At 49.6% G+C, this 57671-nt stretch carries 55 protein-coding genes (1 of these 55 cut by a window edge); 38 read left to right on the top strand and 17 right to left on the bottom strand.

The window, feature by feature from the left end; all coding sequences use genetic code 11:
- The first annotated feature begins 127 nt into the window (after positions 1-127).
- Both NXS99_RS00985 and NXS99_RS00980 read left to right on the top strand, forming a co-directional pair.
- A complete protein-coding gene (locus tag NXS99_RS00985; protein WP_259286803.1) occupies positions 128-868 on the top strand; it encodes a nitroreductase family protein in 741 nt (246 codons plus the stop codon).
- Positions 869-1000: 132 nt separating this feature from the next.
- Complete coding sequence (locus NXS99_RS00980) at positions 1001-2143, top strand: HNH endonuclease signature motif containing protein (protein ID WP_259286802.1); 1143 nt, start codon at positions 1001-1003, stop codon at positions 2141-2143.
- A gap of 63 nt (positions 2144-2206) precedes the next feature.
- Here NXS99_RS00980 and NXS99_RS00975 read toward each other — a convergent pair whose 3' ends face one another.
- Positions 2207-3124, bottom strand: coding sequence for a DUF808 domain-containing protein (locus tag NXS99_RS00975; RefSeq protein WP_259286801.1), 918 nt, complete (start codon positions 3122-3124; stop codon positions 2207-2209).
- 88 nt (positions 3125-3212) lie between these two features.
- On the opposite strand from NXS99_RS00975, the gene NXS99_RS00970 reads away from it, so the two are divergent.
- Both NXS99_RS00970 and NXS99_RS00965 read left to right on the top strand, forming a co-directional pair.
- A complete protein-coding gene (locus tag NXS99_RS00970; RefSeq protein WP_259286800.1) occupies positions 3213-4094 on the top strand; it encodes a 2-dehydropantoate 2-reductase in 882 nt (293 codons plus the stop codon).
- A 139-nt stretch (positions 4095-4233) separates the two neighbouring features.
- Positions 4234-4821: an ECF transporter S component gene (locus NXS99_RS00965; RefSeq protein ID WP_259286799.1), complete on the top strand. Its 588-nt coding sequence runs from the start codon at positions 4234-4236 to the stop codon at positions 4819-4821.
- On the opposite strand, the gene NXS99_RS00960 is transcribed toward NXS99_RS00965, so the two are convergent.
- Entirely contained in the window at positions 4818-5906 is a 1089-nt protein-coding gene (locus tag NXS99_RS00960; protein WP_259286798.1) for a chloride channel protein, read from the bottom strand. The two genes, NXS99_RS00965 and NXS99_RS00960, sit on opposite strands and share 4 nt — an antisense overlap.
- A 30-nt stretch (positions 5907-5936) precedes the next feature.
- Between NXS99_RS00960 and NXS99_RS00955 the strand changes: the two genes are divergently transcribed.
- The 8 genes from NXS99_RS00955 (at position 5937) to NXS99_RS00920 (ending at position 15968) form a co-directional block, all read left to right on the top strand.
- Entirely contained in the window at positions 5937-7337 is a 1401-nt protein-coding gene (locus NXS99_RS00955) for an ABC transporter ATP-binding protein (RefSeq protein ID WP_259286797.1), read from the top strand.
- Positions 7338-8090, top strand: a complete 753-nt coding sequence (locus tag NXS99_RS00950; protein ID WP_259286796.1) for an energy-coupling factor transporter transmembrane protein EcfT — start codon at positions 7338-7340, stop codon at positions 8088-8090.
- Positions 8087-8575 (top strand): hypothetical protein, encoded by a 489-nt coding sequence (locus tag NXS99_RS00945; protein WP_259286795.1) that lies wholly within the window; start codon positions 8087-8089, stop codon positions 8573-8575. The genes NXS99_RS00950 and NXS99_RS00945 overlap by 4 nt, the downstream gene beginning before the upstream one ends.
- A 236-nt stretch (positions 8576-8811) precedes the next feature.
- On the top strand, positions 8812-10437 hold the full coding sequence (locus tag NXS99_RS00940) for an ABC transporter substrate-binding protein (protein ID WP_259286794.1): 1626 nt from the start codon (positions 8812-8814) through the stop codon (positions 10435-10437).
- A gap of 236 nt (positions 10438-10673) precedes the next feature.
- Positions 10674-12275, top strand: a complete 1602-nt coding sequence (locus tag NXS99_RS00935; protein WP_259286793.1) for an ABC transporter substrate-binding protein — start codon at positions 10674-10676, stop codon at positions 12273-12275.
- 115 nt (positions 12276-12390) lie between these two features.
- Complete coding sequence (locus tag NXS99_RS00930; RefSeq protein WP_259286792.1) at positions 12391-13317, top strand: ABC transporter permease; 927 nt, start codon at positions 12391-12393, stop codon at positions 13315-13317.
- A complete protein-coding gene (locus tag NXS99_RS00925; protein WP_259286791.1) occupies positions 13310-14269 on the top strand; it encodes an ABC transporter permease in 960 nt (319 codons plus the stop codon). Before NXS99_RS00930 ends, NXS99_RS00925 begins: the two co-directional genes overlap by 8 nt.
- Before the next feature lie 16 nt (positions 14270-14285).
- Entirely contained in the window at positions 14286-15968 is a 1683-nt protein-coding gene (locus NXS99_RS00920; RefSeq protein ID WP_259286790.1) for an ABC transporter ATP-binding protein, read from the top strand.
- Between the two features lie 180 nt (positions 15969-16148).
- On the opposite strand, the gene NXS99_RS00915 is transcribed toward NXS99_RS00920, so the two are convergent.
- From NXS99_RS00915 to NXS99_RS00900, 4 genes are all read right to left on the bottom strand, one after another.
- The gene (locus tag NXS99_RS00915) at positions 16149-16961 is read right to left on the bottom strand and encodes a S1 family peptidase (RefSeq protein WP_259286789.1); all 813 of its coding nucleotides are present in this window, start codon (positions 16959-16961) and stop codon (positions 16149-16151) included.
- Positions 16949-17311, bottom strand: coding sequence for an ArsC/Spx/MgsR family protein (locus tag NXS99_RS00910; protein WP_259286788.1), 363 nt, complete (start codon positions 17309-17311; stop codon positions 16949-16951). Before NXS99_RS00910 ends, NXS99_RS00915 begins: the two co-directional genes overlap by 13 nt.
- Before the next feature lie 74 nt (positions 17312-17385).
- A complete protein-coding gene (locus NXS99_RS00905) occupies positions 17386-17931 on the bottom strand; it encodes a DUF402 domain-containing protein (protein ID WP_259286787.1) in 546 nt (181 codons plus the stop codon).
- Positions 17932-18672 carry a hypothetical protein gene (locus NXS99_RS00900; protein WP_259286786.1) on the bottom strand — a complete coding sequence of 247 codons (741 nt, stop codon included), beginning with the start codon at positions 18670-18672 and terminating at the stop codon, positions 17932-17934. It abuts the gene before it with no gap.
- A gap of 349 nt (positions 18673-19021) precedes the next feature.
- On the opposite strand from NXS99_RS00900, the gene typA reads away from it, so the two are divergent.
- The 8 genes from typA to NXS99_RS00860 all read left to right on the top strand — a co-directional run bounded on the left by typA (position 19022) and on the right by NXS99_RS00860 (position 27192).
- Positions 19022-20935, top strand: a complete 1914-nt coding sequence (typA, locus tag NXS99_RS00895; RefSeq protein ID WP_259286785.1) for a translational GTPase TypA — start codon at positions 19022-19024, stop codon at positions 20933-20935.
- Positions 20936-21226: 291 nt separating this feature from the next.
- On the top strand, positions 21227-22972 hold the full coding sequence (locus NXS99_RS00890) for an ABC transporter family substrate-binding protein (protein WP_259286784.1): 1746 nt from the start codon (positions 21227-21229) through the stop codon (positions 22970-22972).
- Positions 22965-23846, top strand: a complete 882-nt coding sequence (gene mshB / locus NXS99_RS00885) for an N-acetyl-1-D-myo-inositol-2-amino-2-deoxy-alpha-D-glucopyranoside deacetylase (RefSeq protein ID WP_259286783.1) — start codon at positions 22965-22967, stop codon at positions 23844-23846. Before NXS99_RS00890 ends, mshB begins: the two co-directional genes overlap by 8 nt.
- A complete protein-coding gene (locus tag NXS99_RS00880) occupies positions 23843-24232 on the top strand; it encodes a hypothetical protein (protein ID WP_259286782.1) in 390 nt (129 codons plus the stop codon). Before mshB ends, NXS99_RS00880 begins: the two co-directional genes overlap by 4 nt.
- Before the next feature lie 56 nt (positions 24233-24288).
- Entirely contained in the window at positions 24289-24606 is a 318-nt protein-coding gene (gene fdxA / locus NXS99_RS00875; protein WP_259286781.1) for a ferredoxin, read from the top strand.
- Between the two features lie 105 nt (positions 24607-24711).
- A complete protein-coding gene (gene dapC / locus NXS99_RS00870; RefSeq protein ID WP_259286780.1) occupies positions 24712-25806 on the top strand; it encodes a succinyldiaminopimelate transaminase in 1095 nt (364 codons plus the stop codon).
- 1 nt (position 25807) lies between these two features.
- Complete coding sequence (locus tag NXS99_RS00865) at positions 25808-26623, top strand: pseudouridine synthase (RefSeq protein ID WP_259286779.1); 816 nt, start codon at positions 25808-25810, stop codon at positions 26621-26623.
- Positions 26624-26670: 47 nt separating this feature from the next.
- Complete coding sequence (locus NXS99_RS00860) at positions 26671-27192, top strand: GtrA family protein (RefSeq protein WP_259286778.1); 522 nt, start codon at positions 26671-26673, stop codon at positions 27190-27192.
- A 75-nt stretch (positions 27193-27267) separates the two neighbouring features.
- On the opposite strand, the gene dapD is transcribed toward NXS99_RS00860, so the two are convergent.
- The 3 genes from dapD to NXS99_RS00845 all read right to left on the bottom strand — a co-directional run bounded on the left by dapD (position 27268) and on the right by NXS99_RS00845 (position 30629).
- Complete coding sequence (dapD, locus tag NXS99_RS00855) at positions 27268-28245, bottom strand: 2,3,4,5-tetrahydropyridine-2,6-dicarboxylate N-succinyltransferase (RefSeq protein ID WP_259286777.1); 978 nt, start codon at positions 28243-28245, stop codon at positions 27268-27270.
- Positions 28246-28251: 6 nt separating this feature from the next.
- The gene (locus NXS99_RS00850; RefSeq protein WP_259286776.1) at positions 28252-29625 is read right to left on the bottom strand and encodes an amino acid permease; all 1374 of its coding nucleotides are present in this window, start codon (positions 29623-29625) and stop codon (positions 28252-28254) included.
- An 89-nt stretch (positions 29626-29714) separates the two neighbouring features.
- Entirely contained in the window at positions 29715-30629 is a 915-nt protein-coding gene (locus NXS99_RS00845) for a DapH/DapD/GlmU-related protein (protein ID WP_259286775.1), read from the bottom strand.
- Positions 30630-30695: 66 nt separating this feature from the next.
- On the opposite strand from NXS99_RS00845, the gene dapE reads away from it, so the two are divergent.
- The 5 genes from dapE (at position 30696) to NXS99_RS00820 (ending at position 33866) form a co-directional block, all read left to right on the top strand.
- Positions 30696-31781 carry a succinyl-diaminopimelate desuccinylase gene (dapE, locus tag NXS99_RS00840; RefSeq protein ID WP_259286774.1) on the top strand — a complete coding sequence of 362 codons (1086 nt, stop codon included), beginning with the start codon at positions 30696-30698 and terminating at the stop codon, positions 31779-31781.
- A gap of 14 nt (positions 31782-31795) precedes the next feature.
- The gene (locus NXS99_RS00835; protein WP_259286773.1) at positions 31796-32542 is read left to right on the top strand and encodes a TIGR00730 family Rossman fold protein; all 747 of its coding nucleotides are present in this window, start codon (positions 31796-31798) and stop codon (positions 32540-32542) included.
- Complete coding sequence (locus NXS99_RS00830; protein ID WP_259286772.1) at positions 32543-32713, top strand: hypothetical protein; 171 nt, start codon at positions 32543-32545, stop codon at positions 32711-32713.
- Positions 32714-32737: 24 nt separating this feature from the next.
- Positions 32738-32905: a DUF3117 domain-containing protein gene (locus tag NXS99_RS00825; protein WP_259286771.1), complete on the top strand. Its 168-nt coding sequence runs from the start codon at positions 32738-32740 to the stop codon at positions 32903-32905.
- 91 nt (positions 32906-32996) lie between these two features.
- Positions 32997-33866: a methyltransferase domain-containing protein gene (locus NXS99_RS00820; protein ID WP_259286770.1), complete on the top strand. Its 870-nt coding sequence runs from the start codon at positions 32997-32999 to the stop codon at positions 33864-33866.
- A gap of 91 nt (positions 33867-33957) precedes the next feature.
- Here the strand turns inward: NXS99_RS00820 and glgA are convergent, their stop codons facing one another.
- The gene (gene glgA / locus NXS99_RS00815) at positions 33958-35124 is read right to left on the bottom strand and encodes a glycogen synthase (RefSeq protein ID WP_259286769.1); all 1167 of its coding nucleotides are present in this window, start codon (positions 35122-35124) and stop codon (positions 33958-33960) included.
- A gap of 102 nt (positions 35125-35226) precedes the next feature.
- On the opposite strand from glgA, the gene glgC reads away from it, so the two are divergent.
- Positions 35227-36447 (top strand): glucose-1-phosphate adenylyltransferase, encoded by a 1221-nt coding sequence (gene glgC, locus NXS99_RS00810; RefSeq protein ID WP_396124786.1) that lies wholly within the window; start codon positions 35227-35229, stop codon positions 36445-36447.
- Positions 36448-36558: 111 nt separating this feature from the next.
- On the opposite strand, the gene NXS99_RS00805 is transcribed toward glgC, so the two are convergent.
- Complete coding sequence (locus NXS99_RS00805; protein ID WP_396124785.1) at positions 36559-37215, bottom strand: O-methyltransferase; 657 nt, start codon at positions 37213-37215, stop codon at positions 36559-36561.
- Positions 37216-37350: 135 nt separating this feature from the next.
- Here NXS99_RS00805 and sigE point away from each other — a divergent pair, with 135 nt between their 5' ends.
- The 3 genes from sigE (at position 37351) to NXS99_RS00790 (ending at position 39057) form a co-directional block, all read left to right on the top strand.
- Positions 37351-37953 carry an RNA polymerase sigma factor SigE gene (sigE, locus tag NXS99_RS00800; RefSeq protein WP_259286766.1) on the top strand — a complete coding sequence of 201 codons (603 nt, stop codon included), beginning with the start codon at positions 37351-37353 and terminating at the stop codon, positions 37951-37953.
- 226 nt (positions 37954-38179) lie between these two features.
- The gene (locus tag NXS99_RS00795) at positions 38180-38542 is read left to right on the top strand and encodes a zf-HC2 domain-containing protein (RefSeq protein WP_259286765.1); all 363 of its coding nucleotides are present in this window, start codon (positions 38180-38182) and stop codon (positions 38540-38542) included.
- A 14-nt stretch (positions 38543-38556) separates the two neighbouring features.
- The gene (locus NXS99_RS00790; protein WP_259286764.1) at positions 38557-39057 is read left to right on the top strand and encodes a twin-arginine translocase TatA/TatE family subunit; all 501 of its coding nucleotides are present in this window, start codon (positions 38557-38559) and stop codon (positions 39055-39057) included.
- Between the two features lie 134 nt (positions 39058-39191).
- Here the strand turns inward: NXS99_RS00790 and NXS99_RS00785 are convergent, their stop codons facing one another.
- Genes NXS99_RS00785 through NXS99_RS00775 form a run of 3 tightly spaced genes read right to left on the bottom strand, consistent with a single transcriptional unit; the run spans position 39192 to position 42226 of the window.
- On the bottom strand, positions 39192-40322 hold the full coding sequence (locus tag NXS99_RS00785; protein ID WP_259286763.1) for an Mrp/NBP35 family ATP-binding protein: 1131 nt from the start codon (positions 40320-40322) through the stop codon (positions 39192-39194).
- Positions 40323-40338: 16 nt separating this feature from the next.
- Positions 40339-40929, bottom strand: a complete 591-nt coding sequence (locus NXS99_RS00780) for a DUF1003 domain-containing protein (protein ID WP_259286762.1) — start codon at positions 40927-40929, stop codon at positions 40339-40341.
- Positions 40922-42226 carry a magnesium transporter MgtE N-terminal domain-containing protein gene (locus NXS99_RS00775; protein ID WP_259286761.1) on the bottom strand — a complete coding sequence of 435 codons (1305 nt, stop codon included), beginning with the start codon at positions 42224-42226 and terminating at the stop codon, positions 40922-40924. The genes NXS99_RS00780 and NXS99_RS00775 overlap by 8 nt, the downstream gene beginning before the upstream one ends.
- Before the next feature lie 83 nt (positions 42227-42309).
- On the opposite strand from NXS99_RS00775, the gene NXS99_RS00770 reads away from it, so the two are divergent.
- Positions 42310-42795: a general stress protein gene (locus NXS99_RS00770; RefSeq protein WP_259286760.1), complete on the top strand. Its 486-nt coding sequence runs from the start codon at positions 42310-42312 to the stop codon at positions 42793-42795.
- 59 nt (positions 42796-42854) lie between these two features.
- Positions 42855-43535, top strand: coding sequence for a hypothetical protein (locus NXS99_RS00765; RefSeq protein ID WP_259286759.1), 681 nt, complete (start codon positions 42855-42857; stop codon positions 43533-43535).
- 237 nt (positions 43536-43772) lie between these two features.
- Here NXS99_RS00765 and NXS99_RS00760 read toward each other — a convergent pair whose 3' ends face one another.
- Positions 43773-47459, bottom strand: a complete 3687-nt coding sequence (locus NXS99_RS00760; RefSeq protein WP_396124790.1) for a multifunctional oxoglutarate decarboxylase/oxoglutarate dehydrogenase thiamine pyrophosphate-binding subunit/dihydrolipoyllysine-residue succinyltransferase subunit — start codon at positions 47457-47459, stop codon at positions 43773-43775.
- Between the two features lie 568 nt (positions 47460-48027).
- Entirely contained in the window at positions 48028-48747 is a 720-nt protein-coding gene (locus NXS99_RS00755; RefSeq protein ID WP_259286757.1) for an EcsC family protein, read from the bottom strand.
- A 566-nt stretch (positions 48748-49313) separates the two neighbouring features.
- Here NXS99_RS00755 and NXS99_RS00750 point away from each other — a divergent pair.
- The 5 genes from NXS99_RS00750 (at position 49314) to NXS99_RS00730 (ending at position 53825) form a co-directional block, all read left to right on the top strand.
- On the top strand, positions 49314-50135 hold the full coding sequence (locus tag NXS99_RS00750) for a DNA primase (protein ID WP_259286756.1): 822 nt from the start codon (positions 49314-49316) through the stop codon (positions 50133-50135).
- Positions 50136-50239: 104 nt separating this feature from the next.
- A complete protein-coding gene (locus NXS99_RS00745; RefSeq protein ID WP_259286755.1) occupies positions 50240-51187 on the top strand; it encodes a nucleoside hydrolase in 948 nt (315 codons plus the stop codon).
- Between the two features lie 109 nt (positions 51188-51296).
- Positions 51297-52055, top strand: a complete 759-nt coding sequence (locus tag NXS99_RS00740; RefSeq protein WP_259286754.1) for an ECF transporter S component — start codon at positions 51297-51299, stop codon at positions 52053-52055.
- 7 nt (positions 52056-52062) lie between these two features.
- On the top strand, positions 52063-52749 hold the full coding sequence (locus NXS99_RS00735) for an energy-coupling factor transporter transmembrane protein EcfT (RefSeq protein WP_259286753.1): 687 nt from the start codon (positions 52063-52065) through the stop codon (positions 52747-52749).
- Positions 52746-53825 carry a hypothetical protein gene (locus NXS99_RS00730; protein ID WP_259286752.1) on the top strand — a complete coding sequence of 360 codons (1080 nt, stop codon included), beginning with the start codon at positions 52746-52748 and terminating at the stop codon, positions 53823-53825. Before NXS99_RS00735 ends, NXS99_RS00730 begins: the two co-directional genes overlap by 4 nt.
- Here NXS99_RS00730 and NXS99_RS00725 read toward each other — a convergent pair.
- The gene (locus tag NXS99_RS00725; protein ID WP_259286751.1) at positions 53799-54293 is read right to left on the bottom strand and encodes a hypothetical protein; all 495 of its coding nucleotides are present in this window, start codon (positions 54291-54293) and stop codon (positions 53799-53801) included. The two genes, NXS99_RS00730 and NXS99_RS00725, sit on opposite strands and share 27 nt — an antisense overlap.
- Positions 54294-54520: 227 nt before the next feature.
- On the opposite strand from NXS99_RS00725, the gene NXS99_RS00720 reads away from it, so the two are divergent.
- Positions 54521-55822, top strand: coding sequence for an MFS transporter (locus NXS99_RS00720; protein ID WP_259286750.1), 1302 nt, complete (start codon positions 54521-54523; stop codon positions 55820-55822).
- A gap of 472 nt (positions 55823-56294) precedes the next feature.
- Positions 56295-57671, top strand: partial view of a DEAD/DEAH box helicase gene (locus NXS99_RS00715; RefSeq protein WP_259286749.1) — the 5' portion only. The gene runs 783 nt beyond the window's last position; 1377 of the gene's 2160 nt are visible here — the first part of the coding sequence; its start codon is at positions 56295-56297; its stop codon lies beyond the right edge, outside the window.

Raw genomic sequence — 57671 nt, 5'->3', positions numbered from 1 at the left:
TTCACCCTCTAATTGGAGAAATCGTCACAAAGTGGCCAATACCCCAGTAGGTATTGGCCACTTTGCTTTTGCAAGGAGTACGCTGGTTGCTAGCACACTTCCAACAATCAAGAAACGAGTTTCTCCAATGAGTGAATTCCTCAATCTCCTTCGCAACCGCTCCAGCGTCCGCGCCTTCAATTCCAAAGAAATCCCTCAAGCTACCATCGACGAGATCCTCTCCCTGATGACCACCACCGCAACGAGCAATTACCGCCAGCAGGTCAGTGTGATTCGAGTGACTGATCCTGCCAAGAAAGCGCAAATTGCGGAAATCGGTAAGCAGGAATTTCAGGCTGTGGCGCCAGAGATGTTTATTTTTGTGGCGGACAATTTTCGCAACCTCTCCTTATTGGAGAAATTGGGCAAGGATGTTGCCGGCCGCAGCTCAGATGTTGATAGTTTCTTTCAAGCCTTTACTGACGCTGTCCTAATGGCACAGCAAACCTCCAATATAGTGGAGTCGATGGGGATGGGCTCGGTATTCCTCGGCAGCATTCTCAACGACGCCCAAGCTCTGATTGAAATATTGGAGCTTCCTGAACACACTATGCCAGTGGTTGGACTGCTGTTTGGCTTCTATGACGACAAACCTGAAACTAAGCCAAAGATGGGACCAGAGGTTCGAGTATTTGAAAATACGTATTCATGCGATGCTGAGGTCGTCGCAAAGCTGGATGCGTTTAACGACGTCACCGACGCTTACTACACCCAGCGCGGGATGGTCGATTTTAATTTCTTTAATCATTTGGCGCAGGCGTTTGATCAGCAGACACCGAAGCGTAATGAGCTGCTCAATGTCGCGCGCAAGAATGGGTACCGGTTGTAAAATTCTCCAATAAGGGGATGCTGCCGCCACTTATTAGACTTTTTTCGGCCCCTCCCGGTTCCCATTTTCGATGAGATTTTTCCCTCATCAAGTTCAGTTGTGCCCCGTCGCGCAAGTTGGTTTGATGAGGGTATGGAACTGCTTGAGCAACTCGGAATGCTGGCCCATCGTGGCGCGGCGATTCTGGCTGCCATCAAGTCCAGCAAGTTAACGAAAACCGAGCTGGCGAAGTTGCTGCACGTGCCGGTCGAGCGCAGTTCGCTGCTGTTGTCTGTGAGCAAGGCGATGACCCGCGAGCAGCTCGACTTCGCGGCCTCGTGCGAATATGGGGTGGACCACCTGCGTTTGATCGTGAAGGTGGAAAAGCAGGTGAAAAACCCCGACGTCAACCACGACGAATTGCGCATGGAATTGCTGCGCACCTGCGCGAACTTCAGCTACGAGGAACTCAAACACCACCTGCGTACCCTCGTTGCCAAGCTTAACGACGGCCACGTCGCCGCTCGCAAATCTTACCTGCGCTACTCCAAGCTTGCCGACGCCGACGGCATGAAATACCTCAACATCAAACTCCCCGCCGCTGACGTCGAACGACTCCACACCCTGCTCACCCCAATGGCACGCGATTATCTCTTCCACGGGCAGGCTGTCGACGAGGCGGAAGGGCACGCGTTTGCGCTGCGCCACCTCTGCCTATCCACCCCTATTGGAGAAAATTCCAATCCACTCGACTTACGCTACCGGCCATGCATCCTCATCCCGCTTGACGACGCACACCTGCTCGAATCCGGCGAGGTCGCAAATACCGACGGCGAAATTCTCAACCTTGCCGACCTCCTCGACGCCCGCCTCCAAGACCTCGGCTACGCGGTGGTGTGCATGAAAGACCGTGATGGCATCATGCGGCCGCAAAAAGCTGTCGAAATTCAGCGCACAGCCACTGATGAACAACGATTTCTTACCATTATCTCGCACCTGATATGCCAGCAGCCCGACTGTTTCACGCCGGCAGTGCGATGCGAGATCCACCATATCCAAGCATTCTCGCGCGGCGGACCCACCGTATTGGAGAATTTGTGTCCGTTGTGCAGGTACCACAACCTGGAAAACGACGACGATCCAACAAAGAAACTCCATGGCCGAGTCTTTAAGGATCCCGACACAAAAACCCTATGGTTTGACGACGCCTTCGGAGATATTCGAAGAAACCGACACCCAGTCCAACAGTTCAATGGGCTCGCGGTGGCAGCGCGCATGCGCGAAACACACAAGTAATAGAAAAACCGGCGGTCTTTGACGACGCGCCGGTCCTCCGCAACCTTATTGGAGAAAATTTCTCTAATGAGACGTTGTTTGCCTCCGCGGAATCACATGCAGCACTGCAACAATAATGCCTCCAATAATTAGGCCTGCGATCAAAGAGAAGAACGTCTCGGTACACCAGGTAACAAACCCTCCGAGATGCTCAACGCTGTGAGTGATTTCGTGTACCCAATGATATGGCGCATGCAGCCCTAATTCATTGGCACCAACGAGCACAATATGCCCACCAACCCACAGCATTGCGAACATGCCAATAAATGAAATGACATTGAGAATTTTCGGCATACCGACCACTAATGCTTTACCAATTCGTTGTGCGCTTTGCGACGATTTCTCCAATAGATTGAGGCCGAGATCATCCATCTTCACCAACAGCCCAACCGCCCCATACACTCCAATAGTGACAGCGAATGCAACTGCTAACAAAATAGCAGCCTGCATTGATAGTGTCTCGTTTGCAACCTCATTGAGACTGATGACCATGATTTCAGCAGACAAAATAAAATCTGTTGTGACAGCGCCTTTGATCAAGGATTTTTCGTCCTTGCCAACAGCATGCTCATCCTCCTGATGATTTCCTCCAATAAGCTCCCAGATTTTTTCGGCACCTTCATAGGAAAGATACAATCCTCCAATCATCAGAATCGGTGTCAGCAGCCAAGGCGCGAAAGCGTTGAGAGCCAAGATTGCTGGGAGGATCAAGATGATTTTGTTAAAGAGTGAACCTTGCGTGATTCGCCAGATGATTGGCAGTTCGCGTGCAGGGCTAACACCTTCGACGAATCGTGGCGTGACTGCAGCGTCATCAATGACGACACCGGCTGCTTTTGCTGAGGTTTTGGCTGCTGCTGCGGCGACATCATCGACGCTTGCAGCAGCTGTTTTCGCAATGAGCGCAATGTCGTCAAGCAGTGCGGCGAGACCACCGGCCATAGTTGGTTTCCTGTCTGTTGATGTAATTGGAGGAGTTTGGTGGTTATTGTAACCCGAAAGTCCGCGAGTGCTGCTATTGATTGTAGGTATGAAGATTGCAATTATTGGCGCAGGTGCGGTTGGCACGTGGTATGGCGGTTGGTTGGCAATGGAGGGCCACGATGTGGTCTTAGTCGCGCGCGGGCAAACATTGGAGTTTTTGCGAGAGCATCCGGTAACGCTGCGAAATTCCTCCAATAAGTGGCAGGTGCGCATGCCGGTGGTCGAGGATCTGCTCTCATTGGAGAATGTCGATGCCGTTTTCTTGGCGACGAAGAGCCTGCAAGGTTCGTATCTTCCGGACCAATTACCAGACGGCGCGGTGTTAGTGACGATGCAGAATTCGGTCGAGATGCCTCAGCTTGCGATCGAGAAGTTTGGCGCACATCGAGTCATCCCAGCGGTCGTCCGCGCTTTTTTAACCAAGACAGCTATTGGAGAAACGCTTCATGATGGCAACCTCCAATCCCTGACGTTCGGCAGCGTGGATCCCGCGACTCAGCATCAAGTTCTCCAATTAGAGCAGGCGTTTGCTCAAACCCCAATTTCTCCAATAGTAGTGGAGGATATCCTCGCCGACGTCTGGCGCAAAGCAATGTTCGTCACCAGCCTCGGCCTGCTTGGCGCGTTGGTCGGTCAGCCAGCCGGCGTGTTGCGGACGCGCTATCGCACCTCATTAGAGAATTTGATGCGCGAGGTGCAGGTCGTCGCGGCGGCGCATGGGGTGGAGTTGGGGGCGGATGCCGTGGAGCGGATGTTGGAGTTCGTCGATAAGCAAGACGGCTTGTCGACGACGTCTATGCAGCGCGACATCATGGCAAAATCCTCTAATGAATTGGATGCTCAGGCCGGGGCGATTGTGCGCATGGCCGAGCAAGTCGGCATTGAACCGGTCGGGTATCGATTGGCGGTGGAGGCTCTTTCCTTTTAGTGATAGTTTCCATTAGGCTGCTTTAGGAAGCGTAAGATGCGTTTCGAGTTCTCTGGGTGCCGCCTGCGTGTGTAGGTAGCTGAGATTAAACCGTTTGAACCTGATCTGTGCGTAATGCCAGCGATAGGGAGAAGAGAGTATGAAAAGCCAGTCTTGGCGTGTAATTGATATTGTTGTGGCCTCGGTTCTTGGTGTGGCTGTGGGTTTGTTGTTCTCGTTTTGGAATGGCGTGGGCTATTCCTGGTATGAGGCTTTGCAAGCTGTGACACCAGGGCTTGGTGGTTTGGCCGCGGGCATTTGGCTTATTGGAGGTCCGCTTGGTGGACTGATTATTCGTAAGCCAGGTGCAGCTGTGTATGTGGAGGTTCTGGCGGCTTCTGTGTCTGCAGCGATCGGCAACCAGTGGGGTATTGAGACGTTGTATTCTGGTCTTGCCCAGGGCTTGGGTGCCGAGCTGATTTTCTTGGTGTTTGCGTATAAGCGCTACGGCGCAATTGTGGCAGCATTGTCTGGAATCGGCTCGGGCGTTGGTGCCTTTATTCTGGAATTCTTCCTCTACGGCAACAATGAAAAAGGCCTTGCATTCAATCTGACCTACTTGACCTCGTTGGCGATCACTGGTGTGGTGCTGGCAGGCATTTTAGCGTTTGTGTTGATGCAGGCATTGGCGAAAACCGGGGCACTTGACCGGTTCGCGGCTGGGCGCGAGCGTAGCACGCGAGTTTAGGATTGTGGTGGGCGTCGTAAAGCATCGACGGTGGCCGCACCCGCTGCCGCAGCAACGACGACGCCCCACATCCACCAATCAGGGCGAGACAGCTCGAGGGTAAATATCGCAGCAAACAGCCAGTGGCGCTGCGTCATGGCAAGTGTCGACGCCGCCCCGACAAGAGCTAAGCTCGTGGCCGGAACCTGCGCAAGATCCGCCAGGCCAGCTCCCACCGCCGCGCCAATCGCAAGCGCCGGGGTCAAGACTCCACCAGCTGCACCAGCGAGCAGCAGGCCAATAGTCAACACCAATTTTTCTCCAATAAGGGAAATTGCATTAGGCCACGTCATCGATACCAACGCCTGCTCTACAAGCAGCTGCCCATTGCCAGTGACCTGCGGATGGTACGACGCGACCACCCACGTGGCCAGCGCCATGACAGGAATTGCGACAAGCACAGATTCCGCACGTGCCCGCGGCAATTTCTCCAATAAGGAGCGGAAGCACATGCCCAGGCCCGCCGCCACCAGCACCACAATTGGCAGCATTGCCAATATTCGCCAATCTCCCCTTATTGGAGAAATTGTGTAGACAGTGTGCGGCCCGTGCAGCAGTATCACCACGATCAGGGCGACTGTCGAGATGTAGGCGCACCAGAGGTAGTGCTTGACGGTCCGCAACGAGCGGGGGAGTAAAGCGATGCTGTAGAGCGTGCCGGCAATTGGGACTTGATAGACTGCGGCAAGTGCGCCTCCTGCAGCGCCGGCGATAAGCAGCGGCTCAGGACGCCGAATGAGTGCGGCGGCCATTTGCCGTGGCGCCTGTTCGCGTCCGAGGGATCCGCCGAGTCCAACAAAGAGCAGTTGTGTGAGCGCATCGACGAACGTAGGTAGCAGCGCAAGGCGTTGGTTGGTGGCTATTGCGCTTTGCACGCTAGGGGTTGGGCGAAGTCTGATCAGGTACCAGCTGAGCGCGCAAAACAGGCTTGCCGGCAAGAGCCAAGTTGTAGAGTGACCACTCATTGCGTGAATGAGGATCGTCGTAATTTCTCCAATAAGGCCGGCTATGATCCCCGCCACACTCGCACGCACCAAAATTTTCATAACTACCCAATAGTCTATTCTGTGAAAGTAATGAACACACATATTCATCTGCACAATTTCAGCTTTCGCCACGCCAGCCGCATCAACCCGACCTTGACTGATGTGAATCTGACGATTCGCAAAGGCGAGCGGGTGCTGGTTTTAGGCGCGTCTGGTTCGGGCAAATCGACGCTGTTGGCAGCCCTTGCGGGAGTCCTCGGCGCCGATGAGGGCGATAGCGTCGGCACATTGGAGATCAATGGTGTGGTCGGCATGGTGATGCAAGACCCAGATTCCCAGGTGATTGCCTCGAAGGTGGGCGATGATATTGCGTTTGGCTGCGAGAATCTCAATGTTCCAGCGGATGAGATTTGGCCGCGAGTCCACCGCGCATTAGAGCTGGTGGGTCTAAATTCTCCAATAGAGCATGCGACGGAAGAACTCTCCGGCGGTCAGAAACAACGCCTGGCCTTAGCTGCAATTTTGGCAATGGGCGCCGATATCATTGTGCTTGACGAGCCCACCGCGAATCTGGACCCGGCAAGCGTGCAAGAAGTCGTCCAGGCCGTGGAGTCGGTGGTGTCGCAAACCCAGGCGACGGTCATTGTGGTGGAGCATCGGGTCGCGACGTGGCAGTCGGTGGTGGATCGCGCGGTGGTGTTGGAACATGGCCGGATTGTCGCCGATGACGTATTGGAGAAAATTGTGGCCGAGCAAGGCCAGGCGCTGGCCCAAAAGGGGGTATGGATGCCGGGTTGGGATCCACAGTTTGCCCCCATGTACCCCACAACGAGCCCTCCAGAGCCTGCAATTTGCACCGAAGGCCTTATGACCGGCTGGAATCGTCCAATGCGTGAGCACACCCTCGAAATCCCACTTGGCTTTTCGACGGTCATTACCGGCCCCAATGGAGCAGGCAAAACCACGTTGATGCTCACGCTCGCGGGGCTATTGCCAGCCCACGGTGGCACAATCAAGATCCATGATCATATTGCCCAAGGCTTAAAAAATCCTCCAATACAGTGGAAGTCGGCAGACCTTGCGCGCCGGGTCGGCTACGTCTTCCAGGATCCCGAACATCAGTTTGTGGCCCGCACGGTGCGAGAAGAACTTCTGGTTGGCCCGAAGGTGCGCAAACTTGCCGATGCAAGTGATGAGGATATTGCTCGCGCGGATGAGATTTTGCAGCGTTTAGGCTTGGACCATTTGGCCTTGGCGAATCCCTTTTCGCTGTCTGGTGGACAAAAGCGTCGCTTGTCGGTGGCAACCACACTGATTCATACTCCGCGCTTGATTTTCTTAGATGAGCCAACCTTTGGCCAGGACCGAAATACCTTCATAGAGTTGGTGACGTTGCTACGAGAATTAACTGCCAAGGGCTCAACGGTGGTGTCAGTCAGCCATGATCCGTTGTTCGTTCGTGCGATGGCTGATTTCGAGGTGCAGTTGTAAATGAAAATTTCGCAGTTCAATCCGGTCGCCCGCATTTTGGCGCTGATGCTGTTTACAACTCCTTTAATGCTCAGCGTGGATATTGTTTCCGCGGGGGTGGCCTTGGCCTTTTGCCTGATTGTAACGCCTGTATTGGGGGTTTCCTATCGTCAGCTGCTGGCGCGTTCCTGGCCGGTGCTGCTGATTACCCCAATTTCGGGATTGTCGATGGCCTTATATGGCCGGCCGGAAGGTACGGAGTATTTTTCCTGGTTCGCAATTCATATCACGGATCATTCGTTGCAGCTTGCGGCGGCAATTATGGTGCGCGTGTTGGCGATTGCGCTGCCGGCGATCCTCTTATTGGGGAAATTGGACCCGACTGAAGTCGGCGACGCGTTGACGCAGAAGCTGCATTTCCCGCAGCGATTCGTCATTGGCGCGGTCGCAGGTGGCCGCCTGGTGAGCCTGTTTCGCCGCGATTGGGAGACGATGCGCAGGTCGCGTCGCATTCGCGGGATCGACGCCCAGGGCAAGCTACGCATGGTTGTCACAATGACCTTTGGCCTGCTCGTGCTTGCTTTACGACGCGGGGCAAAACTCGCAACGGCAATGGAAGCCCGTGGTTTTGGGCGTTTTCCGACCCGCACGCATGCCCGCGTATCGGTGTGGCATACCCGTGACACGGTGTTATTGCTGTGTTGCAGCCTGGCGTCGGCAAGCGCGATTATTGTGGCGATTTATTTGGGTTCCTATCGGTTCTTAGGCGCATGATTATCTTTATTGATGGTTCAAGCGGTGCTGGGAAAACCACCCTTGCCGCGCGGCTGCATGCCGAAACGGGTATTCCGGTGGTGCACCTGGACGATTTTTATCCGGGTTGGCATGGTTTGGCGGCCGCGAGTGAGATTCTCACGCACACGATTTTGCTGCCCACCGGACGTGGATTTCTCCAATGGGATTGGAGCGCGGATGTCCCTGGCAATTGGGTCGATGTTCCCGACGGTGATCTGATTATTGAAGGCTCTGGCTCGGTGACTCCAGCTACCATCAGCCAGGCATTAACGCTCGGCGAGGTAAAGATTTACGTTGTTGAGCTTGATGCCAAGGAGCGTAAAAAACGTGCTTTGGCCAGAGATCCGGATTATGCGCCATTTTGGGATATGTGGGCTGAGCAAGAGTGCGTGCATGCTCAGGTGCGTCGTCAAGCGTTGGCAGCCTATCCCTCCTTATTGGAGAAAATTCCGGTTGGTCGCTGAATAAATTTTTTTCCAGCCTAGCGCCGAAAAACGTGGATAAGGCTAAAATGCTCATTTTCTCCAATAAGGAATAGAACAAGCTGTTCAGTCGATATATATTCATGTTAAGCACACAATTTACCAAATTTCCGAGATTGAATTGAACCAAGCTGTCTATTAATGTCCTCGGGGAACGCACGCGAAGGAAGCCACTCTTGGCAACGTTCGCGAATTTTCTCCAATGAAATGAGGACGCAATGAAATACACAAAACTACTCAGCGCAGCATCACTACTTGCCGTTGGTGCAGGCTTGGTGAGCTGTTCGCAAGCAACGAGCGAACAGGAAGCAGCTGCGGATGCAGGTGTTGTGAGCTCTGAGGCTCCGAAAACTGCGACGGGCACGAATTATGTCACCGCTTTGGGTAACGAGCCGTTGGATCCATTGATTCCAGCTGATACCTATGAAACTGGCGGTACGCGCATTCTTAATCTGACGAACTCGAATTTGCTCTATGTAACAGCTGACGGCAAGTTGGAATATGATCTTGCGGAAAGTGTTGAGACTGAAGATAATCAGCACTTCACGGTGAAATTGCGCGAGGGTATTGTGTATTCCGATGGTTCGCCAATTTTGGCGCAGCACTTCGTAAATACGTGGAGCCATGCGGTGGAGAACTCCTATAAGGTCGCAGATTATTTTGAGCCAATTGTTGGCTATGAAGATGGCAAGCCACTGCAAGGGTTGAAAGTTATTGATGATCGCACCTTTACTATTGAGCTTTCGCAGCCGGAGTCCAGCTTCTTGACACGTTTGACGCACTGGGCGTATGTGCCGTGGCCAGATGAAGCGCTTGCGGATCCTCGTAAAGCAGGAGAGAAGCCAGTTGCATCTGGACCATATAAGCTTGCTGAATGGAATCATGATCAAGATGCGCTGGTGGTTCCAAATGAAAAGTACACTGGCCCTCGTAAGATCAGCAATGATGGTATTCGTTTCATCTTCTATCCAACGGTTGAATCTGCCTATGCGGATTTGCTTGCAGATAACGTTGATGTGCTTGATGGTATTCCAGATAACGCATTTGCAACCTTCGAACAAGAACTTGATGGTCGTTTTATTAAGCAGCCAGATGCGGTCTTTAATTCCTTTACCATTCCACAGCGACTGGCGCATTTCTCTGGAGAAGAAGGCCGCCTGCGTCGATACGCAATTTCGCACGCTTTAAACCGTAAAGAAATTACGGACACTATTTTCGCTGGTGTATACCAGCCGGTGGAAGACTTCGCGTCTCCTGCGATTCCGAATCGTCCGACGAATTTGGCTGGTACGGAGGTGCTGAATTTCGATGTAGCAAAGGCCAAGGAATACTGGGCAAAGGCGAATGAGATTTCGCCATGGGAAGGTACGTTTAAGCTGTCCTACAACGCTGATGGTGGTCATCAGGCTTGGGTCGAGGCAGTGCTGAATCAGATTAGCAATAATCTTGGTATTGAAACCGAAGCTGTGGCATATCCAGATTTCAAGTCGTTATTGGAGGATATGAACTCCAAGAAGCTCAACACTGCGGTACGTACCAGTTGGGGAGTGGGTTTGCCATTGGTTTCGGATTTCTTAGCGCCACTGTATAAGACCGATGCGCCGGCGAACTATGCGGAATACTCAAATCCGAAATTTGATGAGCTGTTGGTCAAGGCAAATGGTGCGAAAACGCAAGAAGAGATCACTGCATATATTAAGGAAGCCGAAGAAATCTTGTTTGCTGATCTGCCAGTGATTCCACTGTGGAATCGTCAGCAGCTCGGTGGTTATTCTTCGCATGTCAGCAAAGTGGAGCTGGACTGGTCTGGAGGCATTGACTACGCGAAAATTGTGAAGAAATAGTATTTCATTGTTTGCAAAAAATGAAATAGTTTAACACTATAGTTCCTAAATGTGACGAAAATTTTATTAAATTGCAACAATTATGCATTTCTGCAGCTAGATAGATATTAATTTCTGTCCATATATATCAAGAATGTAGATTTGCTTACAGTTTGAAATTGAGATGAGTTGTATCACCATATAGGATGCATAGCACAAGAACTACTCACTGTTTTTGTAAATAGAAGGAAGATATTATGACAATCAAAAAGACAGTAGCCTTCGGTGCTGCAACTGTAATGGCACTGAGCTTGGCTGCATGCTCAAGCTCTGAAGACACTGCCGCAAGCGGTGAGGGTGCAACCGGCGGTGAATTGGTAACCGCGTATGGCTCAGAGCCACAAAATCCACTCGTGCCAGCAGATGTCACTGAAAACGGTGGTGGCCGTATTGTCCAGCTGACCAACTCCATGTTGGTGTATTACGATGCTGCGGGTGAAGTTCACAACGATCTTGCTGAGTCCATCGAACTTGAAGGTGAAAAGACCTACAAGGTCACCCTGCGTGAGGGCTTGAAGTTCTCTGACGGATCTGATCTCAAGGCAGAAAACTTTGTTGCTGCTTGGAACTTCGCCGTTGAAAACGCGCTGCAAGGTGCATTTTTCTTCGAGCCAATCTTGGGCTTTGAAGAGGGTAAGCCTTTGGAAGGCCTGAAAGTTGTCGACGATCGTACCTTTACCATCGAGCTGACCCAGGCTGAATCTGACTTCCCAACCCGTTTGGGTTATAACTCATTTGCTCCAATGCCATTGGATGCTCTCAAAGATTTAGAATCCGCAAAGGCATATGGTGAAAAGCCAGTTGCATCTGGTCCATATGTATTGTCAGAGTGGAACCACAACCAAGACGCTACCTTGGTGCCAAACGAGCACTACGATGGTCCTCGTAAGGCAAAGAACGATGGTCTGAAGTTCGTCTTCTACACCACCTTAGATGCTGCATATTCTGACCTCTTGGCAGGTAACCTCGACGTGCTCGACGGTATCCCAGATTCCGCATTCGGCACCTTTGAAACCGAGCTTTCTGGCCGTTTTGTGAACCAGCCAGCTGCTACGTTCTACTCCTTCACGCTGCCAGAACGTTTGGAGCACTTCAGTGGTGAAGAAGGCAAGCTGCGTCGTCAAGCAATCTCTATGGCGCTGAACCGTCAAGAGATTACTGACACCATTTTCCAAGGTTTCTACTCGCCAGCAACTGACTTCACCTCTCCTGTGATTCCTGGTCACTCCAAGACTCTCAAGGGCGCAGAAGTACTCCAGTACAACCCAGAAAAGGCTAAGGAACTCTGGGCAAAGGCTGACGCAATCTCCCCATTTACCGGTTCCTTCCAGATTGCATACAACGCTGATGGTGGACACCAGTCTTGGGTTGACGCAGTGACCAACCAGCTCAAGAACACCTTGAATATTGAGGCTTCCGGTAACCCTTACCCAGACTTTAAGTCTTTGCGTGACGACGTTACCAACGGCACCATCAAGACCGCTTCGCGTTCCGGCTGGCAGGCAGACTACCCATCGATGTCTAACTTCTTGAACCCACTGTATGCAACCGGTGGTTCTTCTAACGATGGTGATTACTCATCTGCTGAGTTCGATGCGTTGATGAAGCGTGCCAATGGTGCACCAACCGTTGAAGAAGGCCGCAAGCTTTATATCGAAGGTCAGGAATTGCTGCTGCAGGATCTGCCAGTGATCCCACTTTGGAATAAGAACATTCTTGGTGGCTACTCTGAGAAGGTTGACAATGTTGTCTTCGGTTGGGATAGCAGGCCGCTGTATCAGGACATCACCAAGAAGTAAACAAGATTTCTCATAATCTGAGATACTCGTTTCAAGCCCCGTGCTCTTTTTGGTGCGGGGCTTGTCCCTATCATACTTATTAAATTTTCATTCTTCGCCTCACAAAGGAATTTTCATGCTGCGCTATATAGGCCGACGCATGCTCCAAATGATCCCCGTATTTTTTGGTGCAACGCTGCTGCTCTATGCTCTCGTGTTCCTCATGCCAGGTGATCCCGTTGCCGCTTTAGGCGGCGACCGCGGACTCACTGAAGCAGCAGAGCAACGCATTCGCGAGCAATACAACCTCGACAAACCATTTATTGTTCAATACCTGTTGTACCTCAAGGGAGTTTTCACCCTCGACTTCGGTACCACCTTCTCTGGACGCCCAGTTGCTGAAGCCATGGCCAATGCCTTCCCAGTAACAATCAAACTGGCGATTATGGCATTGCTCTTCGAAGCTGTCTTCGGTGTGCTCTTTGGCGTGATTGCCGGTATGCGTCGTGGTGGCATTTTCGATTCCACCGTACTCGTAGCCTCCTTGCTAGTGATCGCGGTTCCATCCTTCGTGATCGGTTTCGTCTTCCAATTCTTCGTCGGCGTGAAACTTGGCATTTTGCCGCCAACAGTTGGCCCAAACGAAACCGTGAAGAATCTGCTTATGCCAGCAATTGTGCTTGGTGCATTATCATTTGCCTACGTCGTGCGCTTAACGCGGCAGTCTATTAGCGAAAACCTTTCAGCTGATTTCGTGCGCACTGCACGTGCAAAAGGTTTGTCCAGTGGCACTGTTACCCGACGCCATGTGCTGCGTAATTCATTAATTCCAGTGGCCACCTTCTTAGGTGCAGACCTTGGCGGTTTGATGGGTGGCGCGATTGTGACCGAGGGTATTTTCGGTATTCACGGTGTCGGCGGCACTATCTACCAAGCAATCTTGAAGGGTGAGCCAACGACCGTTGTCTCCTTCACAACTGTCCTAGTTATTGTCTATATCGTTGCCAACATGGTTGTCGATTTGCTCTACGCTGTACTTGATCCGAGGATCCGCTATGCATAATCAATCTCATGCTCGGGTGCTACCGGGCCAAGAACGCTATATTGCGCCAACTGACGAGCAAGGTCTTGGCGCCGTCGATGCGGTTTCTGATGAATCCGCACCAACCTCAGTGTGGGGCGAAGCTTTCCGCTATTTGCGTGCGCGTCCGCTGTTTTGGGTCTCGTTGATCATGATTGTGCTGGCATTGGCACTTGCCATTGCACCACAGCTGTTTACTGCAACTGATCCTCGGTTCTGTGAGCTTTCCAATTCTTTAGGCAAGCCAAGTGTGAATCATCCATTCGGCTTCGATCGTCAAGGCTGTGACATTTACGCCCGCATGATTTATGGTGCTCGCGCCTCTGTTGCAGTGGGTGTACTAACAACGCTGGTGGTCACGATCCTCGGTACCATCATTGGCGCGCTGGCTGGCTATTTCGGCGGAATCTTGGATGCGCTGCTATCCCGTGTCACAGATATTTTCTACGCTGTGCCATTCGTCTTGGCAGCAATTGTGGTCATGCAAATGTTCCGCGATTTCCGCACTATTTTGACTGTGGTCATTGTGCTGTCATTATTTGGTTGGACCAATATTGCCCGTATTACTCGTGGCGCAGTGTTGGCAACCAAGAATGAAGAGTTCGTGACTGCCGCGCGTGCAGTTGGCGCTTCTAAGTGGAAGATTCTGACGTCTCATATCCTGCCAAACGCAGCTGCACCGATTATCGTGTATGCAACTGTGGCACTTGGTACCTTCATTGTTGCCGAGGCAACGTTGTCCTTCTTAGGTATTGGTTTGCCGCCGACGATTGTGTCATGGGGCGGCGATATCGCCAAAGCACAGGCCTCTCTGCGTCAGCAACCAATGGTGCTGTTCTACCCAGCGATGGCGTTGGGCGCAACCGTATTGAGCTTCATCATGATGGGCGACGTGGTTCGCGATGCCCTTGATCCAAAAGCTCGTAAGAAGTAAGGAAAGGGGATAGAAAATGACTGAAACAACTCCCAAGCCTTTGCTTGAGCTGAAAGATCTGCATATTGCTTTTGAGTCTTCTACTGGCGTAGTGGAAGCAGTTCGTGGCGCGAACTTAACAATTTATCCAGGCCAATCGGTTGCGATTGTGGGTGAATCTGGCTCAGGTAAATCCACCACTGCTATGAGTATCATTGGCTTACTGCCAGGCACCGGTAAGGTCACGCAAGGACAAATCCTGTTCGAAGGCAAAGATATTACTGGCCTTTCTGATAAGGAAATGATCGAATACCGTGGATCCCAAATTGGTTTAGTGCCACAGGATCCGATGAGTAACCTCAACCCAGTGTGGCGAGTGGGCACGCAGCTGAAAGAATCACTGCGTGCGAATAAGGTTGTTGCTGGTTCGGAGATGGATCAGCGTGTTGCTGAGCTTCTCACCGAAGCCGGTTTGCCTGATGCACAACGTCGTGCAAAGCAGTACCCGCACGAATTTTCTGGCGGTATGCGGCAGCGTGCCTTAATTGGTATGGGCTTGGCAGCGCGTCCAAAATTGCTGATTGCTGATGAGCCAACCTCGGCACTGGATGTGACGGTGCAAAAGCAAATTCTGGATCACTTAGGTGATCTGACTCGAGAGCTTGGCACAGCCGTACTCTTTATTACTCACGATCTGGGCTTGGCAGCAGAACGCGCTGAGCATCTTGTGGTGATGCACCGTGGTCGCATTGTGGAGTCGGGTAATTCCCTGGAGATTCTGCGTAATCCACAGCATCCATATACCCAACGTCTGGTACAAGCAGCACCATCACTGGCATCGGCACGTATTCAAAGTGCGCAAAAAGCTGGCTTAGAGGCAAAAGAACTGCTGAATAAGGATCACAAGCGCGATTCTGAGGAAATCATTCGCGTCGAAAATCTCACGCGCGAGTTCAAAGTGCGTGGTCAGCGCGGTGAAAAGAGTGTGCTGCGTGCCGTTGATAACGTGTCGTTTACGGTGAAGAAGGGTACTACTTTAGCACTGGTGGGTGAGTCTGGTTCGGGTAAGTCCACCGTGGCAAATATGGTGCTGAACTTGCTGGATCCGACCAGCGGCAAGGTGTTTTATAAGGGCACTGACTTATCCACGCTGAATGATCGCGAGCTGTTCGAGATGCGTTCGAAGCTACAAGTTGTGTTCCAAAACCCTTATGGTTCCTTGGATCCGATGTATTCGATTTATCGTTGTATCGAAGAACCGCTGCTTGTGCATAAAGTAGGTAATCGTAAAGAGCGCGAAGCACGTGTTGCTGAATTGCTCGATATGGTTGCGATGCCACGCTCAGCTATGCGACGCTATCCGAATGAGCTTTCTGGTGGTCAGCGCCAGCGCATTGCCGTTGCTCGTGCGTTTGCGTTGCATCCAGAAGTCGTGGTGCTCGACGAAGCTGTTTCGGCACTCGACGTGTTGGTGCAAAACCAGATTCTGCAGTTACTTGCTGATCTCCAGCATGAAATGGATGCCACCTATTTGTTCATTACTCACGACCTTGCTGTGGTGCGTCAAACCGCAGATGATGTTGTGGTGATGCAAAAGGGCAAAGTGGTGGAACAAGGCACCACTGATGAAATCTTCTTGCATGCACAGCAAGAATACACGCGTGATTTGATTAATTCGGTACCAGGGTTGGGTATTGAGTTAGGCGAGAATCTTTTGTAGTGCTCACCTGTGAGTCTCAAGTGACATAGGAGAAGCTGTGCTGCTGAAGTGAGGCGCAGGAGCACAGCTTGTACAAGTGTTGATTGATTACATAACAAAAACCACCATATTCCTGGAATATGGTGGTTTTTGTGTATACATGTAGCAAATGTCTGTTGCGTGCCCAAGAAGAGTGAGCTCCTAGGAGGAAAGACCTCCAAGAATGGTGTCAAGCTCAAATACCTGCTGTGGGATCCATGCTTGCAAAAATTCCAATCCTGGGATAACCTGCGGCGCTGGTGGCGCTGGTGGCACATATACAGGGAAGCGTTGGGCATCGACAGCTCCTGCAGCCTGGTCTCGAGGCGGAACAGCAGGTAATTGTGCGTGTCGAGTAATCCAATCTTGATGTTCAGCCACAGGGGTGAAAAACGCGACAGTACCAGGAGTTGCAATAGCGGATTCTACAGCTGCAATCCGTCCACTGGCATCAAGCAGTGGTCCACCAGAATCACCGGCATAGATTTGTCCGCCGGTTGCTTGTCCTTCAATAATGGTCACAGTATGAAGTGGGGCAGGAGCATTGAAAATACGTCGTTGCACCACAATATTAGCCGCGGTTGGAATCGCATTTCGCGTAGCCCCATACCCGATCGCGACCCCTTTTTCTTGCGGATGCAAATGAGAATCACTTAATGCAACAGGTGCGACTGGGGTCGGGCGATCAATCTGAACCACGGCAATATCGTCAGTAGGGTGTACAATTGCGGCAACCGGACGATAGTTTTGACGATCAATCCGAATACCAGAGGGTCCTTCTTTGACGCAATGTTTCGCGGTGAGCACCCACGTTGGGGCAATCACAGTGCCAGTGCACTGAATATTGCCTAATATCAGCAACGCCACAGCCGGATGCGGATGTGGTCGGCCATGTAAGACAGCTTGAGCTGGGGTTGCCGTTGCAAGTACTGCACAGCTCGTGAGTGCCGCAATGATTTTTGTTAGTCGGCGCATGTTTCAAGCGCCTTTTGCAAAACTTCGAGTGGACGGGCAAGCACGACACCGTGCGGGCCGGCAACCAACGGACGTTCTAAGAGTTGTGGGTGTTGCGTGATCGCGTCGAGAAGCTCGTCTTCGCTCGAAGTATCGGATAGCCCTAATTCGGTATACAGCGATTCTTTGCGACGAATAACCTCTGATGGTCGTAATCCAGCTTGGTCAAGTAATGCGGCAAGTTGCTCGCGGTCAAGGACACCATCTAGATAGGAAACCACAGTCACATTATCGGTGCCGTATGTCGTGGTGAGGTAATCGAGCGCTGCCCGGGATTTCGAGCAGTGTTCGTTGTGGTAGATATGAAACATGTAGAGCTTCCAACTTTCAGACAAGAGGCCACAAAGCAAGCGGATCTCAGAGGTACAGTATGTGCACGAGGGCGTTATTGCGCAGGCGTGAGCTCGACTTCAGTTGCCCAATCGAGTTCGTAGCCTTGAGATTTGATCCATTCCAGCGGATTATCGCCATAGCGAGTAATGCCATCAACTGCCATTAAGGTTGTTTCAATGGCTTTTTCGGCATCATCAGCAGTGATCAGGCCTTCGGAAGTTGCAGCAGCAAGTTCGTCAATATCAACGACTTCAACTTGAGTGTCGATATTCCACAACAAATCCACATAGAGATCGCGGGTGGTCCAAACACCTGCTGTATCAACAGCAATGTCAACGACGTCGATATAAAAGTCGTAGAATTTTTCTGTCTGCTGTACGCCATCACGGTAGTGGAAGATATTGATGCGCAATCCCAATTTTGGCAGAAGCCACGATTCTACATACCCGAAAAATTGATGATCCGCACCGCGTGCCATATAGAGACCAAACTCAGTTTCGCGGAAAGTATCGACGCTGCGATGAAAACCCTTCGGATCAATATTGATCTTTGATCGGGTGTCAAAGGTTTCTTGTTTTACAGGGTGCGTGTCGACCATTTATTTGACCTCGAAGAAGACTGCAGTAGGAATAAACGAACAAGTAGTTGCTGCTTTCTCTTGTTCTATCGTTGCCATCTGTCCATCTATTACAGCCACAATTTTTCCCGTCCCAGTTGGCGCAACCGCATTGACCGTAGCTGGCCCTTGTGGATTAATGCCGGTGAAGGTCAAAGGTGTGACCCCACCTTGTAAGGTATCGATGTTGAACCAGTGCGCGCGCATATGCGAGTGCGCAACAGTGCCTGTGCCTAATGCGGTGAAAATAAAACCGGTTTCGTGAGCTGGAATCCCAGGTGTTGGAATTTCGGCAGGTCCTGGGACCGCAATTGCAGTACCTAAAGCATCGTGCGTGCCGCCAATGCAATTATTGGCAACTGATGGCCAATAAAATTGGGTAAATTGAGGTGCACTTTTGGGCAGTTCAATATCGGTAGTACCAGAGCCTTCGAAAAATACGACTGCCGATAAAATTGCATTGCGGAGGTTTTCTGGCAGTGGTGTGGTTTTGGCAAACCAACGCGCACGGTCAAGATACTCTTGTTTTGGGCGTCCCAAACGATCCAACGGGGTATTTCGAGGAGTGGAGGATTGCGCCTGATGAATGCCTTGCTGAAGTGCATGCGGGATTGGCGTATTGGCCAAGTATGGACCGAAATCAAAAGTCTGGGTAGCGTGAGCTCCAGGAAGTTGGCAGCTGAAACACAATGCCGTGGCAACGGCTAGGAGTCTCTTTTTCATTATGAACCGGGTGATTTCCTCAAAATCTCTGGGACCACGTCAAAGCCTTGGCAGAGCAAACCTAGACGACTCCCATGTGTAACATATGTTTATTTCAATCACTCTAGTCCCATTTGTAACATTGTCAAGAGGATGTGGTGCGTAAGAGGAGGATAGTTACGTGCGCAATTGCCACCACCACAGCCTGTGCGAAGCGCCGGTGGGCTATGTGAAAAGCGTCGTTAAGCGCGTAGTTGCGCATTGCTATGTAGTGTGATTTTCACCTATCGCAGTAGATTCAAGTCGCTATAGCTATAAATGTGGAGTAGAGTTATACCGTTAATTTTTTTCTATACCTTGGAGTAAGCTTTTGAGCCGTCCAGAATTCCGTAATGTTGCCATCGTCGCCCACGTTGACCATGGCAAGACAACTCTTGTGAATGCCATGCTGGAGCAATCCGGTGTATTTGGCGATCGTGGCGAAGTCACCGATCGTGTCATGGACTCCGGTGATCTCGAAAAGGAAAAGGGCATCACCATCCTCGCGAAAAACACCGCGATTCGCCGTAAAGGCTTAGGCAAGGACGGCAACGACCTTATCATCAACGTCATCGACACCCCTGGCCACGCCGATTTCGGTGGCGAGGTCGAGCGCGGCCTGTCCATGGTTGACGGAGTTGTGCTGCTTATCGACGCATCGGAAGGTCCACTTCCACAAACCCGTTTCGTGCTCGGTAAAGCCCTTGCTGCCAAGATGCCAGTGATTATTGTCGTGAACAAGACTGACCGTCCTGACGCACGTATTGATGAAGTCGTGGAAGAAGCTCAAGACTTGCTGCTTGAACTTGCATCTTCCTTGGATGATCCAGAAGCAGCCGAAGCTGCTGAGCAACTGCTTGATCTGCCAGTGCTGTATGCATCTGGCCGTGAAGGTAAGGCTTCAACAGTGAATCCTGGCAATGGCAATGTGCCAGAGGCTGAAGATTTGCAAGCACTGTTCGATGTTATTCACAATGTTTTGCCAGAGCCATCAGCAACCGTTGATGCTCCACTGCAAGCACATGTGACCAACCTTGACTCCTCTTCCTTCTTGGGCCGTATCGCATTGGTTCGTATCCATGCAGGTCAGTTGAAGAAGGGCCAGCAAGTTGCCTGGATTCACTATGATGATGAAGGCAACCAGCATGTCAAGACCGTTAAAATTGCAGAACTGTTGCGCACTGTTGGTGTGACTCGCGAGTCCACTGATGAAGCAATGATTGCAGGCGATATTGCTGCGATTTCCGGTATCGACAACATCATGATTGGCGATACCCTCGCTGATATTGAAAACCCAGTGGCATTGCCGCGTATCACCGTCGATGAGCCAGCGATCTCGATGACCATTGGTGTGAACACCTCTCCACTGGCAGGTCGCGGCGGCGGCGACAAGCTGACCGCTCGCGTGGTGAAGGCACGTTTGGATCAAGAATTGATCGGTAACGTTTCGATTCGCGTGCTGCCAACCGAGCGTCCTGACGCTTGGGAAGTCCAAGGCCGTGGCGAAATGGCCCTGTCCGTGCTGGTTGAAACCATGCGTCGCGAAGGCTTCGAGCTCACCGTTGGTAAGCCACAGGTTGTGACCCAAACTATCGATGGTGTCTTGCATGAGCCACATGATCACATGGTGATTGATACCCCAGCTGAATACCAAGGCAATGTGACACAGCTGATGGCTGTTCGCAAGGGGCAAATGACCGCGATGGCAAACCTTTCCGGTGACTGGGTGCGTATGGAATTTGATGTTCCTTCCCGTGGCCTGATTGGGTTCCGTACCACGTTCTTAACTGAAACCCGTGGCGCAGGTATTGCAAACTCCTATTCCATCGAACCACGTCCATGGACCGGTGAGATTAAAGACCGTGCCACCGGCTCCCTGGTTGCTGACCGATCTGGTCAGATCACTGCCTATGCACTGACCCAGTTGGCTGATCGCGGTAACTTCTTCGTTGAGCCAGGTATGGAAGCATACGAAGGCATGGTTGTTGGTGCTAATAATCGTGATGAAGATATTGACATCAATATCACCAAAGAAAAGAAGCTGACGAACATGCGTTCGGCAAACGCAGACGCAACTGTCACCTTGGCAAAAGCACATGTGCTCTCCCTTGATGAAGCCATGGAGTTCTGTGGTCAAGATGAATGCGTTGAAGTAACTCCGAACGTCTTGCGCGTTCGTAAGGTTATCTTGAATGCTACTGAGCGTTCTCGTGCACGTTCACGCGATAAGAAGCGCGATCAGTAATCCTTTCGGTAGTATAAATATCCACCAACAACCGCCACTTTGGTTTCGACCAGTGGCGGTTGTTGTGGTTACGGGGTCTTTGATACCTACTCTCAAAATCTTGGTCGGCGTTTCGATCTTCTGTGAGCAGCAACGAAACCACGACATGCGCCAGAAATCGCGACGCAGACCTCACATCTTCATGAAGGTTCCTCACGTGTTACAATCATCGCTGCACGTCCGCAGCGCACGTATGCACCATGATCGTGCATATACCATCACGGTGTATATAACTTTTGTATGCTAGAACCTATGAAGTCGCTTTGGAGTGGGGTAGCAGTAGCTGCAACAATGCTGCTGTGTGGTTGTGCAGCCGCGCCGGGGCCTGCCCCTATTGAAGATTCAGTTGCTCGACAAGTTCGTCCAGCTGCAAGTTCTACGCCAGAAACCCCTGTGACCAAGCAAGTTTCTGAAGTTGCGATCGGAATTGATCCGATTGAAGCTGGTTTCAATCCACATCTGCTTGGCGACGATTCCCGCTTTACGCGCGTGTTAAGCTCACTGGTGCTGCCAAGTGTCTTTGTGCATAATGAACTCAATACCGACTTCATTACCGCAGTGTCGGAAGAATCTTCTGATGATCCAAATATTGTTCAAGTTATTCGTTACGACATCGCAGAAGCGGCTCAGTGGTCAGATGGCACGCCAATTACAGTGGCTGATTTCGAATATCTGTGGCAGGAGATGCTCAAGCATCCTGCAACGGTGAATCCAGCAGGGTATCGTGCGATTGCTGACATCGATTCCATGAATGCTGGGAAAACCGTTATTGTGGAGTTTTCGCAACCATTTGCACAATGGCCAACGCTGTTTCAAGGATTATTGCCTTCGCATTTAGTACGTGGAGAGTCTTTTGATGAAGTACTTGCGCAGACGATTCCAGCATCTGGCGGAAAATTTAGTGTCCGCTCCATTGATCGACAGCGTGGTGTCATTACCTTAAATCGCAATGATCGGTGGTGGGGTGCAGATCCTGCGCAGGTAGAAACTGTAACATTCCGCGAAATCCGGAATACTGCACAAGGTATGGACCTCTTAGAGTCTGGCCAAGTAGGGTTTTTGGATATCAGCCCAACACAGACATCCGTTGAAGCGTATGGGTTACTCGAAAACACTCAAATTCGAAATGAGTACGCTGACTTTGTCTTAGAAGTGGTGGCCAGCAGCCGGCTGTCCACAGAAATTCGGCAAGCATTGCGCACGTTGATCGATCCGCATGTACTTGCGCGTATGGCGTATGGGCGTGATAACTATTTGGAATTTGGAGCCGAGCAGTTCCAAGACATACATCCACCACAGGCGACTCCTGGCTCGCCAGCTCCGTCAGTTACCGCGGCGTCGTCAGCTGCGGCAGCGTCGTCAGCTACCACGGTAGTCACACCGCCACCAGTACCAAGTACTCCCGCAGACAGCAGTACCGAAGCTGCAGTGCCAGCATCGTCTGTAACCTCCTCGACATCTGCTGCGACGCCAAGTCCAGAAATTATAACAGCAGCTGTTGCGCGTCTGCAGCAGTTTGGCCGCGAGGTACGCATTGGTGTTGATCCAGTCCGCGAAGCCAATGTCAATGCCGCTCGTGCCCTGGTACTTTCACTTCGCCAACACCAAGTACCTGCCAAACTGATCACCCTCGATACTCGCAGATTAGTTCAGAGCAGCATTCCATTTGGCTATGTTGATGCAGTTGTGGTTACAAGCGCCACTAGTATCCCGCAACGGTATGATTGCCCGTATGCTGGCCATTTTGGTTCTAATTTGTCAGGTTTTTGTGAGCCAACCTTCCAAGCTCAACTTGCGCAATACTATGCCGGCGAAGTTGAAGAATCTGTGATCCGCGCTACCATTGAGGCGATAGAACGCGAACAGGCTTACCATACCGTCATCGCACGTCAAATCCGTGTGGAAGTGCTTGGCGACGGTATCCAAGGACCAAATCCTGAATTACTCGAATGGCCACGCGGCTTAAGCTCACTAGAAAGTTGGAGTGTCGATGAATAATCACAAAATCCCGCAGGTGCTCTTCGTACATGCGCATCCAGATGATGAAGCGATTTGGACAGGCGGGCTCATCGCACACTTACGTTTATACGGAGTTGCTGTTCACGTTGTGACCTGTACCCTTGGTGAACAAGGCGAAGTTATCGGAGAAAAGTACCAATATCTTACTGCCGAACATACCGATCAACTTGGCGGCTATCGAGTCCACGAACTTGCGGCATCTCTTGCCCAGCTTGATGCACGCGGAAGTTTTTTGGGAGGCTTAGGGCAGTGGCGTGATTCTGGCATGGTCGGTGATCCAGCCCATGACCACCCACGCGCATTTGTGCATTCTGGTGCTACCGCCCAGGCTCAGCTTCAGCAGCTGATTACACAGCTTCAGCCAGATGTCATCATTACTTATGGCCCAGATGGCGGCTATGGACATCCTGACCATATTCGCGCACATGAACTCGTTCAGGCTAGTGCAGGGGAAATTCCAGTTGTCTGGTGTGTGACCGGCAAAGCGCGGTTAGCCCAAGGTCTCGCATGTCTCGATGCACCAGATTCATGGCGGATGCCTGCCGCTGGAGAACTCGCCTGCGTGGATGATGTCGATTGGGAACTACGCCTTGATGATCGCGAACTCGGCATGAAAATCGCCGCAATGAAAGCCCATGCAACCCAATTATGGATTGCTGATGGCAGCCTGCACCCATTAGCAGAAACCGCCGCCTATCCTGTGCGCGGTGATGCAGAGTATGCACCGCTGACATTTTGCCTCTCAAATATGATTGCCCAGCCAGTACTGCGTTATGAACAATATCAATGGTCACAGCAATATAGCGCTGAAGTGCAACAATCAGTGCTCGAGACTTTAAGGATCGCACAATGAGCGAACACGTGACTGAGAAGCACACCTATACGTCGTTTAGCAAAGCAGAAGCCGCCTTTGGGCTGCTATGGCTGAGCATCGGCGCCGCAATTTCTGTGCTCTTAGAAGTCGTGTATCTGGGGACCTGGATCGGTGGCATCGCGGTGCCGTATACCATCCCAATTGCATTTTTCTTTACCAAGGTGCTCACAAAAACGAGCCTTCTGTGGACGAAACACACAGCACTTGCGCTGATCCCACTATGGGTTTGGTTGGGGGGATTCTTTCTATTGATGGTCTCGCCGCCACTGACTGGAGACCAGCTTGTTGGTTCGAATTTCCGCAGTATTCTTCTCCTCTTAGCTGGTGCGTTGGGCGGTGGTTGGCCAGTTCTTGCCAAGAAGTGACATAATAGAACGAATCCAAAAAATTAGACGAATATGTGTTGAAGGCGGATCCCTAAATGACGTACACGATTGCGCAACCGTGCGTTGACGTGATGGATAAAGCATGCGTGGAAGAATGCCCCGTTGATTGCATTTATGAAGGCAAGCGTTCGCTCTATATTCACCCTGATGAGTGCGTGGATTGTGGTGCATGCGAACCAGCATGTCCAGTAGAGGCAATCTTCTACGAAGACGATGTACCAGATGAGTGGCTGGAATACAACGAAGCAAATGCTGCATTTTTCGACGAACTCGGCTCACCAGGTGGCGCCGCGAAAACTGGCCCACAGGATTTCGACCCACCATTTGTGGCAGCCCTTCCACCACAAGCATAAGTACAATCACTCTCTATGAGAATAAACTCTCACACAGAAGCTCTTTTCAGTGGTGAGAGTTTTCTCTTTTCTTCTTTTCAACTTTCCTGCAGGCAAGGATCAAACATGGCTCGACGTTCATTACGTGCAACGCTTCCAGATTTCCCATGGAACCTATTACAACCAGCAAAGCACGCAGCTTCACAACATCCAGATGGTTTGATTAATCTTTCCGTTGGATCCCCAGTCGATCCCGTTGCCCCAGGTATTCAATTGGCATTATCGGAGGCAGCCGAAGTCGCAGGCTACCCACAAACCATTGGTACCGCTGCACTTCGCACCGCCATCGGCGCTTCCTTGCAACGCCGCTATCACGTTGCAGCCGACGTTCCAGTCCTGCCTGTGATCGGTACCAAAGAAGCCATTGGCTTACTCCCGCTCTTACTGGGATGTACCGGTAGTGTGGTGATTCCTGAAATTGCATACCCAACCTACGAAGTTGCAGCCTTAATGGCACATACGCAGGTGATTCGTAGCGATCGGCCTTGGGAATTAGCCGATCCAGACTCCATTGATCTGGTATTTCTTAACTCGCCATCTAATCCAACTGGTGCCATCCTTGGCAAAGAGCACCTGCGCACCTTAATTGCATGGGCGCGTAAGCATGACGTACTCATTGCCTCTGATGAATGCTATTTGGGTCTGACTTGGGAAGGCGAAGCCTATTCCATCTTGCACCCTGAGATTTGCGAGAACGACTACACCAACCTTTTGGCAATTCATTCCTTGTCTAAAACCTCAAACCTCGCAAGCTACCGCGCCGGGTTCTTTGCAGGTGATGCCGCGATTATTGCTGAGCTCACAGAAATTCGCAAGCACTTAGGGCTTATGATGCCAGGTCCGATCCAAGCAGCCATGACAGCAGCGCTTGACGACGATGATCAAGAAGCCTTGCAAAAGCTGCGCTATGCTTCTCGACGCGTCTTGCTCATCCAAGCCTTCCAGGAAGCAGGATTCCGCATTGAAGAATCTCAAGCCGGATTGTATCTCTGGATGACTCGCGATGAGAATTGTTGGGAGACTGTTGCTTGGCTTGCAAAGCGTGGCATCTTGGTTGCTCCTGGTGAATTCTATGGTGAGCAGGCCGTAAATTATGTCCGAGTGGCATTAACCGGCAGTGATGCAGATATTGCACAAGTCCCAAACCGTTTAGCATCCTAATATGGCCCTGCGGCCAGCAGCACGTCAGGGGATTAGCTGGAAAAAAGTTCGCCTGACTGGTGTTGTCCCTGATTCTGGGCAGTATCTTGCTGCCCAGGCAGGTGATAGCCCCTATCCGCCATTAAGTGTGCTGCCAGCAGGCACTCCTTTGGATCGACCCGTATATGCCTGGGTATGGCCAGGAGTTCCAGATGAACCAGTGCTACCTGTGCAGCATAGCGTGCTCTATGAAAATGAAGATTTCTTAATAGCGTGGAAACCGCATTTTCTTCCCACCACCACAAACGGCAAAATTGTGGTCAATACCTTACAAACAAGGTTGAGGGTAATCCTGAATAACCCTGATATTGTGCCATTGCATCGCCTGGATGTCATGACAGCCGGATTGGTCTTATGTTCGGTAAATCCTGCAACGCGGAGTCAATACCAGCAATTATTTGCCACGTCTCAGATTCAAAAAACGTATCGAGCAACCGTGTCCCGACCATGGACTGGCCCAAGTGGCACAGTGCAGCTGGGAATGGTCAAAGACAAAGGACAACCGCAAGTACGCGTTGATCCTCAGGGGCGAATGACAACCACCAAGGTCACAGTACTGAGTCCAACATTGGTTGAGCTGCAACCAATAACCGGGCATACGCATCAGCTCCGCGTGCTGTGCGCACATTTCGGCTCACCGATTCTTGGTGATGATGTGTATCCGGTGGTGCAAAATCGCAATTTTTATGATCTTTCCACGCCCTTAGCCTTAGAGGCGTGTACCTTAGAATTTGATGACCCACAAACTAATTGTCATTTTCGCTTCACAACCCTGTAAAGTATGAGCGGTTTGAATAATCGTTTGCTCCTGGAAGGCTGAAAGGTATGAGTCGCATCGGTTCCAATATCCGACAATTTCTAGCATTTGGGATTGTTGGTGGTTCTGGCGTGATCGTGAACCTAGCAGTGGTCTATATTGTGCGCAAGCTAGCACGCGCCTTCTGGCAGATCAGCGAGCATGACGCCGTCGCCAATTTATTCGGGAGTCCATTTCATATTCGTTGGTATCACGTCGTGATGACGATTGCCTTTTTCGTCGCTAACACGTGGAACTACCAGCTCAATCGTCTCTGGACCTTCAAATCAGATGTAATGGTGTCGTGGATCCGCGGCTTCTTCCCATTCCTCGCCACTGGCATTATGGCCTTCATTGTCAGCCAGATCGTCGCGACATTACTGATGAATCCGGAAAGTCCGCTAGCATTATCGAGCCAAATTTTCGATGATTCCACAGGCTTCCGCACGAAGTTTTATTGGGCATCGATTGCTGCGATTGTGGTATCGATGCCGGTGAATTTCATTTTGAATAAGGTCTGGACCTTCCGACGAACGTCGCTAGGCAAATAATGCAAAAGCCGCCGAGAGCAGGAAGTTTGAACTTCAAGCTTCTCGACGGCGAAAGGATTGCCACCTTAATTGGTGCTATGCATTCTGGTGTAGTGCAGCATTGAGCTCGACTTTCGCCGATTTCCACGCCACAGCTTCAATTGCACCGCTTAAAGAATTGCGGCGGAACAAAATGTTGTTGCCACCGGATAGGGCAGCGGCCTTAATAGCATCGCCATCGGCAACACCTGCAGCAGTGGCAACACCGCCGCGTGCAATTACCTTTGAACCAGCAGTAACATACAAGCCTGCTTCAACCACGCAGTCATCGCCAAGCGAAATACCAAGGCCGGCGTTTGCACCTAAGAGGCAGCGCTTGCCAATGGAAATAACATGCTTGCCGCCACCAGAAAGGGTGCCCATGATCGATGCGCCGCCACCAATATCGGAGCCGTCGGCAACGACAACGCCAGCGGAGATACGTCCTTCCACCATGGAATTGCCTAAGGTACCAGCGTTGAAGTTTACGAAGCCTTCGTGCATAACTGTGGTGCCTTCAGCTAAGTGTGCGCCAAGACGAACACGATCGGCATCGCCAATGCGCACACCGGTTGGAACGACATAATCGACCATGCGTGGGAATTTATCGACCGAGTAGATAATGACTTGGCCGCGAGCAGCAAGGCGTGCACGGGTCAGCTCAAAGCCGGCTGGCAGGCATGGGCCGAAGTTCGTCCATACAACATTTGCCAGCAATCCGAACACACCATCAAGGTTGAGCCCATGTGGCTGCACCAAACGGTGAGAGAGCAGATGCAAACGCAGATATGCGTCATATGCATCGACAGGTGCAGCATCAAGATCAGCAATCACAGTGGTAATTGCAACGCGAGTGGTCTGACGAGCCTCGTCAGTACCCACCAGCGCGGCAAATTCTACAGGAACTTCGGTCAACTGGGTTGTACCTGCGGTCATTTCACCTTGACCTAAGGTTGGTTCTGGGAACCAAGCATCGAGAATTGTGCCGTTTGAATGAAGAGTTGCTACACCTGTAGCGCGTGCATAAGTTGTCATGAGATGTTAGTTTACATGCTTTTTGGATCGGCCGTTAGGGGTGAAGAAGCTGGCGCCAATGGTGATTGCGGCAAGCACGATCACAGCAGAAATCTGGCCGCGTGAACCTGGATCATTCAAGATCAATGCAATCAAAACTGCCAGCAAGCTCAGCGCGAGAACACCACTGTATGGGTGCCATGCCATCTTGACTTGTGTCAGTTCATTGTTGCGAACTAATTCTGGGTGCAGTTTCATCCAGGTCAATGCAATCATCGCCCATAGGAATAATAAGCAACCGCCAACGGCGTTGAAGAGGAAGCCGAGCAAGTTTGCTGGGTTCCAGTACTGCAATGCTACTGAGCCAAAGGCAAAGAGCATGGACAAGATTACCGAATTTGTTGGCACACCTTGAGCAGAAATCTTTGCGAAAATGCTTGGTGCATCGCGACGCTGTGCCAATGAGAAGATCAGACGCGAGGTACCGTAAATCTGTGCGTTAAAGGCAGACAGCAGCGCTAATACAATGATCAGTTCCATAAAACCTGTGACATATGGTAGATGTGCCATGCTTAAGATCATGGTGAATGGAGATTCTGCAGCGTTGGAAGCTCCGCCAATGCTTTCATATGGCAACAGTGCGGAAATCACGATCACAGAGCCGAGGTAGAAGAACAAAATACGCCAGATTACAGAGCGTACAGCAGTAGAAATGGATGCTGCTGGGTTTTCAGATTCAGCTGCGGCAATGGTGATGATCTCAATACCACCAAAGGCGAACGCAACTGCTAACAAACCAGTTGCCACACCGGTAATGCCATTTGGCATAAAGCCGTTGCCAAGCAAATTACGAGTACCAACGTATTCCGTACCTGGTAGCAGGCCAAAGATCAACAGCACACCAATGATTAAGAAGGCAATAATCACAGCAATCTTAATCAGCGCAAACCAGAATTCGAATTCACCGAATCCGCTGACATGAGCCAGATTGATAATTGCGAAAATTGTGACGCAGATCAGTGCTGGAATCCATGGATCGACTCCGAACCAGGCGCTCATAATGCCTGCAGCGCCAGTCATTTCAGCACCCATCACCATTGTGAGCATGAACCAGTACAGCCAACCTACGGTAAAGCCGGCCCAGTGACCGAATGCTTGTTCTGCATAAACAGAAAAGGATCCTGAACTTGGTCGCGCAGCGGCCAGTTCGCCGAGCATTTGCATGAAAAAGACCACCATGATGCCGGCAAAAATATAGCCTAAGATCACAGCCGGTCCGGCTGCTTGGATACCGACTCCGGTGCCCAAGAACAACCCTGCACCAATTGCGGAGCCAAGCCCCATCATGGTCAGGTGGCGTGTTTTGAGCCCCGTACCCAAATTATTTTTATCTGTACTCATAAATTCAAAGAGTATCTGGTATAGGGGCTCATGCGAAATTTGATTCTAGTTTCCCAGCAAACTCGCAATGATATTGCAAAGATTGCCAATTATTGCGCAATTTTTCTTGCAACCGGCAGAATCGAACCGGCCTCAAGGGTAATTGACCAATCAGATTGCCCATCAATGGTGCCTGCAACATCCACCGTGCCAGAATCAGCAAAATATAAAGGCGTGGTTGGCGCAATGGTGACAGTATTGCCAATAATTACGTTATCGCCCAGATTCACACCATGAACAGTTGAAGAAATACCAATCGAACAATTATTGCCAATCTGTAATGGCTGTGGTTTTTCGCTGATAAGCGCTGAGGAAAGTTGCAAGCTGCAATGCTGACCTACTGTAGTGCCAGAAGCAATGCGACCTTCCACTCGGCACGGACCTAACGTACCTGCATTATGCGAAACATATCCTTCGCGAATGACCATTGTGCCCTCGGCAAGATATGCGCCCAGACGCACTCGCTCGGCTTCTGAAATTTGTACCCCGGTAGGAACCACATAATCGACCATACGGGGTAAAGGATCAATGCCGTAGACGTGGATGAGTCCTCGGGTGCGCAAAGACGTGCGCATATGCTCAAAATTATCAGGCAAGCACGGGCCTTTATTTGTCCATACCACCACAGACAGCTTGGCTACTGCATCAACCATATTGAGACAATTAGGTTTGACCAAGCGGTGTGAAAGTAAATGCAATCGTAGGTACACGTCGTGAGCATCAATGGCTTCTTCTTGCAGATCTCGAATATATGTATGAACTGCTACTTGTTCCACCATGCGATCGTCGTCAAGGCGCACTAAAGATAACAGTCGTGGTGGTAAATCTTGTGCTCCGAGGCGTTCTGTATGGGTATCGAAGGTAGGATTTTCCACTAATTCCGGGGTAGGAAACCACGTATCAAGAACCGACCCATCAAGGGCAATATTTGCGATACCAACTGCGTGTGCACCAATAACCGACATGAGCAATATTCTATACGGTTGCAAGATGCCTTACGCGTCAAGAAACATTTCGCTAAGCTAATGATCATGTTGAATTTGACAACGGACCCAGTTGAACTTACTGCAGCTCTTGTGGACATTTTAAGCCCAAGCCACAATGAAAAGCAGATTGCAGACGCACTCGAAACCGCTTTACGTGAGATTACTAACGTTGAAGTTTTACGCCACGGCAATACCTTAGTTGCGCGTACTCATAGGGGACTGGGCTCGCGTGTTATCCTCGCAGGTCATATCGATACTGTGCCTGCTGCAGATAACCATCCATCCCATTTTGGTGAAAACGAGCAAGGCGAACGCACCTTATTTGGTTTAGGCAGCGTAGATATGAAATCTGGCATGGCCTGTTATCTACATACCTTTGCGACCTTGGCCAATGATCCAGCACTGCGGCATGATCTCACCTTGGTGTGTTACGAGGGGGAAGAAGTTGCCAGCCAATACAACGGTTTGGGACATATCCAGCAGGCACATCCAGACTGGCTTGCAGGCGATGTTGCATTATTGGGTGAGCCTTCAGGTGCAGTTATTGAAGCAGGCTGCCAAGGTTCCATTCGCTTGCGCGTGATCGGGCATGGCGTGCGCGCACACTCAGCACGCAGCTGGTTGGGTATCAATGCGATGCACCAGCTGGCACCGGTGATTAGTGCGATCGCGGCATATGATGCGCAAGAAGTGCTTGTCGACGGTTGTCTCTACCACGAGGGCTTAAATATTGTGCACTGTGAATCTGGGGTGGCAACAAATACCATTCCAGATACTGCCTGGATGTTTGTGAATTTCCGTTTTGCACCACATCGCAGTGTTGATGAAGCACTTGCACACATGCTGGAAGTATTGAATCTTCCAGAAGGTGTGACGTATGAAATTGACGATGCAGTCCCAGGAGCGCGGCCAGGATTAGATCGGCCAGTGGTCAAAGATCTCATTGCTGCAACAGGTGGTCAGGTACGGGCAAAATATGGCTGGACCGATGTCGCACGCTTTAGTGAGTTGGGGATTCCTGCTGTGAATTTCGGCCCAGGAGATCCAAGTTTTTGCCATAAACCAGATGAACAATGCCCAGTTGAGATGATTGTCGATGTTGCGGCAACACTGCGAACCTATCTGGCATGAGTAGGATGAACACTATGAATGAACACACACGCATGCTGCGCGGTCCTGTCCTGCTTCGTGGAACTGATCAACCACAAGCTTCAACCCATGATCAACGTTTGCTCGAAACTCCGAAAGATAATTCCTGGAAGCATAATGATCCGTGGCGCGTGCTGCGAATCCAAAGTGAATTTGTCACTGGCTTTGATACTTTAAGTGAACTGCCAACTGCAGTGACTGTGTTTGGTTCCGCGCGTACACCAGAAGATTCGCCAGTGTATGCGATGGGGCAAGAAGTCGGGCAACGCTTAGCCCAAGCAGGTTTTGCTGTGATCACAGGTGGTGGCCCTGGATTGATGGAAGCCGCCAACCGAGGTGCCCATGATGGTGCAGGATTGTCCGTTGGTTTAGGTATTGAGCTGCCGCATGAGCAAGGTCTCAACAACTACGTTGATGTGGGATTAAATTTCCGTTACTTCTTTGTTCGGAAAACCATGTTTTTAAAGTACTCCCAAGCATTCGTCTGCCTGCCAGGTGGTTTAGGTACACTCGACGAACTGTTTGAAGTGCTATGTATGGTGCAGACTGGGAAAGTCACCAATTTCCCAATTGTGCTACTGGGCACCAAATTCTGGGGCGGATTGGTGCAATGGTTACAAGATACATTGGTGGAACAGGGCACGATTAGTCCAGAAGATTTGGATTTATTCTTGCTTACGGACTCCATCGATGAAGCCGTTGCCCATATTTGTGCGCATATTCCACACTCTAAGGAATCCTAGATGGCAATTGCTATTGGGCTTATCGTATTAGCACTGCTAACAGCGGTCTGTGTGCTAGTGACATATCGCACTCTTGGGAAAAGTTTTGCAGAGGAAATTCAACACTATCACGACTCTCACCCCCTAAAGGCGGTTGAGGGAGTACAATTAGAAGAAGAACCACAACCATAACGCAAAGAAGACGGTGAGATAACTATGGCTGCCATGAAACCTCGTACGGGAAATGGTCCGATGGAAGCGGTATTTGAAAGTCGTAAGATTGTGATGCGCATCCCAACGGACGGTGGTGGACGCTTGGTTATTGAGCTTAATAAAGAAGAAGCAAGCGAGCTTGCTGGTCTTTTGCAGGCTGTGAGTGAATAACAAGAAGTTTTTATGTGTACTTGGAGATTCGTCTATACTAGGGCGAATCTCTTTTTTATCCCCGCTTGAAAATTAAAGGAGCCCATTCGCGATGCTTGCTGATGTTATCGATTTACTCGCAGATCCTATGGATGGATCTTCCTTAAGCGGGGTTGATGAATACAAACGACTCATCTCTGCAAGTGGTCATTCCTTCGATGTTGCACGCCAAGGCTATATTACGTTAGCCCCTGGTACTGGCTTAAAACATAATGGCGATGATTTTTCAATGGTTGCTGCCCGCGAAACCTTTTTATCGCGTGGGCACTTTGCGCCATTTGTTGAAGCCGTATCAACCACTGTTGCCCATGTCCTTGATGATGCCGGAGTGCCGGATGATGCAACACCTGCAATTCTAGAAGTTGGTGCAGGTACTGGCTACTATCTCTCACATGTTTTGGACTCAATTCATGGTGCTCGCGGTGTAGGGCTGGATGCTTCTATCCCAGCAGCGAAAGTCCTTGCCAAATGTCATCCACGCGTTGGTGCAGTGGTCGCAGATGCATGGTCGACCTTACCAATTCGCGATAATTCTATTGATGCCATCACCGTGGTATTTGCGCCTCGAAACCCACAAGAATTTGCTCGGGTATTAAAACCACACGGCGAAGTTGTTGTCATGACGCCAAATGTTGGCCATTTATCAGAGCTGCGTGATCCACTCGGTATTCTTGATGTGGAATCCGGCAAGATTGAGCGCATGCTGGAACAAGCAAAAGATTATTTGGTGCAAGTTGAGCCAAGTCAAACAGTGGAGTTTGTGATGAACTTGGATCAAAACTCGATTGCGACTCAAATTGGCATGAGCCCATCAGCACGTCATATTGCTCCAGAAGAATTGAATGAACGCGTTGCGGCATTGCCATCAACAATGCAGGTTACTGCGCGTGCAAGTGTGACTCGACTGCGTCGAATCGCATAGGGATTACGCAATTTCAAACACTTCACCCCTTGTGTGTCACTCAGTTTTGAGGAAACACAAGGGGTGATTGCTATGCAAAGAATATGCTGAATTAGAGCAGGCTACGATAAATATCGACAGTTTGTTGTGCAATAGTTGCCCACGAGAAGTCTTGTACTGCTCGTGTGCGGCCAGCAATACCAAATTGGTGAGCACGCTCTTGATCTGCAACCACAGTATTGACAGCTGCTGCAAGATCGTGTTCAAACGCTGCTACATCGGCTTCGTCGTAATGCACCAAACTGCCGGTAACGCCATCAACAACAACCTCAGGGATGCCTCCGACATCAGAGGCTACCACTGCCGTCCCACATGCCATTGCTTCAAGATTGACAATGCCGAGTGGCTCATAAATTGAAGGGCAGACGAACACATCAGCTGCAGTGAGGATCTCTTGAATCTTCTCCTTTGGTAGCATATCCTGCACCCAAATAATCCCGTCGCGTTCGGCTTGGAGATCTTCAACTAGAGTCTTGGTGCGTGCTGCAATTTCAGGAGTATCAGGAGCACCGGCACATAACACGAGTTGAATTGCAGGATCAAAGTTACGAGCAGCTTTCACTAAATGCTCGACACCTTTTTGGCGCGTAATACGACCAACGAAAGCCACAATTGGACGAGTCGAATCAACGCCCAGTTCGGTGAGAACAGAGTGTTCTTGGAATGTTGGTCGTGGTTGCCACAATTCAGTGTCAATACCATTGAGGACCACGTGAATCTTGTCTGCATCAATTCGTGGATACGCTTCAAGTACAGCATGTTTCATTTTTGCTGAAACTGCAATAACCGCATCTGCATACTCCATTGCGTTGCGTTCTGACCAAGAAGAAATATCGTAACCGCCGCCGAGCTGTTCACGCTTCCAAGGGCGATCAGGCTCTAAAGAGTGAGCAGTTGCAACATGCGGAATGCCATGCAGTCGTGCTGCGAGATGGCCGCCAAGTCCGGTATACCACGTATGGGTGTGGACAACGCTTGCCCCCGCTGCTGCTTCTGCCATGCGTAAACCGGTGGAGAGGGTTTGGATTGCTGGATTGGCAGTGCGCAGTGCGTCGTCAAAGCTGTGTACGTAAACATCGGCTTCGGTGCGTGGTTTGCCCATGCAGTGGACGTCGACAGGCACAAGTTCGCGCATGTAACGGGTCAATTCAGTGACATGCACACCAGCGCCGCCATAAATCTCGGGTGGGTATTCTTTGGTCATCATTGCAACTCTCATACTGTTCAATGTAGCTGCTTTTGGGGTATTTCGCAGGGTGTTATATCTCGCATTTTTGAAAAACTCATACAATTGTTGAAAAACTGGGATAAATTGAAGGATGTGAGGAATCAAAATAACGTTTTAGCAATTGTCCTAGCAGGTGGTGAAGGTAAGCGTTTGTTCCCGCTTACTGAAGATCGAGCTAAACCTGCTGTTCCATTTGGCGGTACCTACCGCTTGATCGACTTCGTGTTATCGAATCTGGTCAACGCAGGGTATATGAAGATTTGCGTGCTAACCCAGTACAAATCGCATTCCCTGGACCGTCATATTTCCCAAGCATGGCAATTCTCGGGCCCAACGGCTCAGTATATTGCTTCGGTGCCTGCCCAGCAGCGTCTTGGTAAGCACTGGTATCTTGGCTCTGCAGATGCGATTTTGCAGTCTTTGAACTTGATCTACGATGAGAATCCTGACTATGTGATCGTTTTTGGTGCGGATCACGTCTACCGTATGGATCCAGAGCAAATGGTCGAAGACCATATCAAGTCTGGCAAGGCAGTTTCTGTTGCAGGTATTCGCATTCCGCGCGCTGAAGCTTCCGCATTTGGTTGCATTCAATCCGATGAGGATGGCAACATCACTGAGTTTTTGGAAAAACCAGCTGATCCACCAGGTACCCCGGATGACCCTGAGATGACCTATGCTTCAATGGGGAACTACGTATTTACCACGAAGGATCTTATCGAAGCGTTAAAGGCTGATGAAGTCAATCCAGATTCTACGCACGATATGGGTGGCGACATCATTCCATACTTCGTTTCGAAGAATGATGCGCACGTGTATGACTTCTCCAATAACCACGTACCAGGTTCCACCGATCGTGATCGCGGTTACTGGCGTGACGTTGGTACCATCGATGCCTTCTACGAAGCACATATGGATTTAATCTCGGTGCTTCCAATCTTTAACCTGTATAACCAAAAGTGGCCCATCCGTTCGACCGATCTTGGTGAATTGCCTCCAGCAAAGTTTGTGCAAGGTGGCATTGCGCAATCCTCCATGGTGGCGCAAGGCTCTATTATTTCTGGTTCGACGGTGCGCAATTCCGTGCTTTCTACCGACGTGGTTGTCGAGGAAGGTGCAACGGTTGAAGGTTCTGTCTTAATGCCAGGTGTTCGGATTGGTAAAGGCGCAGTTGTTCGCCACGCCATTTTGGATAAGAACGTGATTGTCAATGACGGTACGTTAATTGGTGTTGACCGTCAGCGCGACGAAGAGCGCTTCGCTGTTAGCCCAGGTGGCGTTGTAGTTGTAGGGAAAAACACTGTGGTGTCATAATCTACCTATGACTTGAGAGAAAGCACACCGTCGCATGGCCAAGGATAGTTTTTGGCTTTGCGACGGTGTGCTGTTGTGTGAAGTCTTAAAGTAAAGATAATTGCTGATGCATTATGCATCTAATTTAGTAATGACCACCATGCCAGCGCCTAATGGCAAGCGGGTGACGAGTACGTGTTCGAGATTACGAATATACTCATCAGCTTCACGGGCTGCGACTGAATCACGATCTTTTCGAGTGTGATCGCCGATGGTGCCGTCGAAAAGCATGTCAGGCAAGACAATCGAGCCGCCTACGGAAAGCAGTGGCAAGGCTGCGTCGACAAACGCTTGAATGTCAACAGGTGGAACTTCGCCATAGACGAGTTGATAGGAGTCTTGTGCAAAACGCTTCATAACTGTCAGTGGCGGTGATGGTAAGAAGCGAATATTTGTCAAGGAGTAACCTGCAGCGCGGAAGGCATCTTTGGCACGCTTATGATATTCCGGTTCTTGGTCTACGCAGGTCAAGGTGCCAGAATCTTGCAGGCCTTTGAGGATATATAAGCCAACGATGCTAGCAGCTGGAGTGACTATAATTGCGCTGCGCGCATGAGCTGCTGCTGTGAGCGTTGAAAGGAGTTCGCCTGTCATGGTGTCTGGAATAGTCAGGCCGAACTCGTGGGCATCCTCAAGTGCTTGTGCAAAAGCGGGATGTTGGCTTGAGGTTTGTTCGATGTAGGTACGCAATTCTTCGGTCACGGTTCTAGCATAAAGTGTTCCGCGCATTTGCGGTGGAATGACAATCAATGTTGTGACTGGTGGGGAAGATGATACAAAAAAGTTGTGAAATAGTCAGTATTGACAGTAAATTCACAGCTTCCTAATTGCTATTCATGAGCTTGATAAGGCACCATAGAAGACATGGCTTCTAAAGTTTCCCCTCAATCTGAGACCTTAGCTGGTACTGCTGCATTTGATGCCGGTACCGGTGAAATGCCGCCGTGGGGTGAACTTGTCAAACAACACGCTGACGGTGTGTATCGCTTGGCGTATCGCCTCAGTGGTAACGAACATGATGCAGAAGATTTAACGCAAGAAACCTTCATGCGAGTATTTCGTTCGGTAAAAAACTATAAACCAGGCACTTTTGAAGGCTGGTTGCATCGTATTACCACGAATCTCTTTTTAGACATGGTGCGGCATCGTTCCAAAATTTATATGGAATCACTGCCGGAAGACTATGAGCGTGTGCCAGCGACTACCATTGGCCCAGAACAAGCCTATAGTGTCTCTCACCTCGATCCAGCTTTACAAGATGCACTTGATGAGCTTGCCCCTGAGTTTCGTGTTGCAGTTGTTTTGTGTGACGTTGTTGGAATGAGCTACGACGAAATTGCTGAAACCTTAGGCGTAAAGATGGGCACTGTACGCTCGCGTATTCACCGTGGGCGATCCCAACTGCGGGTGAGTTTGGAAGAACGAGCTGCAGTTGATGAAGAAGCTCAGTTGTTGATTCGTTCCTAGTTGCGTGATCGTAATATGCAACGATCACGCGTTCGGCGATGTCGTCGCGCGAAAAAGAGATTGATATTACGAGATGACAGTGTATCAGCAGTATAAAAGAGATGCTGCTCACTGAGAGATTGCAGCAGTGTTTCGGTAAGATTAAGGGTGAACATGCAAATATTCTCACCTCGACTCGCAAACTGCTTTAAAATGAGGATCAGGACTGAGCGTTAAAGGAGGCGTTGTGCATTACGAAGCGAAGATAGCTCCATATAGCTCTAAAGTTCGCCAGGCGGTACAAAAGTTTACTGTCGTGGACCATCTGAACCCAGAAGCTATTGCAGCGTATGTTGATAATGAACTTTCAGCTGCTGCCGCTCGCCGCGCGCGGATGCATTTTGAGCGATGCGTTGAATGCTGCACGGAAGTGAAAAAACAAATGCGTGCCTCGCAGCGTCTCCGTTCTGGTTGCAAAAACATGCATGCAAGTTCTGAATTGATTGCAAAGCTGCAAGTTCTTGCTGAAGATGCAGCTTGTCACGTTGCCGAACAGCCTGGTCAACGAGACTCATTTCTTGCAAAGTTCCGTGGAAACCTACACCCTTAGGTAAGGTTGAGATTGTGTTTAATAGCGTTGGTTGGGTAGAGATCTTCATGATCTTAGTCATTGCCCTTATCGTAATCGGTCCAGAACGACTTCCAGGAGTCATTGAAGATGTACGTGCAGCAATCTATGCGGCTCGACGTGCTATCAATAATGCTAAAAAAGAACTCAATGGCGATTTCGTTTCTGAATTTGAAGACTTCCGGCAGCCACTGGATCAAATCCGTACTATTCAACGCATGGGGCCAAAAGGCGCGATCACCAAGGTGCTCTTTGATGGTGATGAGGAAACCGTGAATGCGCTTGATCCAAAGAAGCTATTGAGTCGAGAAGATTTAGAGACAGGCTTAAGCGGCAAGCCACAATTGCTTGGTCCAGAGACTCAATCACAACCACGACCGCAACCACAGGTACAACGACCAGCGTCGTCATCTGCGCAAGCGACGCAACCAGCGTCTCCACAATTACCGCCAGCGGGACCGCAAAACCGTAATTTTAGCTGGGAAGATATTGCTTAATTGAAAAACGTATAAGCTCCTTGCAGTTTCTTTACTGTAAGGAGCTTATACGTTATATGAGCTGGCTAGCACTGCAGTTTATGGGTCGCAGGTGCTGCTGTGTTGCAGGTGTTGCCGGTCATCTTAGCGAGGAGCTAGTGCGATTGCACACCCAGACCAAGTGGGCGTCCTGCGAGTGAATCTTTGCGAACAATAAGTTGATCGACAATTGCGCTAATTGCTTGTGCAGTTGGCGATTCTGGATGTGCAACGCTAATTGGAACACCAGTATCGCCGCCTTCCCGTAATTGCGGATCAAGTGGAACACTGCCTAATACACGGACTTGTGCGCCAGTGAGGGTGCTAATACGTTTTGCAACAGCCTCGCCACCACCTGAACCAAAAACATCCAGGAGTGTGCCATCAGGTAGCACCATAGCTCCCATATTTTCAATTACACCAGCAACCGGCTGTTGCGTTTGCAAGGAAATGGTACCAGCGCGTTCTGCTACCTCAGCAGCGGCAGCTTGCGGCGTTGTGACAATCAGGATTTCAGCGTGCGGCAATAATTGGGCAACCGAAATTGCAATATCACCAGTTCCAGGTGGCAAATCAAGCAGCAAAATATCAAGATCGCCCCAGAATACATCACCTAAGAATTGCTGAATTGCGCGGTGGAGCATTGGGCCACGCCAGACCACTGGAGCATTGCCTTCAACAAAGTGCGCAATTGAAATGAGTTTTACGCCGTGGGCAACAGGAGGCATGATCATATCGTCGATTGCATGAGGACGCTCTTGATTCCCAAGCATGCCAGGAATTGAATGGCCGTAGATATCCGCATCCAAGATGCCAACTTTTAATCCGCGTGCTGCGAACGACACGGCAAGATTAACCGTCATTGAAGATTTACCCACGCCACCTTTACCGGACGACACTGCAAAAATGCGGGTGGTGTTTCCAGGTTCAGTAAAAGGAATCACCGGCTCTGTCATATCACCGCGCAAGGATTGCCGTAGCTCACGACGTTGCTGATCACTCATGACGTCAGTAGTGACCGTGACTTCACCGACACCAGGAATCTCTGCGACAGCAGCATGCGCGTTCTCGGTAAGCGTATTTTTCATCGGGCAGCCAGCGATTGTTAAATACAGCACGACAGCAACATTATTATCGTGAATATCAATGGCTTTCACCATGCCGAGTTCGGTTAATGGTTTGCCAATTTCTGGATCTTCAACTCGTGAGAGTGCCTGGCGGACGTCTTGTTCTGTAATAGTTGTCATGCGTGGAAATACTCGCTTATTTCTTACGATTGTGGTCGATGTGTTTCGTGTTGCGCCCTAAAATTGGATCAGAAAGATCTTCTGCAGCATCATTATCGCCAATATGGTGACGATACGCGGTACGCTCCGCAACTTCTTCATCGAGCTTGGCTTCAATTCTTTCTAACATAGTGTGCAAATCTTCAAGCTCATGGCGTAAATAGTCGCGGGTAACCAATTCACCCATAGCTAAACGCAAACCTGCTAATTCGCGCGTGATATATTCCGTATTTGCTTTCGTCTCAAAGGCACGACGACGATCCTCATTAATGGTGATACGGTCGCGATCTTCTTGGCGATTCTGTGCTAACAAAATGAGTGGTGCTGCGTATGCTGCCTGAGTGGAAAACGCCAAGTTCAGCAAGATGAATGGATATGGATCCCATCGCCACCAAAACACACTTAGATTCAGCGCAATCCAAATGGCAACGAACACTGTTTGCCACATCAAATAGCGGCCTGTACCGAAAAAACGAGCGACGCGTTCGGCATAGGCGCCTACCGTATCGTCGTCAAATTTTAAAAATGTTCGCTTACCCAGCAAACGAGGGGTGTCCAGATCACTCATGGGTTACGCCTCCTTCTTCTGGGTCATTCTCAGGGCGGATACCCGTATCGCGCCAATCATCCGGTAAGAGGTGATCAAGCAAGTCGTCTACGGCGACCGCACCAAGCAAGTGCTGATCATTATCAATAACTGGCCCGCACACCAAGTTATAGGTTGCAAAGTAACGAGCTGCAGTTTCTTGACTATCGTCGGCATATAATGGAGGTAAATCCGGATCAAGGATACCCGAGACTAATGTCGAAGGTGGCTCACGCAAAAGACGCTGGAGATGCACGGATCCCAAATATTTACCCGTTGGCGTTGCAGTTGGCGGGCGAACCACGAACACAATTGAAGCCAACGATGTTGGCAAATCAGGATTACATGCTTGTGCAAGTGCTTCAGCCACAGTCGTTTGCGGCGTAAGAATTAATGGCTCCGGTGTCATCAATGCACCGACAGTATCAGGGTTAAAACTCATCAAGCGACGCACAGGTGCAGACTCTTCTGGGTCCATCAATTCCAATAACACGTCAGCTTTTTGGTGATCTAACTCAGACAAGAGGTCTGCTGCATCATCGGGATCCATTTCTTCCAAAACGTCTGCAGCTCGTTCAATATCTAAGGTTTCAATCAGTTCAGCCTGACGATCTTCACTCATTTCTTGCAGCACGTCGGCCAAGCGCTCATCATCAAATTCTGAGGCGACCGTGACACGCTGCGTTTCTGGCAGCTCATATAGCGCTGAGGCAACGTCTGCCGGACGCATGTCTTCAAACTCCGCAATCAATTCAGCAGCAGCATCCGACATACCAACACCAGCGGCTGTAATGCCATGAACATGTTTCCAAGGCACAATAAAGACTTCGGATCGCCGCGAAAATGTTCCACGAGTTTCTAACACCGCAACTGCAGAAATCGCCCAATCGCGAGTACGGGTGCGTTCTAATTCAATATCGGCGATTTCGACTGGCTTCGCATGCAAACGAGGCAATTCAGGATCATCGATATGTACTGATGAACCAACGAGATCACCTAAAATTGCAACCTCACCCGTGCGTGGTTTGTAACCGCGCAACGAAACAGACCCAGAGACCAGCATAATTTCATGAGGATCAATGGATCCAACACGTAACATCGGTAAGAAAATACGACGCTTGTTTGTCATTTCTACGACAAGACCAAGGACTCGCGAAGTATGCCCATTCGGACGCACATTCACGACAACATCACGAACGCGGCCAATAGCATCAGTTTCAGGGCCACGAACGACCATGCCTGATAAACGACCGGCATATACGCGGGTTACATCACTCATGGCCCCTAGTGTAGTCGTATTTCGTCAGGGAACGTGAACTAAGATAAACTGTGACGTCGCACAAGATTAAGGGACAGATCACTATGGCAGAACTTTTCCATTCCAATCCAACCACTGAGAAGGTGAAACCTCACGGTTGGCCGATCGGTACATTTGAGCATTACGAGACTGCGCAACAAGCAGTGCAGTACTTGGACGAACATGGCTTCGATGTCACCATGGTAAGCATCGTTGGTCTGGATTTAATGGAAGTACATCGTATACTCGGCAAGCTGAACTGGTTGAGCATTCTTGTGTCGGCTGCACTCACAGGTGCTGCTATTGGTGCGATAGCGGGAATAGGCCTTTCAATTCTTCAAGAAGAATGGTTCTTCTCGATGCTCATTGGTATTGGCGGCGGCATCATTGCATTGATGTGTGTTTCTGCGATCCGTTATGTTGTGCACGGGCAGAAGCCAATGTTTGTTACTGAAACTGCGTTAGTTGCACAACGATATGAAATTATTTGTGAAAGCAGCCAGGCTCGTAAAGGTCGTGAAATACTTGAGGCGTTTGTCCAACGCGTATAAGTAAAGTTCGCTAGGGTAAAAGCTAAAAGATTGAATCGTTCAAGGAGACGAATACAGTGATGAAACTGCCACGGGGGGTACTTTCTGGTCTCGGTCTTGCGATGTGTACGTTCGTCATTGCAGCTGCTGTGGACGGTCGTTACCTTGAAGTGTTTGAACCGCAACGTAGTCAACGTCCTGATGAATCACGCATCATCTTAGTCACTGTTGAATCGGATCAAGATAAACATTTAATCCTCGGTGAATTGTATCGCCAAGGACTTGAACGCCACGGACGCCAAGTTTCTCTTTCGTTGGAAGCTGTTGGTAGCACAAGTTCGCGATTTCGTTTTTTAGAAGCTGATGCGAATGTTGCAATTGTATGTACCGGTTCATTATTGGAGGAATTAAACCGACCTGCAGCAGCCGAGCTAGTTGCGAAATTTGAACGCGAGCATGCCGATTTTCATCAGCAGCGTGAAGAACTCTATGCAGCAGTGATGGCGCAATTATCTGATCATCTCAATGCCGCAGATCCATCGAATGCCATTGGCTGTCATGATTCGAACACACAACTTCCAGAGCATATTTTGCCGCTGTATCAAACTTCTGTGCTCGATCGTGACGAACGAAATGTGTTAAATATCATTTCTGGTGCAATTACGAATGAGCGCCTTGATGCGATGGTCGCACAATTAAAAAACGGCTCTGCGCGCGAAGTCGTCGCTAAGTTCTTAGATGCTCAAGGTCTAGAGTTTTAACGATTCATCCCATACTGCACGTGTAAGTCAGATTAGTGTAGGTGCACGCTCAACACTCAATCAAAGATCATGCATGCTTTGCGACGCTGCCGAGTCGTGTGCACGTCAAGATATACCGGAAAATTCGTGCACTGGCACATATTCATAAGCTTTGGATAGATATGGCACGTGAATATACATAAACGCTGGTTATCACTACTGAAATAGCAATGATAACCAGCGTTTGTTTATGCAAGATTAGTCAGCGAATGCTTCGTTGAGCAGTGCTTCTTGCTCGACAGCGTGTACCTTTGACAAACCAGTTGCGGTGGAAGCCTGTGCACGACGCGAGATGCGCTTGAATGGCAGCAGGTTCGGGATCAACTCACGCAGATGTTCATTCAGGAATGGCCATGGACCTTGGTTTGCTGGCTCATCCTGGCAGAAACGAATTTCTTCTGCGTTTGGATACATGCTGAAGGTTTCGCGCAAGCGGTTGAATGGAATTGGGTGCAGCATTTCGATACGCACGATTGCAACATCGTCGCGGCTATCTTTTTCTGCTCGCTTTGCCAATTCGTAGTACAGCTTGCCAGAGACCAGCATGATCTTCTTGACCTTATTCACATCACCAATGATCGCGCCATCACGGTTGACGAAGCGTGGATCATTGATCACAGCCTGGAACTTCTTGGTCTCAGTGAAGTCTTCCACGCTGGAGGTGGCAGCTTTCATACGCAGCATTGACTTTGGCGTGAAGACCACCAATGGGCGCTTCAAGTTGCCCAATGCGTGACGACGCAGCAAGTGGAAGTAGTTTGCTGGGGTAGAAGGCTGTGCCACGGTCATCGTACCTTCAGCACATAGCTGCAGGTAGCGCTCGATACGAGCAGAGGAGTGGTCTGGGCCTTGGCCTTCGTAGCCGTGTGGCAAGAGCAAGATTACTGAAGATGTCTGGCCCCACTTGGTTTCACCGGAAGAGACGTACTCATCAATAATCGTTTGGGCACCGTTCGCGAAGTCACCGAACTGTGCTTCCCATGCCACCACTGCATCCGGGTTACCCACAGAATAGCCGTATTCAAAGCCCATGCCAGCGTACTCAGTCAGCGCAGAGTTATAGACCAAGAACTTGCCGCCATTGCCCTTCTTTTCTGCTAATTCATGCAAGCCGTTATATTCTTCGCCATTGGTTGGATCGAAGACTACAGCGTGACGCTGCGTGAAGGTACCACGGCGGGAATCCTCACCTGCCAGGCGTACCAGCTTGCCGGAATTTGCCAAGGAGGAGAATGCAATTAATTCGCCCCAGCCCCAGTCAATTCCGCCTTGGGTGGCAGCTTCCAGGCGCTTCTTCGCGACTGGCGCCACACGTGGGTGCAAGGTGAAGCTTTCTGGTACCTGCGCGTATGCTTGCGCAATTTCGAGCAGGTCAGCTTTGGTGATATTAGTTTCCAAGCCGTGTGGCAGCTGCTGTGCAGCGGTAATGCCTTCTTGCTGGGTAAAGGCTGCTTTTTCAGCTTCCTTCACTTCATTGAACACAGATTCCATTTGATCATGGAAGTCGCGTGCAACCTTCTCGGCATCTTCTTTGGAAAGATCGCCACGACCAAGCAAATCTTCAATGTACTGGTCACGAACGGTCTTGCGGCCTTCGATCAATTCGTACATCTTTGGCTGCGTCATCGAAGGATCATCAGCTTCGTTGTGACCGCGGCGTCGATATGCAATTAAGTCAATAAATACGTCCTTGCCGAACCGACGACGGTATTCGGTTGCCAGCTGGCCAACCCAGACAACAGCTTCTGGATCATCACCGTTCACGTGGAAGATTGGGCAGCCGTAGGCCTTTGCAATATCAGTTGCATAGTGGCTCGAACGTGAAGAATCTGGTGTAGTGGTAAAGCCAATCTGGTTATTGACCACAATATGAACCGTACCGCCAACCGTGTAGCCGCGCAGCTGTGCCAAGTTAATGGTTTCTGGCACAATGCCAAGTCCAGCAAAAGCTGCGTCACCGTGGAGCAACAGTGGCATAACGGAATAACCGTTCTCGCCCTTATCCAGCAAGTCTTGCTTTGCGCGTGCAATACCTTCCATCACTGGGTTCACAGCTTCCAAGTGAGATGGGTTTGCTGTCAAGGTGACCTTAATTTCACCGTCACCAAACATCTGTAGGTGGGTGCCTTCTGCACCTAGGTGGTACTTCACGTCACCGGAACCACCAGCAGCCTTGGATTCAATACGGCCTTCAAACTCAGTGAAAATAGTTTTCAGTGGCTTGCCGACGATGTTGAACAGCACATTCAAGCGTCCACGGTGTGGCATACCGATGACAACTTCATCCAAGCCTTGACCAGCTGCGGTATCAATTGCCGCATCCATCATTGGGATCAACGCTTCAGCGCCTTCAAGAGAGAATCGCTTTTGGCCAACGTACTTTGTTTGCAGGAAGTTCTCGAATGCTTCGGCAGCGTTGAGCTGCTGCATAATGTACTTCTGTTCTGCACTGGTTGGCTTTGGCATGCCCTTTTCCAGGCGATCTTGCAGCCAGGTGCGCTCGTCGCGGTCCAAGATGTGGGTGTATTCGAAACCAACCTTCAAGGTATATGCGTTTCGCAGTACTGACAGTACGTCGCGCAAGGTCATGGTTTCTTTGCCAGCAAAGCCGCCAACGTGGAAGGTACGATCAAGATCCCAAATAGTCAGGCCATGGGTTTCGATGTCCAAATCGCGGTGATCTGGTACTGGCATACCTGGCTGAACCCAACGCAGTGGGTTGGTATCGGCAATCAGGTGGCCGCGAGAGCGATATGCCTCAATTAATTGCATCACGCGGGTGTTCTTATCCAAACCAGTGTTTGGTAAGTCTTGTGCCCAACGCATTGGTGCATATGGAATGCCCACAGACTCGAAGATGTCATCCCAGAAGGAATCATCGATAATCAGGTGGCTAATGGTGCGCAGGAAGTCGCCGGACTCTGCACCTTGAATGATGCGGTGATCGTAGGTGGAAGTCAACGTGACTAGCTTGCCAACGCCAAGTTCTGCCAGACGGTCTACCGATGCGCCAGCAAATTCTGCTGGATAATCCATGGAACCGACGCCAATAATGGCACCTTGTCCCTTGGTTAAACGTGGCACAGAGTGGCGGGTACCAATGCCGCCTGGATTCGTAAGCGAAACCGTAACGCCAGCATAATCATCCATTGTGAGCTTGCCGACGCGAGAACGTTTCACAATATCTTCATATTTGGCAACAAATTCCGCGAAGCTTAACGTTTCGCATTCCTTAATGGCTGCAACCACAAGTGCACGAGTGCCATCTTTTTGTGGCAGATCGATGGCCAAGCCTAAGTTAATATGCTCTGGAACTACGATAGTTGGTTTGCCATCGATGATCTCATAATGGTTGTTCATATCAGGATGGGCCATAATCGCCTTGATCAGGGCATATCCTAAGATGTGTGTGAAAGAAACTTTGCCGCCGCTGGTGCGCTTGAAGTGTGCATTAATAATTGCACGATTTTCAAACATCAATTTCACTGGCATATCGCGAACAGAAGTTGCCGTTGGAACTTCCAAAGACTCGTCCATGTTCTTTGCGATTGCCTTAAAAATGCCTTTCATTGGCTTTTGGCCAGCAGCAGGTAAATCACTAATTCGGGACAATGGTGATTGCTGCATCTTCCGTGCTGTCACCTGTTGTTGGGCAGCTTTTGCCTCAGCATCTTCGCGGTGCTGATCAGCTTTAGTTGCAAAGGCTCCTGTGGCAGGGGCAACCGGGTTGCCTGTAGCTGGTGCCGAGCTGGCAGGAGGGGTTGGTGCGGTTCCAGCTGCGGCAGCGGTAGAACGTGCCTGAGGTGATGAACCACTTTGTTTTTCAAAGAGCGTTCGCCATTCCGGATCTACTGACTGTGGATCGTGTTGGAACTGCTGGAACATTTCGTCGACCAGCCATTGATTTTGACCGAAAGTACTAGCGCTGCTCACGGCAGATGCTCGCCTCATTTCTTTGTGAAAGGTTTGTTCATCATTTCGCAGATTTATAGCTCACTACAGGCTAATAGTTTTAGGCTACTTGCTGCAATGGCATTCATGATCATTTTAGGTGTCTGTGTTATCAGTTTCACAACTTTTTTATAAACAGGTATTTTAAAGGCCGCTGGCCTGCCAGAGTGTGAGATAACTACCCCCGAAAGGATGTAGTGGGTGGGGAATTGATGTGAAGAAGATGTCACCGTGGAGTCGTCGATAAGCGTCAAAAGTCAGGTTTGCGACGTATGATGCTTGTCTGCGACGATTCAAAAATGACCTTATTAAAATATGGCATAGCTCACTTGAATGTATGGCTGTGAACGTTACCTCAGTATGAGTGGGTGGCGGATAGGGGGTGGCCTGAATGCTTAAGATCATGTTCACATAGTGGGGGAGTCTGTGAGGTAATCTTGCATGGCTGCAAGTTAGTGATTGCTAAAAATGCTTTCCAGCAATCCTTGCGGTGGGTTGCGTTTTAAGCGCGAATTTCGCCAGTATGCGATTGAATCGGTCCCATTGCTTTATGAACATGCTTCACAACGGTTCGTGCAAGCTTTTTATTTGCCATAGAACCTGCCACGGCGCCAATGCCAAGTGGCAATAATTTGCCCAGCCAGGACATGTGTAGCGACTTGCGCAATTGCTTCACCGCTAAGGTGACGACTACACCGTTGAAATCGACAAGCTTTGAGGTGCTTGCATGCTTCACGACGCCCATGAGTGAATCGTTTAACAATAATGCCTGGCTAAGTGCAGTGCCTTCCGAACCAAGCAAAGCGATGATCACTAATGCTTTGCGACGCTCCGGATCATCAATATCAACTCCCCGAAGATAACCAGAGGCAACTGCGTAGGTGGCAGCAGCGTCGAGGAAGAATAGACTTTCTGCACTGACTGCCGCAGCACCAGTGAAAAGCCCAACACCTGGTATTGCCGAGGTTAATCCCACACCAGCACCTGAACCTGTCACCGTTTGAATAAAACGACGATCAAGATGTTTTTGAATCTCTGCAGGAGTGCTTTCTGGGTTTTTCGTTTGCAACCAGTCGACATATTTCTTGATGACACCGGACTGTAGATTGACAGCTTTTTCTAAAGATTGAATAAAAAATTTCGCCATAAATCCTTTATCAGCCAGAATCGCATTGGAGTTGGAATCTAAAATAGAAGTAATGGTTGGGTTGAGTTTAGCCATGATGATGTTCTTTCATATTTATTTAGCATTTGTATCTTCTAGCGTAGTGAGAATTTCCGTTACGTGCAGGAATCTTGTTGTGGCGAAAGTATAAAGTCGGTCGATGGTACTGCAGAATGAAATACCTGAGGATGGCTGATGTTGGGGCAAGAATATCGGTGATAGGTCAGTGGCAGGTTGTGAGGGCTGGTAGTTTGTGAGTGAGCAGCAGATGCGAGGAATGTTTCACGCGTGTGCTGTGATGCGATTAGCAAGGTAATAAGTTTGAACGATGCTGCTTTGTTACTGTATTACTACTGCGTCGCTAGTGGCGAGTGTTGGGTATCGTGAAGAATAAAAGTGGTAAAAGATGGGAAGATGAACACTGCGGCCTATTTTTTATCCCGATGCTGATCGTTACAAAACAGATATTTCGCAGGTATGTCATGATTTTGGTGTGTACAGAACAAAATTGAGATAAATCAATGGAGAAAATGTGTACCCAAAGTTCTCAGTTACCGCTACGCTTATAGTTATCTGCAAGTAGCAGTGTCCGTTCCGGCTTTGACAAGGACGTATAGAAGATCATGAGCTTTTTTGAAGATATAGCCAATGCCTTAGATGCAGACGGTATTGAGTCTCGTGTCCATAACGATATTTTGTTCGTTCCAATTTCGCCGGAATTAGAAGTGCAGTTTCATGAAATTGATCCGCTTCTGCCTGCAGCGAATGTATATATTGCAACTGCGGATAGTGAAGACGATGATTTCGACGCAGTATTGACTTCGGTAGTCTTTTCGGTTGAAGATGCAGTGACCACCGTTGCTTCGTATGTGGTTACTGATCAAATTGTCACCGTGATGCGTGATCTGCTTGAAGGCACTGATGAACGCATCGAGGATATTGAATTTGAACAAGGTATCGACTCCGATAACACTGTCTGGGCACCATTGACTGATTCTGGTGTGCTGCGAGTCGGCTTTGATGTTGTCGACCAAAATCCAGTTGCACATGTGTCTTTTGAAACCGTTGGTATTGGATTTGAAGATGCATTGGAAGACGCACAAGAGCTCGCGCTGGAGCGGGCACAAGCGGCTGGCATGAACGAGCGTGAGATCGCCGAATTGCTTGAAGAGCTGACAGATGCCCTGATCGAAAACCGTGTAGAAACCCTTGAACTTGGCGTTTTTGATGATTTCGATAAACTTTTTGATGTTATTTCTCTTGCCGCGGATAATGCTGAACTGTGGGAAAATCAGCTGGGTGCGGTTATTGATGAAGACGAAGCAGAACTCTACGATCTTTTCGGCACTGATGACGAAGATGATGACGATGACGAGTTTTATTTCGAAGACGCAGAAGCGCTTGAAGCCTCTTTCGATGACGAAGACGATGCCGAAGATGCATAAGCATTTCTGCTAATCCTATTGCGCTGTTGACACTCACTGGATTCTGCTTAGGTTTTGCGAATCCGGTGAGTGTTGGCGTTCAAGACCCCCTATAGGCGGTAGCTATGAGTATTGACGTAGTATTCGATTGCGATACCGGCATCGATGATGCAGTGGCATTGTTGTATTTGGCTGGATTACACCAGCTTGGCGAAATTCGACTGCAAGCCGTGACCACCACAGCTGGTAATGGCGATGCCGAACAATGTGCGTGGAATACCAAATTTTTACTCGATCTCGTAGGCCTTGCCGACATCCCCGTTGCATGTGGTAGCAAAAAACCAATAGCGCTCGCCTTGACGACGACGCCAGAGACCCACGGGCCAACTGGTTTAGGATACGTCACGGTTGGTGAACAAGAGATTCGATACGATTGGCAACAACTCTGGCATGAATATCTCAAGGATGACACCTGTTTAATTGTGACAGGACCTGCCACCAATCTTGCCACATGGTTACGTAGCCATCCTTGGCCAAAGCATATAACGCTTATGGGCGGCAGTTATTTGTATCCAGGAAATACCACGCCAACTGCCGAGTGGAATAGTTGGGTGGATCCGCATGCAGCGAAAGAAGTATTTGACGCAGCACTTCAGCGGCATCCAATCACAGTGTGCTCATTAGGCGTGACCGAACAATTTTTGCTGACTCCTCCTGAACTTTCTTCGCTCGTGGAATACATAGGAGAGCATCCTGTAGCTCAGGTTCTTATCGATTCGTTACGTTTTTATTTTGAATTTCACGAACAGCAACAAGAAGGTTATCAAGCTCAGATTCACGATCTTGTGACATGCATGGTGGCACTTTCAACGGCCCAATATTCTGCAACCGCTACGACAGTTGATGTCGAAACAGAATCATCGTTATGCCGAGGAACAACAATTGCTGATTTCAAGGGACATTGGAATCGCGAACATGGAGTTTCACTCGTGACAGATATCGATATTGCGCAAGCACATGAAGAATTAGCGCGTGTTATGAAAGCGTTGGGAAAAATCTTAGCGATGCGCTAGAGTACTGGGATAGTCAGAGTACTTAAGCTACCTACGAGGTGACATAGTAGGTACGCCAAATATATATATTGGCAGGGGATTTTGCCTGCAAGAATACGTAGAGGAACGGATGTCACGCTTACCACTGATTCATAAAATTTATACCGTTGCAGGCACTCTGTTGATTTTCGCAACCTGGTTGTTTTTGGTCATTATTCGTCCAATTTCATGGGAAAGCGCAATTCACTCACCAGCGGCTACAGTGACATTACTTGGCTATCTTGGTGGTGCAATCTTCCTGCTTATGGCAAGTGTGCCGCATCTTCGCGCACAAGCATTAGCGTTGATTCCAATCGCCTTGGCTATGAACATTATTACTGGCCAAGTTGTGCATGCCTTCGGTATTCCTTTGTATTTGGATTCAGTTGGTACTGTTTTTGTTGCATTATTGCTTGGTCCACTTGCAGGTCTTGCTACTGGGATTATGACAATTCTGGTGTGGGCAATGATGAATCCATCGGTCCTTCCTTTTGCCGCCATTAGCGGATTGGTGGGTGTACTTGCAGGTCTTGCCGCTCAACGCAATTTACTCCGTACACCTGTGCGTGCAGCTCTGGTAGGAGGAGGTGTCGGAGTTTTGACTGCGGCATTTGCCGCCCCAATTGCAGCGTTTGTGTATGGTGGTACTGCAGGTCTTGGCACTGGTGCTGTTGTTGCGCTCTTTCGAGAAATGGGAAATTCTCTCCTAGGTGCGGTTACCTTGCAATCATTGCTTTCTGATCCATTAGATAAAGCCATTGTGTTTGCATTAGCCGTGGCAAGTTTGAACAAATTACCGCTGAGTGTGCGAAGTTCTTTTCACACGAATGCCGACATTTCCGAACACTGAGGCATAGATGGAATCACGGTTGCATCCTTGGACGGTCATAAGCCTTGGTGTGGCAAGTTGCATTGTTATTTTTGGGCGCAATGATCCGTATACCTCCGCGTTGATCTGTGGGGTGGCGTTGGCCTGGGGAAGCTGGAACACACGAACACCAGCATTATTGGCAACAGTTGTTGGTTTTGCCTTGCCAGTCGGACTTTCGATTGCAATTATTCATATTCCCTTTGGAGATATACAGATTGCCCCGTTTATTACCAGTGACGGCGCGCGAATAGCTGGAGCCCTCATTATCAGAATTACCGCAGTGATCGCTGCGATATTAGCGTGCCTGACGGCTGTGACGATTCCAGATCTTGTCAAAGCTATGCAAGGCAGTTGGCTCAACCACAAAATTGCGTATTTGTTGGGAGCATCGCTGCAATTTTTACCTCATGCTCGTGAAATTTTGAACAATATTTATCAAGCTCATGAACTTGCAGGTGTAAAAATCCGGGCACGAAATGTTGTTTCGCTTGTGGTTATTCCACTATTTATGCACTTGTTTACTGCGGCACATCATCGTGGTGTTGCATTAGCAGTGTTGGGTGTGGATGCAAGTGGTAAGCGTACTGTTATGCGAGCGATCCCAGATAGCTTTGCTGCTCAAATCATGAGAATCGGTGTACTGTTGGCTGCTTGTTTGGTGGTGGCATTATGAGCGTGCAATGGTTGTTCAGCCAAAATATTGGGCAAAAGGCATACCAGCATGCTCAGCGATTGCCTCATTCGAGTTATTTAGGACCAGATCCAGCGGTATATATCAGTTATCTGCGAGCTACTGTTGCTGAAGAATTGGCATTTGCCTTAGAGCAACGTGGTCAAGAAGCTGCAGCGATGGAACATGTTGTACAGCAGATTGCAACCAGCCTTGGCATTGTTAAACTTTTAGAACAAGATCCAACGAAGCTTTCTGGTGGACAAACTCGACTTGTGGCTTTAGCAATGGTTATTTTAGTGGGTGCTCCGCAGATGGTGGTAGAGCAGCCATGTGATGGTCTTGATCCATATGCGATCACCCGTGTGCTTGAGGTATTAGCAGAATATCCAGGTGAAGTCTTCGTCTATAGTGCTGCAGAGATACCAGGAATCTCTGGGATATGGATGGAACCACCGCAGACCTATGAGTTGCCACAACGTATTCAGTGCAGTGAACCTGGTGTGCCGATAGTATGTGAGCAGTTACAAGGATTGAAATTGCGGCGTAGGTTTTTGCGAGCACCGGTAGTAGAGTTCACAACCCCCACTATTGATCTTGTCCTTCAAAGAGGGCAGGTAGTATGGCTTGCTGGTGCAAATGGGATTGGTAAAACCACCATGTTGCAACAGCTTGCTTTGCACCCACCGCAAAATATTACGGTCGCATATGCAACACAGCGTGCGATTGATCATATTGTTGAGACAACGGTTGCTGCGTATCTTGGCAGTGAGGCTGCAGCAGTTGCGTTAGACCTTGAGCCGCAGATGCATCCATTAGATTTATCTGCAGGTCAGCTTCGTCTTGCACAAATTGCTCGTACGCTTAAGCGCGAGGTTGATCTGATTATTCTTGATGAACCAGATGTGTGTTTAGAAGCCTCGATGGGCAAATTCCATCAACTATGCGCTCAAGCATTAGCGAGACCTTACCCGCCAGCAATTATTTTGACATGCCATAAACAAACTGTCATTACTGAGATTCAACAGTATGCGACGGTGGTGACTGTTCAATTAGGCGGCACTGCGCGAATCGAATAGTGCTTGAGGGGAGTGCATCGGCTGGAAGTGACTGTCGACTACCCATGCGAACATGAACTGGTCGTCGTCGGGAAGCAAATGGACGCAGTCTATGTAATCTTCCCCAACGATGTCCGTAATCCACTGATGGCAGACACCAAAATGCCCTCGGCCATTTTCAAAACTGGCAATGACTAAATAAGCAGGGTTTCGATATGGTTCAAGCACTCGTATTGATTGAGCAGCAACACTTCCAACGCGATAACGCTGCACTTGGATTGACAGCGAATGTTTCGTCAGGCTCGGCAAAGCATGTGTTGGGGGGTGCCATTTTGGCGTATGACGGGTCAATGAACGAGGGTGGTGGATCATTGTTTGAATGTTGCTAATAATTTCATCACGATTCAGACTGTTGTTCGATTTTTGAATCTGCAGCGTACCAGTTGATCTCGTTCGAGAGGTCCAGGAGAAAAACTTGTGTGTGTTCATGGTGTGCACTGTAGCGGTATGGGATAACGTCATACTTCAAATATAGAACACTTGTTCGACAAGTCAAGGGTTAGTTGAAAAATTTTTTCCTGCCGCTGTTATAAGTTTTAAAAGGTGCGAGTAGCCTGAATGCAAACACTATGATGTGACAATGGTGCTATTCTGGCGAACTCTCGTACTCGCGCGATACGCCGAATCTGCCAAATGGAAGTAGTAACGCAACTTTTATGACCAATCCGAATCGAACACCGCAACAACCACAACAATTGCACTCGCAAGAATCTCAATCACGCCTTTCTGGTCTCACTGAATCCCAGGTAGATGTACCAAGCGACGCATCTGCATCATCGCCAACAAAGATTCCGCATGAGATCTATGTACTTATTTCGGCAGGATTTATCATTGCGCTTGGATATGGCTTTATTGCACCAATTTTGCCTCAATTTGCCACTTCCTTTGGGGTTGGCATGGCTGCAGCAGGCTTGGTTATCTCGGTGTTCGGCGGAGTACGGCTACTGTTTGCGTCTGTCTCTGGCAAGCTCGTCGAACTTCTAGGTGCACGCTGGGTGTATGTGACAGGCTTGCTGACGGTTGCCATTAGCACCGGACTTGTCGGTGCAGCTCAACAGTTTTGGCATATGGTCCTGTTTCGAGGCATTGCAGGTATCGGATCAGTAATGTTTACAGTTTCGGCGATGGGATTAATCGTCAAACTCTCACCACCTGATATTCGCGGACGATGCTCATCAGCATATGCTTCTAGTTTTCTTTTTGGCGCAATTCTAGGCCCGCTCGCAGGTTCGTCACTTGCGTTTTTGGGTATGCGTTTACCATTTATTATTTATGGCAGTTTGCTTTTGGTTGCAGCCGCTGTGGTGTATATGAAACTGCCGAAAAACATCGGAGCGCTTGAGCCAAATAATCAGCAACAAACACCGGTTTCCCTTCGCGAATTACTGAAATTACCTGCTTATCGCGCTATTTTATGTGCGAATTTCGCCAATGGATTCGCAAATTTCGGTGTTCGTGTTGCAATTATTCCATTATTTGTCTACGCAAGCTTTGAACATGGCGGCGCAAAAGCCGGATTCGTACTTTCCGCACAAGCTGTTGGAACTGCAATTGCCCTGCAATTTTCAGGACGGCTCTCCGATCGAATCGGCCGCAAACCCCTTATGATCGCAGGACTTAGCACTGCCGCACTTTTTACTGCCGTAACTGGCTTTACGACGCATTTCATTGTGCTCCTAGGTATTTCCATCATTGCCGGATTCGGTAATGGCTTGTTCAATCCGGCTCTTCAAGCAAGTCTGGCCGATGTCCTTGGCGGTAAGCGCAATGAAGGAAGGGCAGTAGCCACCTTTCAAATGGTGGCAGATTTAGGGGCAATTGCAGGGCCAATCTGTATCGGCGCTGTAGCGCAACTATATGACTTCACTATTGCCTTCTGTATTACAGGTGCCGTTATATCCTTCGCAGCACTTCAATGGATCATGGTGAAAGACACATTAAAGAAATCTTCATCCTAAAACGAGGTGAAATGCTAAGTCTCTTTTAAACGGCAGATGCTTTGAGCGCAGAAGTAACAATCCAGTCATCATTGCGGTCAGATTATTGCCGAAAAAGGTACGTGAAAACCAAGGCAATAGTGACGTCGATTCTGCAGCGACCAGCGGCAATAGTTCTGGTTGTCGCATTAATCAAATTACGGCAGCTGGAGACGCTATAGAAATATGCATGTGCCGTTGGAGTAGTGAGGTGGCGTTGGCATGATACAAAACACAAGAGATCTTTTCGATAGTGAATGAGTTGTTGTATTAAAAATCTTTGATTGCAAGATTGCACACGCAGCTTTATCTATAGGTATCTGACCAGCAAATTTTCTGTCACTAAGACAATGCACAAGCATTGGCAAATATGGAAGAATCTGCACATGTCAAGGCTATGGGTCGATTTCTGTAATTCGCCTTTCCCGAATAAATAGCGTACCGTTGATATGCAATGAGTATTACCGATGACGCTACCAGCGGCGCTTTTGAGCTGGATGAAAATTTTGTGTCGGAATCTCAGGAAACTTCGCAGGAAGTCGACGGCCCAACCACCCTTGAACAGGTGCTTGGCGAAGATGACTCCAGGGTTGCGGATACTTCTGAGGCCACCGGCTCTACAGAAACTGTAGACAATGAAAACGAGAGTGCCCCAGAAGGTACCTCCGCTAAAAAGGAAGAAAAGGCGGAAGGCCCACAGTTTAGTGACCTTAATCTGCCAGAAAACGTCTTAAGGGCAGTGCATAAGGTTGGCTATGAAACGCCATCACCAATTCAGGCCCAGACTATTCCTGTCCTGATGGAAGGCCACGACGTATTAGGTCTGGCACAAACTGGTACAGGTAAAACTGCAGCGTTTGCCCTTCCAATCCTTTCGCGTATTGACGCCAAGGTTCGTCACCCACAGGCATTGGTGCTTGCACCAACTCGTGAGTTGGCTCTCCAGGTTGCAGATGCGTTCCAATCTTTCGCCGATCATATCGGTGAACCTGTAAATGTCCTGCCAATCTATGGTGGTCAGGCATATGGTATTCAACTTTCCGGTTTACGTCGCGGCGCTCACATCGTTGTGGGTACGCCAGGTCGTGTGATTGATCACCTGCAAAAAGGATCATTAGACATCTCTAACTTGCGTTTCTTGGTTCTCGATGAGGCTGACGAAATGCTCAACATGGGATTCCAAGAAGACGTCGAGCGTATTTTGGAAGATACCCCAGAAGAGAAACAAGTTGCGTTGTTCTCTGCGACGATGCCAAACAGCATTCGTCGTATTTCACGTGATTACATGAAGAATCCTCGTGAAATTCAGGTGAAATCTGAGACTCGTACGAATACCAATATCACCCAGCGTTTCTTAAATGTTGCACATCGCAACAAGCTGGATGCCTTGACTCGTATTTTGGAAGTCACTGAATTCGAAGCAATGATCATGTTCGTACGTACGAAGCATGAGACCGAAGAAGTTGCTGAGAAGCTGCGCGCACGTGGATTCTCCGCTGCCGCAATCAATGGTGATATCGCGCAGCAACAGCGTGAACGTACCGTTGATCAACTCAAAGATGGTCGCTTGGACATTCTGGTCGCAACAGATGTGGCTGCTCGTGGTTTGGATGTGGAGCGTATTTCGCACGTTTTGAACTATGACATTCCGTCTGATACCGAATCTTACGTGCACCGCATTGGTCGTACCGGCCGCGCAGGGCGTAGTGGCGAAGCTATCTTGTTCGTGACTCCTCGCGAGCGTCGTTTCTTGCGCAATATTGAACGTGCAACAAATGCTCCATTGCTCGAGATGGAACTGCCAACTGTCGACGAAGTTAACGAATCTCGT

Origin of the sequence: Corynebacterium sp. HS2168-gen11, assembly GCF_024834075.1 — a bacterium.
In the GTDB taxonomy this organism is placed as follows: domain Bacteria; phylum Actinomycetota; class Actinomycetes; order Mycobacteriales; family Mycobacteriaceae; genus Corynebacterium.
The sequence above is the reverse complement of the archived record's forward strand: the minus strand, read 5'-3'. Positions and strand labels throughout refer to the sequence as shown.

Excerpts from the sequence above, each read along its gene's own strand:
- NXS99_RS00935 (WP_259286793.1), top strand. The coding sequence starts at position 10,674 with ATGACAATCAAAAAGACAGTAGCCTTCGGTGCTGCAACTGTAATGGCA.
- NXS99_RS00985 (WP_259286803.1), top strand. The coding sequence starts at position 128 with ATGAGTGAATTCCTCAATCTCCTTCGCAACCGCTCCAGCGTCCGCGCC.
- NXS99_RS00955 (WP_259286797.1), top strand. The coding sequence starts at position 5,937 with ATGAACACACATATTCATCTGCACAATTTCAGCTTTCGCCACGCCAGC.
- NXS99_RS00910 (WP_259286788.1), bottom strand. The coding sequence starts at position 17,311 with ATGTTTCATATCTACCACAACGAACACTGCTCGAAATCCCGGGCAGCG.
- NXS99_RS00835 (WP_259286773.1), top strand. The coding sequence starts at position 31,796 with ATGAATGAACACACACGCATGCTGCGCGGTCCTGTCCTGCTTCGTGGA.
- NXS99_RS00780 (WP_259286762.1), bottom strand. The coding sequence starts at position 40,929 with ATGAGTGATCTGGACACCCCTCGTTTGCTGGGTAAGCGAACATTTTTA.
- NXS99_RS00720 (WP_259286750.1), top strand. The coding sequence starts at position 54,521 with ATGACCAATCCGAATCGAACACCGCAACAACCACAACAATTGCACTCG.
- NXS99_RS00850 (WP_259286776.1), bottom strand. The coding sequence starts at position 29,625 with ATGAGTACAGATAAAAATAATTTGGGTACGGGGCTCAAAACACGCCAC.
- glgA (WP_259286769.1), bottom strand. The coding sequence starts at position 35,124 with ATGAGAGTTGCAATGATGACCAAAGAATACCCACCCGAGATTTATGGC.
- NXS99_RS00945 (WP_259286795.1), top strand. The coding sequence starts at position 8,087 with ATGATTATCTTTATTGATGGTTCAAGCGGTGCTGGGAAAACCACCCTT.
- NXS99_RS00860 (WP_259286778.1), top strand. The coding sequence starts at position 26,671 with ATGAGTCGCATCGGTTCCAATATCCGACAATTTCTAGCATTTGGGATT.
- NXS99_RS00975 (WP_259286801.1), bottom strand. The coding sequence starts at position 3,124 with ATGGCCGGTGGTCTCGCCGCACTGCTTGACGACATTGCGCTCATTGCG.
- NXS99_RS00915 (WP_259286789.1), bottom strand. The coding sequence starts at position 16,961 with ATGCGCCGACTAACAAAAATCATTGCGGCACTCACGAGCTGTGCAGTA.
- NXS99_RS00730 (WP_259286752.1), top strand. The coding sequence starts at position 52,746 with ATGAGCGTGCAATGGTTGTTCAGCCAAAATATTGGGCAAAAGGCATAC.
- NXS99_RS00765 (WP_259286759.1), top strand. The coding sequence starts at position 42,855 with ATGAAACTGCCACGGGGGGTACTTTCTGGTCTCGGTCTTGCGATGTGT.
- NXS99_RS00965 (WP_259286799.1), top strand. The coding sequence starts at position 4,234 with ATGAAAAGCCAGTCTTGGCGTGTAATTGATATTGTTGTGGCCTCGGTT.
- NXS99_RS00740 (WP_259286754.1), top strand. The coding sequence starts at position 51,297 with ATGTCACGCTTACCACTGATTCATAAAATTTATACCGTTGCAGGCACT.
- dapE (WP_259286774.1), top strand. The coding sequence starts at position 30,696 with ATGTTGAATTTGACAACGGACCCAGTTGAACTTACTGCAGCTCTTGTG.
- dapC (WP_259286780.1), top strand. The coding sequence starts at position 24,712 with ATGGCTCGACGTTCATTACGTGCAACGCTTCCAGATTTCCCATGGAAC.
- NXS99_RS00960 (WP_259286798.1), bottom strand. The coding sequence starts at position 5,906 with ATGAAAATTTTGGTGCGTGCGAGTGTGGCGGGGATCATAGCCGGCCTT.
- NXS99_RS00950 (WP_259286796.1), top strand. The coding sequence starts at position 7,338 with ATGAAAATTTCGCAGTTCAATCCGGTCGCCCGCATTTTGGCGCTGATG.
- NXS99_RS00825 (WP_259286771.1), top strand. The coding sequence starts at position 32,738 with ATGGCTGCCATGAAACCTCGTACGGGAAATGGTCCGATGGAAGCGGTA.
- NXS99_RS00980 (WP_259286802.1), top strand. The coding sequence starts at position 1,001 with ATGGAACTGCTTGAGCAACTCGGAATGCTGGCCCATCGTGGCGCGGCG.
- mshB (WP_259286783.1), top strand. The coding sequence starts at position 22,965 with ATGAATAATCACAAAATCCCGCAGGTGCTCTTCGTACATGCGCATCCA.
- NXS99_RS00760 (WP_396124790.1), bottom strand. The coding sequence starts at position 47,459 with ATGTTCCAGCAGTTCCAACACGATCCACAGTCAGTAGATCCGGAATGG.
- dapD (WP_259286777.1), bottom strand. The coding sequence starts at position 28,245 with ATGACAACTTATGCACGCGCTACAGGTGTAGCAACTCTTCATTCAAAC.
- NXS99_RS00775 (WP_259286761.1), bottom strand. The coding sequence starts at position 42,226 with ATGAGTGATGTAACCCGCGTATATGCCGGTCGTTTATCAGGCATGGTC.
- NXS99_RS00725 (WP_259286751.1), bottom strand. The coding sequence starts at position 54,293 with ATGAACACACACAAGTTTTTCTCCTGGACCTCTCGAACGAGATCAACT.
- NXS99_RS00865 (WP_259286779.1), top strand. The coding sequence starts at position 25,808 with ATGGCCCTGCGGCCAGCAGCACGTCAGGGGATTAGCTGGAAAAAAGTT.
- NXS99_RS00785 (WP_259286763.1), bottom strand. The coding sequence starts at position 40,322 with ATGACAACTATTACAGAACAAGACGTCCGCCAGGCACTCTCACGAGTT.
- NXS99_RS00890 (WP_259286784.1), top strand. The coding sequence starts at position 21,227 with ATGAAGTCGCTTTGGAGTGGGGTAGCAGTAGCTGCAACAATGCTGCTG.
- NXS99_RS00750 (WP_259286756.1), top strand. The coding sequence starts at position 49,314 with ATGAGCTTTTTTGAAGATATAGCCAATGCCTTAGATGCAGACGGTATT.
- NXS99_RS00900 (WP_259286786.1), bottom strand. The coding sequence starts at position 18,672 with ATGAAAAAGAGACTCCTAGCCGTTGCCACGGCATTGTGTTTCAGCTGC.
- NXS99_RS00940 (WP_259286794.1), top strand. The coding sequence starts at position 8,812 with ATGAAATACACAAAACTACTCAGCGCAGCATCACTACTTGCCGTTGGT.
- NXS99_RS00820 (WP_259286770.1), top strand. The coding sequence starts at position 32,997 with ATGCTTGCTGATGTTATCGATTTACTCGCAGATCCTATGGATGGATCT.
- sigE (WP_259286766.1), top strand. The coding sequence starts at position 37,351 with ATGGCTTCTAAAGTTTCCCCTCAATCTGAGACCTTAGCTGGTACTGCT.
- NXS99_RS00770 (WP_259286760.1), top strand. The coding sequence starts at position 42,310 with ATGGCAGAACTTTTCCATTCCAATCCAACCACTGAGAAGGTGAAACCT.
- NXS99_RS00880 (WP_259286782.1), top strand. The coding sequence starts at position 23,843 with ATGAGCGAACACGTGACTGAGAAGCACACCTATACGTCGTTTAGCAAA.
- NXS99_RS00845 (WP_259286775.1), bottom strand. The coding sequence starts at position 30,629 with ATGTCGGTTATTGGTGCACACGCAGTTGGTATCGCAAATATTGCCCTT.
- NXS99_RS00925 (WP_259286791.1), top strand. The coding sequence starts at position 13,310 with ATGCATAATCAATCTCATGCTCGGGTGCTACCGGGCCAAGAACGCTAT.
- NXS99_RS00930 (WP_259286792.1), top strand. The coding sequence starts at position 12,391 with ATGCTGCGCTATATAGGCCGACGCATGCTCCAAATGATCCCCGTATTT.
- NXS99_RS00830 (WP_259286772.1), top strand. The coding sequence starts at position 32,543 with ATGGCAATTGCTATTGGGCTTATCGTATTAGCACTGCTAACAGCGGTC.
- NXS99_RS00735 (WP_259286753.1), top strand. The coding sequence starts at position 52,063 with ATGGAATCACGGTTGCATCCTTGGACGGTCATAAGCCTTGGTGTGGCA.
- NXS99_RS00970 (WP_259286800.1), top strand. The coding sequence starts at position 3,213 with ATGAAGATTGCAATTATTGGCGCAGGTGCGGTTGGCACGTGGTATGGC.
- fdxA (WP_259286781.1), top strand. The coding sequence starts at position 24,289 with ATGACGTACACGATTGCGCAACCGTGCGTTGACGTGATGGATAAAGCA.
- NXS99_RS00905 (WP_259286787.1), bottom strand. The coding sequence starts at position 17,931 with ATGGTCGACACGCACCCTGTAAAACAAGAAACCTTTGACACCCGATCA.
- NXS99_RS00745 (WP_259286755.1), top strand. The coding sequence starts at position 50,240 with ATGAGTATTGACGTAGTATTCGATTGCGATACCGGCATCGATGATGCA.
- NXS99_RS00805 (WP_396124785.1), bottom strand. The coding sequence starts at position 37,215 with ATGCGCGGAACACTTTATGCTAGAACCGTGACCGAAGAATTGCGTACC.
- NXS99_RS00755 (WP_259286757.1), bottom strand. The coding sequence starts at position 48,747 with ATGGCTAAACTCAACCCAACCATTACTTCTATTTTAGATTCCAACTCC.
- NXS99_RS00920 (WP_259286790.1), top strand. The coding sequence starts at position 14,286 with ATGACTGAAACAACTCCCAAGCCTTTGCTTGAGCTGAAAGATCTGCAT.